Raw genomic sequence first — 46,107 nt, 5'->3', positions numbered from 1 at the left:
TGTTCATGCGTTAATGTTCCTGCTTTCTTCTGCTCCATAATCGCTTTTACTTTTTCTTTCGTCTGATCATCAAGGTTTGCGAACATTTCTCCTCGCTTCCCTTTTTCAGGAAGATTCACACCTAATTCAGCTAATTGCTTTTTAGCGTTCTCCATAATTGTTTTTACTTGTTGTTTCGTTGCTTCATCCAATTTTTGATTCGAATTCCCTTTTGTCGTTTGGTCTGATGCTACTGTAGAATTTGCATCGTTAGTTGCTGCAAAAGCAGGGATACCTGCTCCCCCCATGATTCCTAGTGATAAAGCTCCGGCAGCTACTAAATATCCAACTGTTTTTTTCTTCTTCATAGGAAACTTCCTCCTTCATTTTGTATCACATAGATTTCGAAAACTTGTACACTTTCGTATACACTGCATATACTAAAATTGCTTTCTTAACTTTTCCTTAACTACTTTTAAAAGAATTTCCAACCATAAATGTAATAGCAAACTTCAGTAGCACAAAAAAGCCACTCCTAAATGAGTGGCTTCCTTCTATGCATTTTGTAATTGTCCTTCTTCACGTTCCATCACTTTTCTGAGTACAATCATTTGTGTCATTGTAAATAGATTACCTGTAATCCAATACAAGACAAGTCCTGATGGTGCAGCAAATCCCATAAATAAGATCATTGCTGGCATCATAACTTGCTGCATTTTAAGCATTGAAACCTGCTCTCCTGCTGCTATATTTGACTGCATAATTTTCATTTGAATAAACGTGGTTAACGCTGCGATAATCGGTAAAATATGATACGGATCTGCATGTCCTAAGTTTACCCATAAAAATGAAGATGTACGAATCTCTTCAGTCCGGCTAATCGCATAATACAATGCTGAGAAAATTGGCATTTGTATAAAGATTGGCCAGCACCCAGCGAGTGGGTTCCAACCGCCTGCTTTCATTAGTTCGGACATTTCTTTTTGATACTGTTTTTGTTTTTCAATATCTTTGCTTACATCACCGTGCTTTTTCTTTAGCTTCTGCAATTCAGGCTGCATTTTTTTCATTTTCATTTGACTGCGATATTGCGAAACAGCTAATGGAATCATCGCTGAACGAACCACAAGCGTAATGATAATGATTGCAATACCAAAGCTTCCGCTAGGCACATGATGAGCAACAAATTGAAGCATAAATGAGATTGGATAAACAAAATAATGGTCCCAAAGCCCTGCACTATTTGCATCAATTGGACCGCTATTACTACAACCAGATAAAACAAAAACAAATAATAATGATAAACTAACGAGCACAGCTCGGTATGATTTTAACATGTTCATTCCTCCAATGTTTCGTAATTATTTAGCGAAACATTGGTGTATACGGACCGACCTCGTCACTCTCTCCGCTCGATTCTTGTCTACGAACCGAACGAACCATTCCATATTTATAGAAAATAGAAAAGAGTGGAACATTATTGAGACTATCTTCACATGTATCAACTAGTGCAAACGCTTTTTGTCTACCACTTGATGTTTGTTGACGTACAAAACGAGAAACATTAGTGAGAAAAAAGACTTCTAATAAACAAAGCGCTGTCGTTACAAAAGATATATATAGAATTGCATCTTGCAATAAAAATTCCATCGCTTCACATCCTTAATAAGCTCATTTTAGCACATTCTTTGGATGTTCTCTATTTCCTTTTCTTTTCAAAATATGATACAAAATTCCATTGTATTCACTTCTTTTTTTATAACCACATATACCACCAATTTGGTTAGAATTTTCATAAATTTAAAACATTTTTTCATTACCATAAAACTATTGCCAGTTTTTGAAAAAAGCATTATTCTCTTCTTGTAATCAAAAATGAATATGGAGATGAAACATACTATGGGTCAATTAGGAGACACCGATTACGTTCCCGACACCGCCTTTTTATCCTTCCCAGCAGCTAGAACATTTCATTTAGAATTTGTAATACAGTTGATTGTTATTTTTATAGCTTCCATTTTGTATGCTATTTCAATGAATATGTTTTTTATCCCGCATAATATGATTAGCGGTGGTTTCGCTGGTGTCGGGATGATTATCGGTTATTTAATGCATTATAATATCGGTGCACTTATCTTTTTATTAAACATCCCACTACTTGTTCTAAGTCATTTTTACTTAGGGAAGAAAACAACTTTCTTAACAGCTTACTTCGTGGCAGTATCATCTGCAGCCATGAACATTATCCCAGTACATCAAGTTTCGAATGACATTTTACTTTCATCTGTATTTGGTGGTGTTATCTGTGGTGCAGCATCCGGAATTATATTCCGATTTGCATCATCCACTGGTGGTTTTGATGTTGTTGGATTGATTGTAGCGAAATATAAAGACATTTCAATTGGTGCCATTATTTTTGGCTTCAACCTAGCCTTACTTGTTGTCGCTGGCTTTATTTTCGGATGGGACATTACACTGTACACGTTAATTAGCCGTTTTGTTGCCAGCAAGGTAATCGATGCTGTGCATACAAAACACATTAAATTAACGATAATGACAATTACAGAAAAAGGCGAGGAAATTAAAAGCGCACTACTGCATCACGGCATACGTGGTGTAACAATGGTAGACGCTGTCGGTGGCTATACCAACCATAAGAAAAAAATGATTTATACTGTCGTAACTCGTTACGAATTAGGAGAAATAAAGCGTATCATTCGTCATGTAGACAATCATGCGTTTATGAATATTACAGAAACCGTTGAAATCGTTGGACGTTTCAAACGAATATAAGAAGACGCAAGGAATTACAATTCCTTGCGTCTTTTTTTACCTCATTACCAATGGCCGGCATGTTCGTTCATATCAATTACTTATGCCAGCTAAATTATGATGTATAAGTATTCGTTCCACTCAATAATCTTTGATTGTAATTATGAGCGGCAATTGCTCCCCAAACCATACAAATAAAATGTGTAACAAAAAGCCCTATACCAAATGTTACAATACCAACAATTAACTCAATAATAATCATAATAATTGCACCAATAATTGTTGAATACAACATTCCAAAAGAACCAAACAAAAACGTTAATACTAAAGAAATGCCTATACTTTTCGTAGGTGTAACTATGATATGCTGCTTTTGTGTCCCCATCTAATGCCCTCCCTTTTGAATTAACTAAAAATTCAATTAAATTAATTGTACAATAAAATGGAATATTAATCCATATACTTTATTTCTTAAAATTATTTTACACTTATTACAAAATCAGATAATTCTATTATTATTAAGCTAAATATGTTATAATACAGTGAGACTTACAAAAAAGAAATGAGAAGTCAGGTATATTTCAGTTATAATTGTCACACTGTAAAAAAAAGACAACCATCTTATTTATTCTTCTATTAATCTTTTACTAAAAAGATTCACACAATTAAAATTAACTTCTATTTACTTACTATACCTACCTTTTTGACTTCCAAATCATCTTATTACATAAGGAGATGAACATATGAATCAGCATATACGGTACATGGTAGCTGTCCTGTTTGCTATCATTGGAGGCATGATTTGCTTCTGGACAAACATTCAGCTTGGAGAACATATCATTTTTAATGGAATCGAATCCGCTGTAAGCGCTTCAATATTAGGCGGATACATTTTATTCCTTTTTAATCCAGAAGAAAATGCACAAAAAACAATGCTATTAACAATGATCGGAATCGTTGGAGGATGTATTTCCTACTCAATGACAAACTATACATTACCACTTCAATTAAGCTCAGCTGTCTTCCACGGTCTTTGGACTTGGTTTATCGCCTTTTGCTTGGCAGATGTATTTAACCTATTGCAAGATGCTGAAGAAGAGAGTAGCCGAGGAATCGAGAGCAATTCTTAATAAAAAGAGGCTGGAAGATAAATCTTCCGGCCTCTTTTTTATCAATTATAATTTCCACTTTGACATTGATATGTATCAAAAATAATTATGCATTCATATTAAAAAGTTCTATCTAATATATTTAAAACACATAATATGCGAGGTGAACTATGGATAAAAAAAAGATTTTTTCTGATCTTCTCATCAAACTTTGTGCAGCCTGTTTTCTCTCGTTTTCTTTCATGCTTTTTTTCTTTATGCAAGATAGCTTTGATTTCTATAAACTCTCAGCGTTATTATCTGCGTTACTGTATAATCCTTGGTTCTATGTTCTCTTTTGCTATGCTATTTTGTGCTCATTCATTATTGATAAACTCGCTCTAAAACAAACAAACATTACAAAAAAAGCATTACTGTATATCATTTTTGGTTATCTATTTTTTCTTCCTTTTCCATTGTTTAGTAGCGATCCATTTATCATCTATTTCATTGCAGGTTCAATTGGAGCAATATGTGCTCTTTTCTTTTACTTATGCACATATATCGCTCAAAAAGCAAAATGGTTTCGATATAGCATCCCTATTCTCATTCCCATTTTATTTATTACAATTGCAGCAATCGATTTTACAAAGAAAGAACAATGGGTGGAACACACGACAGAAAATGAATTTGAAGCAACCTTCTCCTATTTTAATGGGAAACATAAAATCCCTATTTATGCTAAAGAGGGAGCAATTATTGAAATGAATGTTCAATTTTTAGTTGGGGGAAATAATAGCTATGGTCATGGTCTCCACTTTGCTAGTGAATTTAACAAAAACGTACCTGTTTCCGAAATAAATACAGATACTTATCAACTCGCAGCAACAAAAACAGGAACCTATTATATTGTAGTTACCGGTGAAAACCTTACAGGTAAAATAAAAGCAAAATGGAACATACATTGAACTACCCCCACCTAGCTTCCTTATTTCTCTCTGAATCTTGAGGCAGGGATTTTAGGATAAAAAGCATAAGCGGCTCGCTCAGAATGTGAGGGGATGGAGCTGGATTTCAATAAAAAAGAACAGTGCTCGCTCGCACTGTTCTTCCAATTTTCGACATAGAATGGATTCCATATTAATTTACACTTTGTACAAATACGCGTTTTAATTGTTTACGGAAACGAACGCCTAACGTAACCGCTACAATAACAATGACTCCGAAGATAATTTTTCCAATGTGCTGTTCAAGCAATCCAAAAATATCATGTAAGTTTCCACCTAACCAATAACCACCAATTAAGAAGAAAGATACCCAGAATAGTGCACCAGCGTAAATCGTCATTGCAAAGCGACGGAACGGCAAATTAATAATCCCTGCAAAGTATCCTGTAAAGTGACGTACGCCTGGAATAAAGAATCCGATAAAGATAAGGAAATATCCATATTTATCAAACCACATTCTTGTTAAATCAATTTTTCTTTGTGTTAAAAACACATACTTCCCATATTTCTGTACAAAAGGCATACCCAGTTTATTTCCTAAAAAGTACTGAATTGTCATCCCAACACTTGTACCAATAAATGACAAAATAATTAAAATAGGTAAGTGCAAATCTCCTTTTTGCGCCAAAAACCCTGCGTATGCTAGTGTTGGCTCTCCAGGAAACGGAAGGGCAATATACTCTAATAGCAAGCCAAAAAGTACTACACAATAACCGTATTGCTGAAATAACTCATGAATCCATTCCATGTCGATCTCTCCTTTTCGCTCTTATCTACAGCATCCACCATCACGTACGAACTGTTATTATTATTGTATAAAAAAATTGTCGAAATAACTATCACAATAGCTTACATTTAGCTTACATTTTTGTAAGGAAACTACCAAAATAAACTATATTCATGCAAAATTCCCTAATAACTATTATATATTTTCGTTTTTTTCCATTTTTCCTTCATTATGTATGAAAAAATAGCATTTTTCGTCATTTTCCTCACCGATAATTCTATAAAGCTACTTATTTTATGGAATACACGTAACTTCTAAAGAAGCACAAAGACTTGTGAAAAACATTACATGTATTTTATATTGAAAATGTAAAAGGGATTGCTATAAACTACAATCAGACCTACTTTGATTTTCAAGCGTATAAGTCGCGACTATGAAGAACAAACTGTAACCTGCTCTCGTTTTCTTTTTTTGGTTCACTTGGCATGGCGCAGAAAAGAATCTATCAGTTTTTAATTATTCTATACCCAAACTCACACCCTTTTGTGAGTGGCGGAATTTTGTAGAGTTTTTACTCTGTTTCGTTCGCCCGTTGTCCTTTATTGGACAGCGGGCGTTTTTTATTTATAAAGGAGGATTTTTATGGAGAAATTTAAGTTTTCATTATTAGTTTTATTTGGCGCCTGCAGCTATGGCGTACTTTCGACAATTTTCAAACTCGGCTTTATGAATGGTTTTTCTGCGCATGAGCTATTAGGTGGACAATATGTATTTGGCTGGATTGGACTTTTATTACTTGTTCTATTCTTCTCTCGTCATAACATCTCGAAAAAACAAACATTTTCTTTATTAGCTGTCGGAACAACAATGAGCATGACCGGAATTTTCTACGCAATTTCTGTAGAAGAATTACCCGCTTCTATCGCCGTTGTTTTACTTTTTCAATTTACATGGATTGGGGTTGTCATTGAAGCCGTCGCTAACAAAACGTTACCAAGCCGCGAAAAGGTAATCTCGATTCTTATTTTATTTGCCGGAACATTATTTGCAGGTGGCGTGTTTGAAGGGCTCGGACAAAACTTCTCTACAAAAGGCATTATCTTTGGACTATTAGCCGCTGTCTCTTTTTCTTTTTATATCTTTGCTAGTGGACGCGTTGCTACAACTGTACCACCGTATACAAAAAGCTTCCTTATGACAACAAGTGCTACACTGATTGTTTGCTTAATCTTTCCTCCAACCTTCTTAACAGACGGTGCCTTGCAGGCTGGATTATGGAAATATGCTTTCTTCCTTGGATTTTTCGGTGTTATTGTACCAGTTATTTGCTTCTCAATCGGTGTCCCAAAAGTAGGAACAGGACTTGGAACGATTTTAGGTGCTGCTGAACTACCAACAGCAATCATCGCTTCTATTACACTTGTTCATGAAGTCGTATCGCCATTGCAATGGCTCGGCATCATTTTTATATTGATTGGTATTTTTACACCGCAAATTCTTACAGCACGAAGAGAAAAGAGACGGAACGTGGAACAAAGCGCCTAAAAAAAGAGCACATCATGTGCTCTTCTTACTTTAATGCTCCGTATAGCTTTTCTATCTCTGTTTCAATTTGCTTTATATCAATTCGCTCAAACAATGGCTGCACATGACTGATTCGCTCTGGCAATGTATTTTCGCATTTCCAGTTCACACTTGTAATTGATAATATATCCCGCACTCTTTTACTAGAAAACGGTAAAAACGGCTCAAGTAACTGCGCAAAATTCACAATGAAATATACACAATGAGAAATTGTATCTTCACAAGCAATAGGGTCTTCCTCCCTTTGTTTCCAAGGCGCTCGCTCATCAAAATATTTATTTGCAAAGCGCACCGTTTCAAATATTGTTTCCAGCGCTACTTTAAAATGAGCCTGTTCAATTGCATCTCCTACTTTCTGATATAATTCCTCTATTCTTGCTTTCAGCTCTACATTTACTTTTCTATTCGGTACTACACCGTCATAATACTTCTCAATGAATTTCAGTGTACGGTTCACAAAATTCCCATATGCACCTAGAAGCTCACTATTGTGACTATAAATAAATTCTCGCCAAGAAAAATCTGTATCACGATTTTCTGGTGCATTAATCGTTAAGAAATACCGAATCGAATCTGAATCATACCGCTCTAATATATCAGGTACCCATACAGCCCAGTTTTTACTTGTTGATAACTTCCGTTTCTCGACCGTTAAATATTCATTGGATACAATATGACGAGGAATTGCCTTTTCTCCGATTCCAAATAATACAGCTGGCCAAATAATAGAATGGAACGGGATATTGTCCTTACCGTGCACATAATATGTCTTCGCATTACTACTCCAGAACTCCCCGTCATCTTCCCCTGTTTCTTCAGACCATCGTTTACTTGCTGAATAATAACCTGAAACTGCTTCAATCCACACGTAAATTTTCTTATCCTCATATCCCTTCACTGGAATTGGTACTCCAATTGGTAAATCACGTGATACAGCCCTGTCCTGTAATCCTTCTTGTAAGTAACGCTCCGTTAATTGAATGGCATTATCACGCCATGTTCCTTTTTGTTTTGCAGCTGTTACTACATCTTTCATCTGTTCTTGAAATTTATGCAATGCAAAATAGAAATGCTCTGTTTCCTTAACTGCTGGCGTATTTCCACATAGCTTACACTTCTTTTCTAATAAATCAAGTGGATCTAAAATGGCCGAGCAAGCATCACATTGATCTCCGCGCGCCGGTTCATGACAATGTGGACAAACTCCCTCTACATATCGATCTGGTAAAAATTGTGCACACGTTTCGCAGTATGCTTGTTCCACTACCTTTTTATAAATAAAACCTTCTTCTAATAAACGTAAGAAAATCTTTTGTACTGTTTCATAATGGTGCTGTGCATCTGTACGCGTATAACAATCATACGTAAAACCAAGCTGCTGAAAACATCGCTCAAACTCTTCATGATAATAATCAGCAATTTCTTTTGCAGTAACCCCTTCTTGTTTTGCCCGAATGGCAATCGGTGTTCCATTACAATCGCTTCCTGATACGTAAAGAACGCGCTCTCCTTTTGCTCTATAATAACGCGCTAAAATGTCCCCTGATAACAAGGACGCAACATGTCCAAGATGTAAAGATCCATTCGCATATGGCCAAGCTCCTCCAATAAAAATACTCACCTTACATTCCTCCTTTTAAATATAAAAAAGCCCCGCCCTTATCTTTTAAAAAGATAAGGGCGGGGCTGTATAAACAGTCGCGGTACCACCTTATTTCGCCAGCTATTCACATAACTGACCTCGTCAAGTACGGAGCAATCGTATGCTCTTATACTGTGATTTTGATAACGAGAACCAACTCTCGTCGCCGCCTACTATTACCATTTGATAAGTTCAGGACGAAGCTCAAAGGCCATTGTTCAAATGAACATTCTTGCTTCTTCTCAGCTTCCGAAGCTCTCTGGAAAGAATGGTTTCACTCTACTTTTCCTTTTCAACGCTTTTCATATATAACACGTATTTTACGACTAAAATACAGAAAAATCAAACTTTTATTCAAAAAAAGGAAATATAAAATCCCTTCCGAATATTTATATGTTCAGAAAAGGGAGTGATTTCATTGAATCAACAACAATTAAGCACCGCCAATAAAAAAGGCTGGAGTGCAGCTGCTTATGAAGCGTGGACGAATCGGCACGGTACTCCACAGGAATACGCAAAGAAACTAATGCAAAATCCCGCTCGTGAAGTAGCCTACTACTTACCTTACATACAGAATCTCCAAGGGAAACGGATCATCAATTTACTCGGCTCAAAAGGAAATAAAGCTGTGACATTCGCATTATTAGGCGCTGACGTAACCGTTGTAGATATTTCTGAAAGCAACGCAAAATATGCAACTGAACTAGCAGATGCCGCGGGAGTATCTATTGAATATATCGTTTCAGATGTGTTAGAAATAACACCTTCTCAATCATTCGATGTTGTGTTACTAGAATTAGGTGTACTTCATTACTTTTTAGATCTCAAACCACTTTTTCAGCTTATCTCGGGACTACTAAAAAATGGCGGTACTTTTATACTTCGTGACTATCATCCCCTTTATACAAAATTATTAGCAACAGACGATCCAAAGTTTAAGGCAAACGGAGATTATTTTTTTGAAGAAATTATTGAGGATACTGTTGCTTATAGCAGCCTACTTGATAAAACGAAGCAAGAAACACTACCCAAAACACTAATTCGTCGCTGGACGTTAGGAGAAATTATTACAGAAGTTGCCGGAGCGAACCTGCACATTGAAAAGTTTACTGAAGAGCATGGTCCGCACCAACGATGGGTCTTTCCTTCTTCAGCCCCAGAAGGAATTGAAGAACGCATCCCTGGTTTGTACACATTAATTGCTACAAAATAATGCAAAAAGGATCCTTTCACGGATAGGATCCTTTTTGCATGCTTAACGCATATAAGTTGAGGTTGGAGATTACCATAATTCTGTAGAATAGGACACAAGGTATTTCAACATTTTGTCTCTGACTTACGCAGTCAAAAGGGGTATGACCAACATAACGAAGAGTAATGTTTTGTTGATATTGATAATCGTTATCAACTAATTAGAAGTATACATGATGTTTTTTTTAAACACAATAGGATTTTCATATTTTTCTTCGTAAAACTTTCGGTACATATACACAATATGGCTCACTTTCTAAATAATCACCCGTTATTGCATACGCTCTAGAGCGCGAACCACCACATATATAGCGGTATTCACATTTCCCGCACTTCCCTTTATAGCTATCTGGATCACGTAAAGCTTGAAAAATTGGAGAATCACGATAAATATCCCGTAAACGCTGCTCTTTCACGTTCCCAGCTTGAATCGGTAATAATCCACTAGGATATACATCGCCAATGTGTGAAATAAACACAAAACCATTCCCATCATTAACTCCTTTGGGTGCTCGTCCTAAACCATCAATTTTTCCAGTTAAACCATTTTGCAGTGCATCTTCATAACGAATTTCCCGATTATTTTTTTGCTGCATCACAACGCGCCGGTAATGCTGAGCAGCCGTTGTCTTTATATCAAATGAAGCCTTTTTCCCTATTTTATATAATTTGTGAAATACAAGTTCATGTTCTGCCGGCGAAATCATATCATCTATATTTCCTCTTCCAGTTGGAACAAGGAAAAATACGCTCCATAGCACACCACCTAATTGTTCAACAAGTGTTGCCATCTCCTCTACTTCATGAATATTGTACTTAGAAATGGTTGTATTAATTTGCACAGAAATCTGTAATTCATTTAAATATTGAATCGCATCCATCGTAAGCTGAAAAGATCCTGCCGTGCCGCGAAAACGATCGTGTGTCTCAGCTGTAGCACCATCCACACTAAAGGCCCAGCGTGCAAGTCCAACTTCCTTTGCCTTTTGAATGGCCTTTTTCGTCACATTCGGAGTCGCACTAGGCGTCATCGAAACACGTAATCCTTTTTGCACTGCATAATCTGCTAGCTTATAAATATCTTCTCTCATAAGCGGGTCCCCGCCTGAAAAGACTAGCATCGGCTGATTCATTTCATATATTTCATCAATTAATTTCTGTCCCTCAAGAAAAGTTAATTCTCTCGGATCTCTCCTATACTGCGCTTCAGCTCGACAATGCAAGCATTTTAATTCGCAAGCTCGTGTAACTTCCCATATCACAATAAAAGGATTTTCATCATAGTTCATTTTCAATCTTGCTCCTTCCTACATACTTATAATCAGTATAGGGAAGATTCTAAAAAAACACTGTGAGCTATTTCACTGCATCTTTATTTTATTTCCTTTATAATGAGAATGGATATCATTAATGTTAGGAGTGTTGTGCATGTCGCAAGAATTCGAAGAGAAGTTATATGCCAATTTAGAGGCTGTTATCGATCCTGAATTAGGTGTAGATATTATCAATCTTGGTTTAGTATATGATGTGACAGCGGATGAAAATAATAATGCTGTTATTACAATGACGATGACTTCTATCGGTTGCCCAATGGCCGGACAAATCGTGTCGGATGTCAAAAAAGTATTATCAACAAATGTACCTGAAGTAAATGAAATAGAGGTTAATGTCGTTTGGAATCCACCTTGGTCAAAAGAGCGTATGTCACGTATGGCAAAAATTGCGCTAGGTATTCGCGATTAACATCACATAAACATAACAAGCTAAGAAGGATGTTTTCTATTTAAACATCCTTCTTAGTTTTTATCCCTCGTAAAACGCAATAAAAAAAATCCCCTGTAGCTTTTACAGGGGAAATAAGGTAGCTTATCCATTAAAGAACGATACACATACTATTTTGCTATTTTACACCAACTGCATCATAAGCCTTCGTTACAGCTTGTACTTCTTTAGAGTTTTTACCATATAAATCTTCTGCAGATTGAAGTGCAGCTTGGCGCATCATTTTAAAGTTAGAGTTTGCTGTTAAATATTTTGTAAGAGCTCGGTAGTAAATTTTTTCTGTCGCTACGCGGCCCACGCCATTTACTTTCACACCATAATGAGTGCCACCTTCAGACACTAAATATGCAGCTTTATTGTTAATACTACTGTTAATATGAACGCCGCCATTATCATATGGACCAGTGTAGCGCTTGCTGTAATGATCTGGGTAACCTTCACCAGGTTTTAATGGATTCGGAATAGATGCTGGATCACTTAGAGAACGAAGTGCATCACCTTCGATACCAGGTGTATAAATGTCAGCACCTAACTGCCAGCTTTTCTTCTCGACCATTACACCCATAATATCAGATAACGATTCATTTAATGCACCTGGCTCATTTTTATAAACAAGGTTCGCCGTATGCTCTGTTACAGCATGTGTTAACTCATGTCCAATAACATCTAAGCCTGCAGATAATGGAATAAATGTTTTTCCATCTCCATCACCATACATCATTTGCACACCGTTCCACGCAGCATTATTCCAACTCTCTCCTACGTGAACAGTAGAAATCAGCCTTGCACCTTTATTATCGAAAGAATTACGGTTAAATGTCTTTTTATAATAATCATATACTTTTCCTGCATTTACATGTGCGTCAACAGCCGCTTTATCTTCAAAAAACTTTGATTTACTTTCTACTTCTTCACCTGTATATCCAAACCATTGTGAGAAAATATTAAACCAGTTCTCATCCATATTTTGTGCATCAAACGTATGAACACCATTTCCTCGTTTTCCATCAAACAAGTTAAATGCTCCTGTTTTTTCATCTTGAGCAATTTCAAATGATTGCTTGTTTCCTAGAACGCCATATCCAAAACCAGTAATATGATCGATTGCATTATATTTCTCAATCACATTTCCATTCGTTGCATCAACAAAGTAATGCCAGTACCCTGGAGCTGGTTTTGAAACAGATGCTTTTACAAGGTATGAAAGGTAATATTGCCCATCCTTTTCATACACATATAAATCTTTTTTAATACCATCATATTTATCCACTTTGCCAATTTCTTTCTCAATATCGGCTTTCGCAACATCTACCGCTTGCTCATCAGTAATGCTAGCTGTAGCTGGAATATTTTTATCTTCTAAATTCGGGATAACTTGCCCGAAGAACGCTTTTACATTATTGTCTTTATCAAGTGTAACTGTTTGATCAGATCCATATACAGGAACATTATTATGTTTCTCAACTAACTTTACATGTGTTGTACCTGATTCAGCATCCTTTTCTTCCCCGACAATATTAAAATGTTTGTCAATATTTCCTGCTAATTTAAACATATCCTTCTTACTCTCTAAATATTGAAATACTGTTTCTTTTTTATCTAATCCTTCTGGCGCTTTCCATTCCTCACCTATGTAAGCTGGTGTTTTAAATTCTTGGTGATATTGAATTTGCTGTTCTTCCGCTTGTGTTTTTGTTGCTCCAAATGCTCCAAAACCTCCAACGATAACGGATAAAGCTAATGCTGATGAAACGACTTGCTTTTTCAATCTAACACTCCCCATTCCCCAAAAATTTTTTTAACACTTTTATACATTTCGAAAAAAAATATATATTTCCTTCAAAAAAATATTGAGAAACAGTTTTATTGAAATTTATCCAAAAAAAGGGAGTATCTTGTTATATACTCCCTTTTCCTTCATTCTTTATTGTTTTTTCATCTCAATCGCTATATAATGCGATTGCTCTTTTGCTTGAATACGAATATCTTCTTCAACTACTTCTGCTGCATCACGCATTACAAGTGTCTCACCATTTATAACACCACTTCCTTCAATTTGCACAAGATAAACTTGACGACCTTCGCTAACAGGGAAATTAATTTCTTTTCCTGCTTCTAAAGAAAGGGAATATAAATTTGTATCTTGATGAATCTCAATTGCTGCACCACCATCAATTGGAGATACCATATGGAACCAATTATTTTCACGTTTATTCCAATCAAACTTGAACTCACCGTAGTTTGGTGTGTGTCCTACGCGGTCTGGTAAAATCCAAATTTGTAATAGGCGTAATGTCTCATTTCCTAAATTATGTTCACTATGAAAAACACCTGTACCAGCGCTCATATATTGTACATGTCCACGCTCAATTGTGCCGCGGTTCCCCATGCTATCTTGATGTGTTAATGCTCCATCTACAACGTAAGAAACAATCTCCATATCACGGTGCGGATGCATATCAAATCCTGTTTGTGCTGCTACTAAATCATCATTAATCACGCGAAGTGCCCCGAAGTTCATATTATCTCGATTGTAATAATCTGCGAATGAAAAATGAAAATGTGTATTTAACCAACCGTGATTTGCTCTTCCCATATTTTTATGATCAACTTTTTTAAACATATCCTTCACCTCATATTATCTCGAATTCGAGATATTTATTTGAAATTTTTTATTATAACTTTCGAAGTAATTCTAATAATTGTTTTTGCTCATCGCGATTCAGCTTACAAAATTGTTTTGCTTGAAACGTCTCCTGCGTTGGAACAACCTCTTCATATAAAGCTCTTCCCTCTTCTGTTAACGAAAGATATTTCGCAGTACCTTCTTGCTCTCTTTTCACAAAATCGAGCTGTTCCATTTTATTTATAAGTTGCGTGATGTTCCCTTTTGTAACAAATAGCTTTTTCCCAAGCTCTTGCTGTGTTAATCGATCTTGTCCTCCAATTTGTGCTAGCACATCAAACTGAGCAGCAGATAAACCCCATTTTTTCAAATGCTGATTTGTCTCTCGGACACTCCTATTATAAAAGCGTGACAAACGAAACCATAACAATAACCCAAGTCTTTCTTCTGTTTTCATTCCATCACCTCGCTTGCTTGATGTCTTTAGTTTAGAACTAAACTTTAAAATTGTCAATAACTTTATTTTAGTAAGTTATAAACAAAAGCATAGCAATCACCCCATCACTATGCCTTAACCTAATTTTCTTCTCATATATTCATTCATTTTACGCTCTGCAAATGCTCGGGCATCCTTTTCAATCCAACGAGCTTCGTACGCTTCTTTTCCAATGTATAATACATTTTTCTCATGTTGCATGGAATGCCTGAATTCATGTAGTAATGTTTTGAGCACTTGTTCATATTGTTCCCACATACAAATAAAAATCATTTGTCTTTCTTTATGATAAAAACCGCTTAAAGGAAATAAGAATTCTTCTTCCTCTTCTCCTAAGTTTACAAGCACATTATTTGTATCACACGTATCGCAAAAAATAACTGGAATTTCGCGTTTCTCAATAAGTGAAAATATATCATTTTTCACCCGCTGAATATCCCACGGAAACTCTGAGTCCAGCACATACCAATTTCCAGCTTGCTGATATACGTTTTGAAGTTGGAGTTCCATTAACCTCCATTCTCCTTTCTAAATTCCCTTTTCCTATACATATGCCACAATGCGATAAAAAATAAACATATATTGCAATGTAACATGACATCTAGTTTCAAAAAATGTTCAAAAATAATGTTTGGAAAGGGTTGATTTATACAAATTACTAGATTATAATAATTATAAATTAGTAAACGATATAATATAATAACTCAAAGGGAGATTGATCATATGAACACACAAGTAATCGAAGTATTAAACAAACAGGTAGCAGACTGGAATGTATTATTCACAAAACTACACAACTTCCATTGGTATGTAAAAGGGCCTCAATTTTTTACACTACATGAGAAATTTGAACACTTTTATACAGAAGCAGCTCAACACATTGATGAAATTGCAGAACGTATTTTAGCAATCGGCGGTAAACCAGTAGCAACAATGAAAGAATACTTAGAACTATCTTCTATTCAAGAAGCGGTTTACGGAGAAACTGCAGAAGGGATGGTCGAAGTAATTATGAAAGACTACGAAATGATGCTAGGCGAACTGAAAAAAGGTATGGAAATCGCACAGGGCGCTGACGACGAAATGACATCTGACTTACTACTTGGTATCTACACAGAACTAGAAAAACACGCTTGGATGCTACGTGCATTCTTGAATCAATAATATATTAAAAGCGGAGCCGACTGTTTAGCCCTGACGGATAAGGTTCTTCCGCACAGAAAGTGTTCTTTACTTTCTCGTGCGGAAGATTCTTAGACGCGAAGGGCTAGGAGGCGGAGCTGGATACCATTAAAAGCGCAAGCGGCTCGGTCAGAATAGGAGGGCGTTGGAACTCCTGATTCAGAGGCGCTTTTTGCCTCAGATGAAGGAGTGAAACGACCGACTATTCTAGCCGCTGGAGTTGGATACTATTAAAAGCAGAGGTGGCTCGTTTAGCTCTGATTGGATAAAATCCCCTCAATTCACTTGAGGGGATTTATTATTATATCGATATATCCTAACCATATTTATGTTAAAATATAGAAAATAACATTCTAATAGTTACGTCTAAACAATACTTTTCCAAGTTCATCATTTAGGTAATATCACCATCAAATGACGGGAGTGGTTCAGTTGAAAGACTATTTGATCCGAGTGTTTTTCGCTTCATTAGCTGTTGGGATTACTTTCATGATAGCAAATATTTTAGGCATAAACTTAGATGTAGAAAGCTATCCTTTTCTTATCTGTATCGCGATACTTGGTGGTTGGAGTGGCTGGTACTTATATAAAAAATCTATGAGAGATAAATCTAAAGGCATTCCGAAATGAACGGAATGCCTCTTTTTTATTCATCTTATTATGATAACTGCTTCCACTTATTCCCCATAACAGGTCTCTTATAATTTTTCATGTGGAGCAATAATTCTTCTGCATTATCCGCCGAAACAATCAGCTCTTTATTCGATGGATTCATAAACCCTTCTTCTGCTGCACGATTAACCATTTGCAAGATTGGACCGTAAAAATCTTTAATATTCAATAACCCAACTGGCTTGTCATGAATACCAATCTGTGACCAACATACAACCTCAAATAGCTCTTCAAATGTTCCATACCCACCTGGCAGTGCAATAAATGCATCTGCAAGCTCTCCCATTTTTGCTTTGCGCTCATGCATCGTTTCCACTTCAATTAATTCCGTTAATCCTTCATGAACAATCTCTCCGCGAAATAAACCACGAGGCATAACACCTGTGACACGTCCGCCTAAACGTAACACTTCATTTGCTACTTCCCCCATCAAACCAACACATGAACCGCCGTATACTAATTCAAAATCATTTTGAACAAGCAGTTCGCCAAGCTTAATTGCTTGTTCCCTAAATTCAGTTCTCTCTCCTAAATTAGAACCTGCGAACACACAAATCTTTCTCATGCCTACACCCCAAAACTATATATTGTTATGATACAATGAACATTGTACAACATATTGAGAGGATGGGAAAGAAGTGAATATGGTCGAATTTCAAAGATGGGTAGAGGAATTTTACGAAAAACGGAACTGGTCACAATATAACTCTTTTATTCGCCTAAATTTCTTAACAGAAGAAGTAGGAGAAGTTTCACGAGTTATACGCGCCATTGAAATTGGACGTGATCGCCCTGATGAGCACGAGAAACAAGAAGAAGAATTGAAAATAGAGTTAAAAGAAGAGCTTGGGGATGTACTTGCCAATCTCATTATTCTTTCTCAAAAATACGATTTAGACTTACAAGATATTATGGAAGCACATGTAGAAAAGCTTTCTAACCGTTTCGGAATCAAATGAGAATATTTATCATTTGTGATATAATGTTTCCGACATCACACAAAGGAGGATTTTTATGTTATCTACAAAGTTACACGATGCGCTTAATGATCAAATGAACTTTGAATTTTACTCTGCCCATGTTTATATGGCAATGGCTGCTTATTGCACGGCGGAAAGCTATGATGGGTTTGCAAATTTCTTTCTTGTTCAAGCAGAAGAAGAGCGTTTCCATGCAATGAAACTTTATAATTACATAAATGACCGCGGAGAACGTGCCATTATTACTGGATTCGAAAACCCAAACAACGAATACCAATCTGTTTTAAGTGCATTTGAAATCGCACTTGAGCATGAGCGTGAAGTAACAAAACGTATTTACAACTTATCCGATATCGCTTGGGATGAGCGTGAACACGCGACAATTACGTTCTTAAAATGGTTCGTTGACGAACAGGTTGAAGAAGAAGCTTCTTTCGATAGCATCATCCAGAAACTAAAACGCATTACAAATGATTCTAACGCTTTATTTATGTTAGATGCGGAATTGGAAAAACGCACATTTACCCCTCCTGCTGAGTAATATCCTTATCACCTTAACTAGTTTGTTAAGGTGATATTCATTTCACAGTAAAGATCTTAGAACTATTAACAAAACAACCGCTTCTCATTATGTTAAAAGACAGTGTTACACCAATAAGCATGGCCCTTTTTTACGGAAGCTCGATTATGCTAGTATTTCATCACAAAAAAGCATCGCCTTTACTAACGTATATGGCTTATATGGGGAAATCAGCTACTTCTTTAGCATTATATTAACAGTTGTCATTTACGTCATCCAATTATACGCTAGTACCTATTGGTTACAAAGGTATCGCATAGGGCCAGTTGAATACGTATGGCGTCTTGATACATATTTTAAAAGGTCTGCTTTTACACGTAAGTTAAAGAAAGTAAATTAAACAAAAAAAGCAATGAGCATCTCGCTCATTGCTTTCCTTATTTTATAGCATAACCCCAACGATAACCGCTGATAATATACTTACTAACGTTGCACCATACACAAGTTTTAATCCGAAAGAAGATACAACGTTCGCTTGTTTTCCATCGATACTCTTCGTTGCACCTGCGATAATCCCGATAGATGAGAAGTTTGCAAATGATACAAGGAAGATCGATAAAATACCTACTGTACGAGCTGATAAATCGCCAGCTACTTTTCCTAAATCAAGCATCGCAACAAACTCGTTTGTTACTAATTTTGTTGCCATAATTTGTCCTGCTTGTAGCATCTCTGATGTTGGAATACCCATAATAAATGCTAATGGCGAGAAGATATAACCTAAAATACCCTGGAACGTAATACCAAAAACAGAATCGAATAAACCGTTAATTGCTGCCATCAATGCAATGAATCCGATTAACATTGCTGCTACCGTAACTGCAATAGAGAATCCAAGCATAATGTATTCGCCTAACATTTCGAAGAACGTTTGCTTCTTATCTTCTTCTAATTCTAAGATATCTTCTTCTTCACTAATATCATAAGGATTAATAATATGAACGATAATGAATCCACTAAATAAGTTTAATACAAGTGCTGTTACTACATATTTTGGATCAATCATTTTCATATAAGAACCGACAATTGACATCGATACCGTTGACATTGAAGATGCGCAAAGCGTATATAAACGATTTTTTGGTAATTTGCTTAATTGATCTTTTACTGTAATAAATACTTCACCTTGACCAACAATCGCTGCTGCTACTGCATTATATGATTCTAGTTTTCCTAAACCATTAACTTTACTTAATACGAAACCGACTGCTTTAATAATAATTGGTAAAATTTTAATGTGTTGCAAAATCCCAATTAATACTGCTAAGAAAATAATTGGTAATAATACTGTTAAGAAGAAAGGTGCTTGTCCATCATTCGCTAGACCACCAAATACGAAGTTAACCCCTACTTCTGCGTATTTTAGAATAGCACCAAAACCATCTGAAATCCCTTTTACTAACACATACCCAATCTTTGTATTTAATAAGAAGTATGCCAATGCTAATTGAAGAACAAGCATAATTGCAATTGGTTTATATTTAATTTTCTTCCGATCTGAACTTACAAGGAAACCTAGTACAAATACAGCAAGTAAACCGACTAGAAACATAACTAGTTTCATATGTGAATCCTCCACTTTCTATGAGTTATTGGTTGTCCAACGAATGACGTCTGACCATTGATATTAAAAAAATAAGAACCCCTAAATACTATTTACTTTACAATGTAACCTAAAATCAGTAAGCGTTTACACAAATTGCAATTTATTATTAGTAGTCTCTTCTTCTCTACTCGATTTAAAGTATGAAAATGATACCACCTATAAATCAAATTGTAAGCGTTATCTAAATGAATTGCAATATAATTTTTTCAATAAATTATATGTTAATTTATCCCTTCTGAAAGAAAAAAGAAATGAACGTATGCTCACTGCTTTTTTTGCTTATAACATAACACCAACAATAAGTGCTGATAAAATACTCACTAACGTTGCACCACATACAAGCCTTAACCATTCTAAATAAAAAAAGAGCATCAAATTTTTTCTGATGCTCTTCCCTTATTATACAGCTTGTTCTTCTTTTTCTTTTGTTACCCTAGAATCTCCCCAGCACTCTGTGTTTTTTAAACCTGGAATAGAGTCTGCATGGAAGACTGGATCTTTCCCTTGTTTCTTTTGTTTCACATAGTCTGCCAATGCAGCATATGCAAATCGACCAAGAAGTGTAATCGCAATTAAGTTTGTGATTACCATTAGCCCCATAAATAAATCTGCCATATTCCATACGACTTGAAGTGTCGCAACAGAACCGAATAATACCATTCCCACTACCGCAATACGGTAAATCATTAACCAAGTTTTACTTTGTTTAATGAATTCAATATTCGTTTCACCATAATAATAGTTTCCTAGAAGTGAACTGAACGCAAATAAGAAAATAATAATCGCTAAGAAGCTACTTGCCCACGAACCAATCTGAGAGCTTAGCGCCATTTGCGTTAATTCAATACCTTCTAAATTTGTTGCCTTATATGCACCAGAACATAATACGATAAATGCTGTTGATGTACATACTAAGAATGTATCTACTAAAACTCCAATTGTTTGAATAAATCCTTGTTTAGCTGGATGCGTTACATCTGCTGTCGCAGCCGCATTCGGTGCACTACCCATACCTGCTTCATTCGCAAATAGGCCGCGCTGGATACCATACTTCATTGCCGCTCCGATACCGCCACCTACAGCTGAATCTAAACCAAATGCACCTTTAAAGATTTCTGTAAAAACATCTGGTAGCAAGTAGAAGTTTTTAATAACAACAAAAAGAGCCACTCCAATATAAATAATTGCCATTGGTGGAACAATCATTTCTGACATACGTGCAATACTTTTAACACCGCCAAAAATAATAACCGCGACTAATGCAGCTAATACAAACCCAACAACATAGCGCTCTAAACCGAAAGCATTCTTAAATGCTAATGTAACTGTATTCGCCTGTACTGAGTTGAAAATTAAACCGTAACTAATTGTGATAAGAATAGAAAACCAAATTCCCATCCAACGCTTATTTAAACCTTTTTCCATATAATAAGCAGGGCCACCACGGAACCCACTGCCATCTTTTGTTTTATAAATTTGTGCAAGTGTACTTTCTACGAAACTTGAAGATGCCCCAATGATTGCGATTACCCACATCCAAAATACTGCGCCAGGTCCTCCCATAGAAATCGCTAACGCTACACCAGCTAAGTTACCGATCCCAATGCGGGCTGCTGAACTCATACAGAAAGCTTGGAAAGAAGATACGCTGCCCTTTTTGCGTGTCTTTCCAGTTAATCCATCACTCATCAAACGCACCATTTCGCCTAAATGGCTAATTTGTACAAATTTCAATTTAAAAGAAAAATAAAGCCCTAGACCTATTAACATTGCGATAAGAATATATGACCAAAGAATCGTATTCGTTGATGAAACGAACTGTTCTAAAATGTTCATACGATTAGTCCCCTCCCTTTTCTCCTCATAAATTGAATTATATTTAAAAAATATCCAAAAATCAACATTTTTCGACAGGTTATTACTTCCAAATGTTAGGTTTTATAACACAACCATGTCACTTGTTAAGAAATATGACTCGTTATTTTTAAAAGCCTACATGCTACTTGAAGAAATATTTTTGATAAACAAAGCGATTGACAAAAACCAACACTGTAACTATACTAGTTACAACAGGTGGTGGCACCTCTGCTTAACGACATCGATTCATTATTACACATATATTTTTAACATTAATTCTATTAAACATTCGGAGGTATATATTATGAAAATTGGAATTATCGGAGCAAGCGGAAAAGCTGGAAGTCGCATTTTAACAGAGGCTCTTGATCGCGGTCACGAAGTTACTGCAATCGTAAGAAACGCAGCAAAAATTACAGAAAATAACGTGAAAGTTTTAGAAAAAGACGTATTCGATCTTACTGCTGATGATCTTCAAGCATTTGATGTGGTTGTAAATGCATTTGGCGCTCCAGCAGGAAGAGAATATCTCCATGTAGATGCAGGTAACGTATTAATCGAAGCGATGAAAGGTGCACCTAGCACAAAATTACTTGTTGTTGGTGGTGCTGGAAGCTTATTTGTAGATGATGCAAAAACAACGCGTGTATTTGAAACACCAGGTTTCCCAAACGAATATCTTGCAACAGCTCAAAATCAAGGCCAAAACCTTGAAATTTTACAACAAACAAATGATATCACTTGGACATTCATTAGCCCTTCTGCACTATTTTCATTAGGTAAACGTACTGGTTCTTACAAAGCAGGTAAAGATCACCTTCTTGTTAACGCAAAAGGCAACAGCTATGTAAGTTACGAAGATTTCGCTGTAGCTGCACTTGACGAAATTGAAAATCCAAAACATGTGAACGAACGCTTTACAGTTGTTTCAGAAGCTGAGTAAAAAAGCGCTGGCAAACGCCAGCGCTTTTTTATCGTTTAGAAGGTTTATTCGGTTTCTGCGGAACTCCGGCCTTTTTCCAGCTTACCGCTAAATCCGGGCTTGTTTTTTCTTCACTACGTTCTAATAGAACAACCGCATCTTGAATTTTCGGTGTCCCCTTATGCGCGATACCTTGTAACTTTGTTAAAGTTCCTAATACTTTAAAGCTAAATTCACCAGATGGCGCTTGTTTTGGAATTAAGACGCGGAACTTTTCACCTACATTAAACTGTGTTTTTGTTTCACCTTGTTCATTCACAAATTTAACACCTTCAGGTGCACCAGTTGCCTGTACTTGGTACGTTCCACTTTTCGCATTTGTTTGAACCGTATATAAATCTGTTTGGAAGAACTCCCCTTCCAATACTGCTTCTTGCTTTTCTGATGGTGTAACACTCATCGTAATCTCTTGCACTTCTTCACTGCTCTTTGCTCTCGCAACAATATCTCTCATTACTCTTTCTACATTTTTATTACGAAAATCTAAATCATTAATATCCACTTGTCCCAGTGCATTCCATACAGCGAGCTGCGTCGCATAGTGAGCCTCTCTCCAATCAGACACACCCAATTCTTGTGGACTTTTTTGTGGGTATCCATTTAACAATACACGATACACGCCAATATCCACCTTACCGAGTTCAGGTAAATCTTGACCGCTTGGTGATTTCAAATCTACATTTAAGCAGAATGCAATTTTCCCATCTGCTGTTTTAATAAGCTCTGTTCGGATTGGTTTCTTTTTTGATTTACTATAACTCCAATCCATTTGATACTTTGTATGATCCATAACTACTGCGAATGCTTGTTGAAGTGGGAATAATAAGTTCGCAAATACCAATAATAGACCAAAGAAAACAGCCAATAATTTATACGATGGTTTCATATTCATGTTCACAACCCCTTATAAAATAACAAATTTACTACTACATAGTATTTAGTTAGAAAAATTTTTTATGCATTGCATTCACTTAGATTCCTGCAAAATAAAAAAGCATAGGCTGCCCTATGCTTTTTTATTTCAAAATTATTCAACTTTCTTGAAGAAGTAGGTTTGAACGTACTAATGCTCCTCGCACCTTAATTCCAATCCATGCTGCTAATGCAGCTTTTATTACACCTACAATAAGGAAGGGAACAAAACCACCCATGAACGCCGCTTGCCACCCTAGTGATGCTACATACTTTAAAAATACAGTTCCAATTGTTAATGTCACGAGCATCCCTAAAATATTTGCCATTAATGAGTTCCAAAATGTAAGTTTTGTTTTTTCCGTTAACAAACCAATTAAAAAAGCAGTTGGGATGAAGGCTAATAAGAAGCCACCTGTAGGACCGAATAAAACAGATAAACCGCCACTGAACCCCGCATACACAGGAATTCCAGTTGCACCAATTAAAACATATAATAATACAGATAAAGTGCCATAACGTGAACCTAAAATTGTAGCAGTAAGACCAATCGCTAGCGTCTGTCCTGTTATCGGAACAAGCGGCAGTGGGATGGTAACTTGAGCCAAAATACCAATAATAGCAGCAAATAGTGCAGTCACAATTAGCATGCGAAAATGATTTGTACGATGATTATTCATATGTGCCTCCCCAGAAAAATTCATATTATAAATTTAAGATATCCTATTCAATATACGGAGTAAATACTTTTGTTTGAATATTTAGTTTTTACCAATTAAAAAGAAGGACACAAATTCTTTTGTGCCCTTCTCTCTTGTTCATTTTAGAAATCAAAATTATCCGGATCTGGACCAACGCGATGATTTTGATTTAACGCAGCAATTTTCTCCATATCTTCTGTTGCTAATTCAAAATTAAATATGTCCGCATTTTGGATAATACGGTGCTCTTTTGTTGATTTCGGAATGGTTACAATTTCATTTTGTAAATCCCAGCGCAGAATAATTTGCGCTGTTGTTTTTCCATATTTATCAGCCATTTCTTTTAATGTTTCGTTATCTAATAATTGACCTTGCATAAGTGGTGACCATGCTTCCATTTGAATACCTTGCTCTTTACAGAAAGCTTGTAATTCTTTTTGCGTTAAACGAGGGTGATATTCCACTTGGTTAATCATCGGTTTAATTTCGGCCCCTTCCATTACATCTTTCAAATGATGGATTTGGAAGTTACTCACGCCAATTGCACGTACTCGTCCTTCTTTATATAACGTTTCTAATGCTTTCCATGTATCTTTATATTTCTTTTCTACAGGCCAATGAACAAGATATAAATCTAAATACTCAAGCTCGAGTTTTTTTAGACTTTCTTCATATGCAGCTAACGTTTCTTCATACCCTTGATCTGCGTTCCATACTTTTGAAGTAATAAATAAGTCTTCTCTAGAAATGCCTGCTTCTTTCATACCTTCACGTATTCCTTCTCCCACAGCCTTTTCATTCGCATAAATTGCCGCGGTATCAATGCTGCGATATCCTTGTTTAATCGCTGTTTTCACTGCATTAACAAGTTCTGGACCTTCTTCTACTTTAAATACTCCTAAGCCAAACCATGGCATTTCTACACCATTATGCAATACTGTTTTACTTTGTAAATTTTTCATTATATTTTTCTCTCCTTTATTTCACTTGATCTCTTTTTTCTAATGTCATACTCCACGCTGTTAAAATAACAGCGCCTACTACCATAATGCCACCTACCCAGGCTGTATGAATTAACCCTAACGAGTTCGTTACAATACCACCTAAATAAGCACCAAGAGCAATTCCTGCATTAAACGCTGCAATGTTAATTGCTGATGCAACATCTACAGCGCTCGGAACAAAGCGTTCAGCTAATATCACGACATATACTTGTAATCCTGGAACATTCATAAACGCGAATAATCCCATTAAAATAATCGTGATGAGCCCCGCCACCTTGAATGGCGCCGTAAATGTGAGTACAAATAGCACAATCGCTTGAATAAAAAACATATAGAATAATGCACGAATCGGATTATGGTTCGATAGTTTTCCACCAATCATATTTCCTATCGCAATTGCGATTCCATACACTAGTAAAATGATAGTAACTGTACTTGCTTTAAACCCTGTTATCTCCTGTAATAGTGGTGATAAATACGTAAATGTTACGAATGTTCCACCGTATCCTAATGCAGTAATGATGAAAACAAGTAATAGTCTTCCATTCGTAATCAGTTTGAATTGATCACGAAATGATACAGACGTACCTTTTTTTAAATTAGACGGAATTAGCATACTGTTGGCGATTAAAGCAACGATTCCAATTACTACAATCACCATGAACGATGCTCTCCAGCCGAATTGTTGACCAATAAATGTTCCAATTGGTACACCTGTAATGGTCGCAACAGTTAAACCAGTAAACATAAAAGCAATCGCACTGGCACGTTTATTCTCTGGTACGAGTGCAGCCGCAATTGTAGATCCAATCGACATAAAAACGCCATGTGCAAAAGCAGATACAACCCTCGCGATAAGTAGGACACTAAAACTTGTTGCTACTGCCGCAATTCCATTACCAATAATGAAAATAATCATTATCCACATTAATAACGTCTTTCGCGACATACTAGCTGTTAACGACGTTAATACAGGAGCGCCAAACGCTACTCCTAATGCATATAAAGAAACGGTTAAACCAGCTGTTGTAACTGAAACATGTAAATCATTTGAAATAGACGGCAATAAACCGACACTAATAAATTCAGTTGTACCAATGCCAAATGCACTAATTGCTAGTGCTAATAATGCAAACATACTTCTTCGATTCGTCTGAACTTCCGAAGATGATACTGTATATGAACTCAATTGAATTCCTCCTTATCACAAGAAATCCAATCATAATAGTATGATAAAAAGGCCCTTTTATCTTCTAAAAAATATATTTAATACCTATAAACGCTATTATGAATGGTTTCATTCTTTTTTGAAGAACGCACTTTAAAGTACTATAGGTACTAAAAAGTAACATAGGCACCTTTTAGTAACGTACTACTCATTTGCCTCTTACATATGCTATTATGAAACATGTTCAACATAAAAAACAGTACGTACTTTCAAGTACTATAGGCACTAAAAAGTAACATATGACTATAAAAGACTCATTAAAGGAGTTGTAATATATGAAGAAATACAACATTCCTGTAGAAGCAACCTTAGAAGTAATCGGCGGAAAATGGAAAGTCGTTATTCTTTGCCACTTAACAAAAGGGACAAAACGAACAAGTGAATTAAAACGCTTAATGCCTGGCATTACACAAAAGATGCTCACACAGCAATTACGTGAATTAGAAGAAGATGGGGTTATTCAAAGGAAGGTATATAATCAAGTTCCACCAAAAGTAGAGTACTCACTTACTGAATATGGTTGGTCCTTAGAAGCGATTTTGGATTCTCTTTGCACATGGGGAGAATGCCATCTCGAAAAGAATGGGAATTCATCCATGCTTATCTCGCAAGTAGACCAATCCTAATCAAAAAAGGAAAAAATGAGTATTTATTTGCTCATTTTTTCCTTTTTTTCTCTATATTTAAGTACATTTTAAGTAATAATAAAATAAAATATATGCTTTTTTCCCTTGCAAATACTAGGTTACGGATTCAAAGTCAAATAATTAGGAATCATTTTTATGTTAACCTGGGTGTATATAGTATATAATATAAGATATATATTATATACACTTTCCGATAAAGGAACTTTCCATTATGCGGACAAGCCATGTATCGGACAGTTCATAAATAATTAGGTAAGGAATTATGGTTTTGGATTTATGATTATCTACTACTTGCAATCATAAATTTAAAGGCATTTTATTGCGTTTTGTGAAGCTTTGTATAAAGTTTTGCAAATTTTTGCTAACGCTTACCTGTTACTGGGGAATGTTTTATTCCTAAAAAAATAAGAGTATTGCTATCGTAAAGGAGAATTGGAGATGCCAGAAACTATGACTCAAACAAAGCCTGAACAAGAATCTTTACAAATTTCTGCTAGCCAAGGACAACTTGATGTACTTGATCAATTGTTAAAACCTGAGGTACAAGAATCATTAACTACACTAGTAGAACAGCTTCCAAAATTAACTGAGCTTGTTAACATTTTAACGAAGTCTTATGACTTTGCTCAAACTGTTGCTACTGATGAAGTATTAAAAAGCGACACTGTTGGCGCAATCCAAGAGATTGTAGAACCTGTCAAAGATACAGTAAAAAGCATGGCAGCAACTGCTATCGAAGCAAAAGATCGTGCTGATGAAAGCACTGAAGTTATCGGCCTTTTCGGTCTTTTAAAATTACTAAAAGATCCACAAGCACAAAAAATGTTCCGCTTCATCAATGCTTATCTTCAAATTAGTGCAGAACGCAATAATAAATAATTTATCTTATAACAACAATTAGTAAAGACGGGGGATATCATACTATGTCAAAACAAATTGTCATCTTAGGCGCTGGTTATGGCGGACTTCTTGCCGCTTTAAATGTACGTAAATATTACAGCAAATCAGAAGCACAAGTTACAGTGATTAACCAATACCCAACACACCAAATCATTACAGAACTACACCGCTTAGCAGCAGGTAACGTTTCTGAGCAAGCAATTGCAATGCCACTTACAAAACTTTTCAAAGGCAAAGACATCAATCTTAAAATTGCAACTGTTGAGTCATTCTCTGTAGATAAAAAAGAAATAAAACTAGCTGGTGGCACTACTTTATCTTACGATGCACTTGTAGTTGCTTTAGGAAGTAAAACTGCTTACTTCGGTATTCCAGGACTAGAAGAAAACAGCATGGTATTAAAATCTGCTGCTGATGCAAACAAAATCTTCAAACACGTTGAAGATCGTATTCGTGAATACGCAAAAACAAAAAATGAAGCTGATGCTACAATCTTAATCGGTGGTGGCGGATTAACTGGCGTTGAGCTAGTTGGTGAACTTGCTGACATTATGCCTAAACTTGCAAAAAGCCACGGCGTAAATCCTAAAGAAGTAAAATTACTTCTTGTTGAAGCAGGTCCAAAAATCCTTCCAGTATTACCAGATGATTTAATTGAACGTGCAACTACTAGCTTAGAAGCACGCGGCGTTAAATTCTTAACAGGTCTTCCTGTAACAAACGTTGCAGGCAATGAGATTGACTTAAAAGACGGTCAAAAAATCGTTGCAAACACATTCGTTTGGACAGGCGGCGTACAAGGTAACCCATTGATCGGCGAATCAGGTCTTGAAGTAAACCGTGGCCGTGCAACTGTTGATGCATACCTACAATCTACTTCTCACAAAGATGTATTCGTTGCTGGAGACAGCGCTGTTGTCTTCGGTCCAGAAGGTCGCCCATACCCACCAACTGCACAAATCGCTTGGCAAATGGGTGAGTTAATTGGATACAACTTATACGCAGCACTAGAAGGCAAGGCATTCGAAGAGTTCGCACCAGTAAACTCTGGAACACTTGCAAGTCTAGGCCGTAAAGATGCTGTTGCTACAATCGGAGCAAGCTCAACTCCACTTAAAGGTCTACCAGCATCATTAATGAAAGAAGCAAGTAACGTTCGTTACTTATCACACATTAAAGGATTATTCAGCTTAGCTTACTAATCCAACTACTAGCCCGAATCATGATGAAACATGATTCGGGTTTTTTGTCCGTAATTATCTATATTATGTTTATTCGGCAAAAAGGCTAGATAAACCTCTTTAATAGTCCTAATATACTGATTTTTTTGTGGCGAAATTGTGTATACAGAAAAGTAGAAGCAAGGATCTCTCCTCACTTCCACCCTATATCCAAATTCTATGCTCCTAATTTCACCAAGCTGTAATTCTTTTTACCTTTACGGATAATGATAAATCTTCCATCGAATGAATTTTCTGCCGTAACATCTATATTCACATCCGTTACTTTATCTCCATTCATCAAGATTGCTCCATTATTAATATCTTCGCGCGCTTGACGTCTAGAAGGTTCAATTCCTAAATCAACTAACCACTCGACAATATTTTTTGTTTCTTTTGAAGTATGGAAAGTTGGCATATCTTTAAAACCTTGTTCAATTTCATCAGCAGTTAATGATTTAATATCCCCACTAAATAACGCTGCTGTAATTTTTAATGCTTGCGAAAGTGCGTGCTCACCATGAACAAATTTTGTCATTTCTTCAGCCAATACTTTTTGCGCCTCGCGTTTATGAGGCTCCGTTTGAACTTTAACTGCTAATTGATCAATTTTCTCTTTCGTTAAGAACGTAAAGTATTTCAAGTACTTAATGACATCACGATCATCTGTATTCACCCAGAACTGGTAGAACTCAAATGGCGTTGTTTTTGCAGAATCTAACCATACTGCTCCGCCTGCTGATTTACCAAACTTCGTACCATCTGATTTTAGTAATAACGGAATTGTTAATCCAAATACCTTTGCCTCATGCCCTTCTAATTTACGAATTAAATCTAAACCACTCGTAATGTTCCCCCACTGGTCACTACCACCAATCTGTAATTGGACACCTTCTTCTTTGTATAAGTGATGGAAATCCATCGCTTGTAAAATTTGATATGTGAATTCTGTAAATGAAATCCCTGTATCTAGACGACTAGCCACTATATCTTTCGCTAACATACTATTTATACTAAAGTTTTTACCGTAATCTCGTAAGAACTCGATAATATTGATTTGATGTGTCCATTCATAGTTGTTTACCATTTTCACTTCACTATTGCCACCGAAGTCAAATAGCTTTTTCATTTGCGCTGTTAATGCATCCACATTATGTTGTACTTGTTCCAATGTTTGTAACTGACGTTCTGTTTGACGTCCACTTGGATCACCGATTGTCCCTGTTGCCCCTCCAATTAAAATAACTGAGTGATGTCCAGCTAATTGAAACCGTTTCATCATCATAAACGGAATTAAGTGTCCAATATGCATACTGTCACCAGTTGGATCGACACCGCAGTATAAGGAAATCTTTTTCTCTTCTACTAGTTTGCGTAACCCTTCAGCATCTGTTTGTTGATTAACAGCATCGCGCCATTCTAATTCATCAATAATGTTCATGTCTTTCCATCCCCTTTAATTTAAATTTCCTATAAAAAACAAAAAGCCCCTATGTCTACACTAGACATAGGGACGATTATGAACCGTGTTACCACCCAGATTGCACGAATAGCGCCAATATTACTATTCATACCACTCTTAGCAATAATATCGATTGCTACTCCGCTTAGCATTACCTAAGATACTCCAGAGTGTAATTCACAAGTTTGTTTGTGCTAGGTTCCAGCAACCCCTAGCTCTCTCGATAACAGTGACAAACTGCTACTGGGCTCTTTCAACGTATTTCATATGTTAAATTATTAGCCATTATATTGAATTTATAATTCATTGTCAATAATAACCAAAAGGTATTTTGAAATAATTTGCATTTTTATGCGCCTTTATTTCAAAGATTATTGTATATCTTCTCCAATAATCCTTACTTCTCTCTCTAACTTCACACCGAATTTTTCTTCAACTGTTTTTTGTACAAAATGAATTAAATCGATATAATCTTGCGCGGTTCCATTATCAACGTTTACCATAAACCCAGCATGTTTTATTGAAACTTCTACGCCGCCAATTCGCTTTCCTTGCAGTCCTGATTCTTGAATAAGCTTACCAGCAAAGTTATTTGGCGGGCGCTTAAATACACTACCACATGAAGGATACTCTAAAGGCTGTTTGGATTCACGTTTAAACGTTAAATCATCCATCTTTTCTTTAATCTCTTCACGTACACCTTCTGTAAGTTCAAATTTCGCTTCAAGTATAATGTAATGATTGTTAGCAAATGTACTTTTACGATATCCAAAATCAAAGTCGTCTTTCGTTAAAGTACGTAACTCTCCATCACCTGTCATTACAATAGCTTCCGTTAACACATACGCAATCTCACCGCCGTATGCGCCGGCATTCATGTATAACGCTCCTCCAACTGAACCAGGTATACCACAAGCAAATTCAAGTCCTGTTAAACAGTGATCTAACGCAATTCGTGATACATCAATAATCGCCGCACCACATTGTGCTACAATCTTTGTTCCTGTCACAGTCACATCTGTAATATGAATTAAACTTACTGTAATCCCGCGAATACCACCGTCTTTTATAATCACATTAGAGCCGTTTCCTAAAAACGTAATTGGAATGTTATGTTCATTTGCATACTGTACAACTTGTTGAATTTCAGTATAGGTAGTAGGCTGTACAAATATATCTGCTTTTCCCCCTACTTTTATATGCGTATGATTCTTTAACATTTCATCTTGTTTTACATGTTCTTCTGGTAATACTGTACGTAAATATTTATATACTTCCTGCATATTCATTCTATGATTCCTCTATTTCTATTAATAATTAATGGCCTATCCTCTCGCTAGTTCCAGCATTCTTAAAACCACTTTCCTTATTCTCTTTCATTCCGCTTACAAGTTCATTTACTACACTACATGTAATGCCATGCTGAAAATAAGTAGATAATCGGCCACCACATAGATTACCTAAATAGTTTAGTAAGATAGCTTCCGTCTCTATCTTATCAAAAAATCGAGAAGAAAACTTTAGCTTCAAAAATTTTCCGGTATAACCAAGTTTAAGACAAAGAAACTTGAAATCTAATCTCTTCCTTTACAAAACTCTATTATATCGCATGTCAATGTGAAAAAATATGATTAAAGAAGGAACTTTTCAAACTGATAAAAATGTCGATATTTTGTCACATCAAGAATAGGCATTATAAAAATGTAAGGCTGTTGTAATATAAAAGATGCCGCTTTATATGTTAAGGGCATCCTTTTTTCGATTATTTTAATTGAATTTTGACTGGCGGTAATGATTTTTCAGGATGATATGGTGACATCTCTACTTCTAATACATAATTCTTTAAACTAAAATTCTTCACACCATATTCCCCATCTAGCTGAAATGTTGCTTGGAATTGTAATTTTTCCTTATTCAATACCTTCACATCGCTTCCCTTTATCACATGACCAATTGGTGCAAATTCCTTATCTACATATGAAGAATCCATTAAATTCATAACTTCCCCACAATTGATCAATTCATCCATAGACTTATGTTTTGTATCGGCATTTTGAAGTGTATATTGCACGATTAATCGCTGTTTTTTATGCTGAATTTTATTGACGACAACCTTTAAATCACTACGAGCACTTTTTATTTCAAATGGTGTCTTTTGATTTAAAGACTGAATAGATGGCTTTTCAGATAACCTCACATTTGGATGTAGCGTAATAAATTCTGCGTTCTCTGGAACTTGTCCAAAAATAGACCTTTCATCAGATTCAACCTGATTTCCAACCTTTTCTCTTCCAAATTCAATCCCAGATGTTTTAAAATCAATTTCATTACCTTTATCATCCGTCACCTTCTCAATTCTTGCCAAATCATTCTCTCCAGCAAGTGGATATATCGCTTTATAATCAATGGCAACAGACCCTTTTCCAACTGTAATCTTTTCAAAGTTCAATGTATGTTCTTTATCTTCACTACTTACGGATTGCTGAGGATGAATCATTTTATTCTCCAATTGTTGTACGGGAATATCAAATTTCCAAATTCCTTTTGTGTCTCCAATCGACGTAATCGTAATTGGTAATGTAGTATTTTTAGGAAGCTCTTTTTCTGGATAATTAATGTGTATATTCCCAAACCAACCGTCTTTTGTAATTTTCCCATCAAATGAAGCTGCACGCCCCCATTTCTCGCTTCCATCAACTAGTTTAAAATTATAGTAAAAACCATTGGCAACAGTATTCTTTAACTCTACTTCATCTGGATTATCTACTTTAAATGTAATCCCAATTCTACCACCATCATAATACACACTGTTCATCGTTACACTAATCCCATTGCTTACCGCTTGCTGGTTTAGTTCGGTTACAAGCTTACTTGCTGATAGATTTTGACCAATTGAATCATGAAAATGCGAATAGATTTTCCCAATAATCGGAACTTCCGCTAATACACGAGTCATTTGCGGAAATACAAATCCTGAGCCTAGTATCCCTATACAGATTGAAGCTGCAGTTAACAAAGCAATTTTTCTTCTCTTATATATCTTTTTAACCGGTTTTTCTGCCTTTGCCCTAACAATCCCTTTTTGTATAGCCAGATTCAATTCTTGTTTCGGAACATCAATTTTATTTACTTCGTCATTAAACCACTGCTTATCCAATTCTCATCACTCCCCCCTAATAATTTTTTTAGAGACTTTCTCGCCCGGTGCAAATACGTCTTTACCGTTCCCTCCGGTATATTCATTTGCCAAGCAATTTTATTAATCGAAAAATCATGATAATAATATAAAATGATTACTGTTTGATAATTTTCATCCAACCTTTGAATCGCTTCCTGCAAATCAATATTTTGTTCAATTTGATGTAGTTTGTTTGGCATCCCGCCATATGTATCTGTTTCTCTTCCATCCTCTAGCTTCTTCACTTTTTTCTTTTCACCTAATAACTGATAGGCATGATGTATAAGAATCCGTGTCAACCATGTCAAAAAATAGTTTGGTTTCTTTAATTGTTCTATGGATAAGTACGCTTTATACACCGTTTCTTGCACAACGTCCAGTGCATCTTCTTTATTCTGTACATACAGATACGCAGTGCGGTACAACTGATCTTGATATAGATGAATGAGCTGTTCGAAAGCTGCATCGTCACCTTTTCTTGCCTTTTTGACTAATTTTATTTCATCCATTGTATCCCCTCCTTTCACTTATTAGATAGATAAAAAGCCAGCTTGGTTTCAAAATTTTTTTTATTTCATGCAAAAAAGCACATCCAACTGAATGTGCTCTTTTTACACTTAATTACTTATCGTTTTCTTCTTTCTCCTTATCAAACCATAGTAACTCATCATCATCAACGTCACCATTGTAGTTGATCAGAATCTCTTCCCCTGCTTTTATATCCTTATAAGCATAGAAATCAAATGTATGATTATCAAAGTTAATTTCATACGTCGCATTTGGCTTGTAAGCATGATTAAATAGCATACCGTATCCTAAAAGGATTGCAGAATGATTTATCCCATACTCAAATGCGTAGTCAGCAAGTAGTGTTTTCTCTATAAATTGATGTTCTTCATTCGGATAAGAGATAACTGGTGCTTCATGTAGAAGTTCACCTTTTTTTATATCACGTGTTGCAAATACTCCTCTATTAAATTCTCCATCGCTCAATGTGGAAGTCTTGATTTCAATCATATTCGTCACCTATACATTTCTTTCTCTGAAGTATTTTGTCTTCTTAAGCTTGGCAGATAATGAGAAGAAAATCAATTGGTTTAATTTTTCCTTTTTATCTAATACTTATATTCCATTCCTCTAAAGACCATATATGATAATATGAAATTAACAGAATACTACAAACTCGATTCTTGCAAATAAGGAGGGATAAAATGATTCATACGCAGTCCAAGGCAGAGAAATTAAAGGAGAAGTTATACATTATATTAGCTGACACGTATCCACACCTAGCAGTAAAACATTTAGACATCATAGGAAATGGTGTACAAAACGTTGTTTTTCGGGGCGATTCTGAAAAAGGCCCATTAGCTTTCCGTGTACCTTGGGAGCGTGAAGTGAACAACCTAAATGACGGGGTGTTTAGTAGCCGAATTTCCTTACAAAAAGAAGCTACACTTTCTAATTTTTGCTTTTCCAAAGGCCTTTCGGTACCAGAAATTCATGGATTACACCTTTCTACAGAATTAGATTTCTTAATTTCAAATTATGTAGCAACTGATTCTACCCCCGTTTCCGCCTGCAAAATTGGGGAAATCACTCGCAAGCTCCACAATATATCAATTCAGGATTTACCTTATCAAAATGAAAATGAGGAGTCTTGTAGTAAATTACTCACCAAACGCCTTGTAACAAGAACAGAAGCATTCAATCGAATCGCGAATTATAACATTCTGTTACCAGATGAAACAGAAATTGAACAAATATTAAAAGAAGGAGATTCTCTAAAAAGGTTGCTACATATGGACATTCGACCTGTGAACCTCATTGGTTATAACGGAGAAATAAAAGCAATCGTTGACTGGGATAATGCTTTGATTGGTCATCCACTATTAGACTTAATGAGAATATTAGAAACGAATGAACTCAATTGGGAGGAATTTAAAGAAGGGTATGGAAACAAGGACATTTTCAAATCTCTTTCTCCTATTGTCCGCTCGTTTTATCAACTGGACACAGCAGTGATGCTAGCTAACCTTTTTATTGATCGGCTGAAAATACCTGAGAAAGAACTACATTATAAAGAGCGCGTGAAGAAAATATGTAGAGAAATAAGAATAGCTTTATAAAGAGAATATATACGTATTTTCAACTTTCATATAGGAAATTGTAAACATAAAACATGTTGGCGGAAGGTCACTCACTATTCCACCAACATTTTTTCATTTATCTCATACTATGTCATGCAATAAAGAATCTCACTTCTAAATCCCTTCCGTACCATAGTCCTCAATAGTTAACTTTACGCTATATTTGATTGGAAGCTTACTAAATGTTTTATCCCAGTCTTTTTCAACCTTTTTCCATACTTTTGGGTACTCAATTTTTAATCTGTTACCGAAGCCAGCAACATCAACTTGATAATCCTTTTGAATTTTTTTTAATGTCCGCTTCACCAATCGATTCACTTCTTGTTCCGCAGATTTTTCTACACTTCTTAGAAATTTATTTTCAAAAGGTTCTCCTGAAGGGACCCAGTTTTCAGATAGCCGTCCCTCTGATTGGATGTTCACATCAAAAGAGATGTTATTTCCTTTAACGTGGGGTTGGATTTTGCTTTTCATAGATTTCACTTCATACAAGATGGGTTTTCTTGTCTTTTCATCAAAACTTTTCACCAAACCGCTTTTTCCTTTTCCAGTTATCCATGTTAAGCCTTCCAATTCATTTTCATTCAAAAAACCTCGTAGCTTTTTTGTCTTTCCTTTTATTACGGCAGCCCCCGCATATTTCACTTCTCCATTTACCGAAATCACATTTGGCAAAAGAAAACTAGCCCCTGATTTTATCTTTCCTGGTAATTTAGCAAGCGGCATGGGAGGTAAAATCCGTGATGATCTATATTGATTATCCGCAATTCCAAGCAAAATGAACGCTGGAATTTCTCCTGCTTCCCTCGATTTCAATGTCTCACTAGCTCGTCCTTTACTAATTAACACGAGGCAACTTGGTCTCATCTCATTATCACGGATATAAATATCCAGTAACTGCTTCAAACTATACATTCGTGCAAGACTTTCACTAACAACAATCACTTTCGTGTGATGAAAGATTATAGGACGCTGCCTTCTTAATGCGACTTCACGAATCGATTGATGAAGAGAATCTCCAGTTTCAGAAATATTCGTGTAGGCTTTTTGTTGTTCCCCTCCACCCTTTCCTTTACCTGATAATTCTGGTTTAACAAACTGATAGGTCGATGTTATAAGATTTCTTTTTCGATAACCTCCTCCATGTTCTTCTATCTCTTTCTCAACTTTTGTCTCCTTCCCTTTATCAAATGCCAATCCTACCGCGAACCCCTGCTCTTCAATTTCATGACTGCTCCAACACCCTGTAAGAGCCAGAAGCAAAAGAACTGATGATAAAGCCAAAAGAAGTCGTATATTATTCACACTTCGATTCATTCTTTCTCTTCCTCCATCTTGAAATTACAAGGAGAAGCAGTGGTAGGATACCAAATAATATCATCGCCGCATTACCAATCACATCTCCCAATTTAAATAGATCATTAATGTTTTTCGGAATTTGAGAAACGATATAAATAACCGGGAGTAACCCATACAAGAAGGAATGAATATTTTTATTAAAGAGCTGTGCCAGTCCCAAAGCAGCAGCATAATAGCAAATTGTATAAGTTGCGAAGATTTGCATAATCCATACCACAAGTAATAAAGACTCAAATCGCTCAAATATCAAACCAGGGAGTTCAAAACTTCGCATAAGATCGATCGTAGGCCATGTTCTCATTAATACCCCATCGACAGAAAACGTTCCTATAACCATCACAACTGTAGTGACATAAAAAATTAAGGGAATAGCAGTTCCGATTAGAACGACTTTTACAGCTTGGCGTGGTTGTTTCATAAATGCCAAAAGGAGCAACATAATTTCGGCACCTGAATATGCAAGCGTTGTTGTTTTTAAGCCTTTTAGTACTGGGATAATCCCTAACCCTAATACAGGACGAAGATTGTCTATCTCAAATATTCCAATGCTCATAAAGGAAGTGAGCAAGAAAATAAAGACTGTAATTGGAAATATAATTTCAAATAAACGTGCTATTGAGTTTATTCCGCCTAGGTTTAAATAGAGACTCACCCACATAAATGGCATGATAATAGCCCACCCAGGTGTTCCTTCCAGTAAAAAGAAACTTGTTATTCCTTCCAGCGTTTTGACTTCAAATGAAGAAAGCATAAAAAAGTAACCTACAATAAATAGACTAAGTATCGCTCCTACCCATTTCCCTACAATTTCTTGATTATATTGATAAAATGTTTTTCCAGGAAATTGTTGACTTAATTTGACCATGATTATCCCTGCAACCATCGCAATTAACCCGCCTAAAATAACGGTTATCCAAACATCTGGTGTGTTTACTTTCTCAGCAGCTGTTCTGGGCAAGGTGAGAATTCCTACTGCGAGTATATAATTGATAAGAATGACAGCCGCTTGCGAAGTCGGAATTCGATCTTTAGAGTTGGTAATCACCCCTCTTCACTTCCTTTTCGTATCGAATCTTTCATATTCATCATTTTGGGACGGCGTTTCATCATTTGAAGTGGCATGCGAATCACGAAATCTTTCCAATCACTTAAATGATAAACAACAGCTGGACTGGCATAGGGTACGCCGAAACTCTTCAATCTCGCTATATGACTGCATAGAACGAGAAAAAACAGAATGACTCCGTATAGTCCAAATATGGCAGCGCAAAACATGGCTACAAAGCGAAGGATCCGTAGTGGAATTGCCGCACTATAATGAGCGAGCGCAAAGGAAGAAATAGCAGTGGCCGCTACTACAATTACCATAATTGGACTAATAATTCCCGCTTCTACGGCAGCCTGTCCAATGATTAATCCACCGACAATTCCCATCGCTGAACCAATCGGCTTAGGCAGGCGTAGCCCTGCTTCCCGCAAAATTTCGATGGCTATTTCCATAAATAATGCCTCTATAATTGCAGGAAACGGAACTCCTTCCCGTCCCCCAAGAATTGAAATAGCCAACTTGGTCGGAATTAATCCAGGATGAAATGAGATAAAGGAAATGTACAAAGCAGGTGCAAAAAGAGAAATAATAGCTGCTCCAAAGCGCAATAAACGGATAAACGTACCTGGAATCCAACGTTCATAGTAATCTTCCGGCGATTGCATCAGCATGCTAAATGTAACTGGAACAATCAGGGCAAAAGGTGTTCCATCCAATAAAATCGCAACACGCCCTTCCATCAACGCTGCGATGACGCGATCAGGGCGCTCCGTACTCTGTGCTTGTGGAAACGGGCTGAGGTAATTATCTTCGATGAGCTGCTCCACATATCCTGATTCTGGCACATTATCAATATTGATTTTCTGAATTCTTTTCTTAACCTCTTCTACCAATTCCGAATCAGCAATCTCTTTCATATAGGCAATAACCAACTCTTTTTTTGCCCGCTCTCCTACATGAAATTTTGTTAATGACAATCCCTCATTTTCGCCATGTAGCCGTAAAAGAGCGGTATTATCAGACAAAACTTCTGTGAAACCTACCCGTGGACCTCTAACTGATCCCTCTGATATGGGCTCTTCAACATTGCGTGTTTTCCCTTTTTTTGTACCAAGAATTAATACACCTGCTAATCCATCAACTAAAAGTGCAGTTGAACCTATCAACACTTTTGCCATCAACTCTTTTATAGAATAGACTTCTTCTACCTCACTAATAGAAAGGACGCGATTCTTAATAAACTCTTTTGAAATGGTACCCTCCACATAAGATGGTGCACTCTTATATTCTTCATAAAAATTAAACATCAATGACTTCAAAATATGCATATTAATGAGATCCTTATCCGACAGTCCTTCCACAAAAACAAGCGCCGCTCGAATATTTGTCCCCCCTATGTTAAACTCTCGAAAGTGGGCATCCGAGTTATAACTAACTTCTTTTTTTACAAGCTCTAGATCCAAGGTAAAATCGCCTGTAAAATAATCTGTTACGTTTTGAAAAGGCTTATCCTGATATGTATCGGTTTGTTGCTCCATCTTTGATTCCTTCTCTTTCATCCTCATCACTCTTTCTCTAATGTACGGATCCAACTAAAAACTCTTGAGGTCACATAAGGAACGAAAAATACGATAAAAGTTTGCACAAACACTTTCCAATCTGGAAGATAAGAAACAAGCGTTTTCCACATTTTAATCACCCAATATCCGCAGTTGACACTGCGATTTCTCACCCTAATTGGAATTTCTTAAGCATTATTATGTCTGATGTACGGAAATTTAATCCATTCAAAGCTTTATCATTACTTTCTTTTTGATATTAGCCTTCTACTATCAAAAACTTATAATTGGATGTATGATTAGACAAAAAAGCCCATCTTTTTATAAAGATTGAGCCTTCTTTGTTTATTACTAACGATGAAGCATACCCTTGGACAATCAAAAAAGGAAGCATAACCCTAAGTTATGCTTCCTTTTATATATTTAAAACGGTACATGAAATAAATATTTATTTTTCATCATACATTAAAACTTATGATTTCATTTCTAAATATTGATGCTGGAAAATACACATTCTGATTGCATTATGGTAGTTACCATCAACGAAAAATTCATCTTGTAACTCGCCTTCAATCGTAAAGCCGACTTTTTTGTAAATATGCGTAGCCTTTTCATTTTCTTTATCCACTACTAAATAAAGTTTGTGCATATTTAATACTGAAAAGGCGTAATCCATCGCTAAACGGGTTGCGCACGCTGCATAACCATACCCTTGATACTTTGGATCAATGATAATTTGAAATTCTGTTCTTCGATGAATGTAATCAATCTCCACTAATTCAACTAACCCAATCATATTATTATCTTTTTCTACTATAAACCGGCGTTCACTTTGATCATGAATGTGCTTATCATATAGATCCTGCAACTCCACAAAAGCTTCATACGGTTCTTCAAACCAATAAGACATAATATGTGCATTGTTGTTAAGTTCATGAACAAATTTCAAATCTTCTCGTTCTAATGGGCGCAGTTTAAGTTCTCGACTCATTTTTTCAATCTCCATTCTCCCACTTAATTTCTTAACAGTTTTCATTTCAAAACGCTCCTTTACAACTCTCTACTCACATTCTAATCCTTCAAGTAACTTGAAGGTCAAGGAGGAAGTAAACATGCATTTTGTCTCTTTTTATCACTATAATTAAAAAAGTAGTGCGAACCAACTGTTTGGCTTGCACTACTTCTTTATTTAATGTTTCTTCAAATCCCTCATATTAGATATATATAAAGCAATAACTAAAATAAGAATAGCACCTGCATATAATAATGTTTCAAGTGGTTCCTCATGAGAAACGATAATCAATCGAATTAGCGCTGTAATTCCAATATAAATAAAATAACGTAACGGAAAGTGATAATTCGATTTGAAGTACTTAATAATTAATGCAATAAATTCAAAGTATAAAAAGTAAACAATAATACTTTCAACTAATTTATAGGACGTATATTTTTTTGTGGAAAATATGTATTGTATAAATGTGATCGTTTCATTAATTAAAAAGATAGATAAAACAATGGATAATATGATAAGAGCTATATTTAATATCCATTGTAAGACACTGGCAATAAATTCATCGACATTAAATGATCGCATTTTCTAGCACTCCTCTATATGTAACTCATACTCATATATTATAGCAAAATTATCCTAACATATAAATTTTAGAAGTGTTAAATCATACTTCCATACATCCCCCGTCTCAGAAATGTCTCTATCAGATTTTACCGAAAGAGTACCCCTGCTTCAAACGAAGTTAAATGGGGGAGTATTCATTCATTCTCTTTCAATTGAAAAATATCTTGATTAATCATTTCATGAAAGTATCTATCCATTTCTTCTGCTGAAACACTTTTTCTATTTTGAAGCCACCATGCACTTAATGTTGTAATTACACCCGAATAAAATTCAATAATTAACTCCATTGGTATCGTATGATTTTTACAAATCCGATTTAACTCTTGATTCTCCTGTTTCTTCATTTCACGAGTTTGATAATTTATGAAGCTAATAAATTGTTCATCATCCATTTGCGACTCTAATATTTTACCGATTTCTTCATGTTGCAAGAACTGTTCCATCACTTGAAACGGTTTAGTTAATCGATCTAAAAGTGGTATAGTAAAAGCTTTCTCTTGATATTGTTTAAATCCAAATACCAATAACCCATCTTTATCTTCAAAATGTTTATAAAATGTTGTTCGATGCACCATCGCACGATCACAGATTTGGTTGATGGTAATGGAACTATATTTCTGTTTTGACTGTGTCATTAATTCAAATAAAGACTCCCACAATAGCTTATGTGTACGTCTAACACGTAAATCCAGCTGTTCCTCATTATTTTTCATCTACACTTCTCCTTTTCTGTAGATTAATTATATAACTACTGAAAATTGATTCTTTATCTTTTAATCTACACATGTATATTATATTACATGTAATCTTTTGTATACAAATGTATTAAAAATAAAGAAAGTGAGAGGAAAATCAATAAATGAATATAACAACTGCTAGCTCTACAAGTAGTAAAATTGACACTTCTAATATTAAACATGCCCCCATTTTAATTGCATTACTTTTAGGTGCAATGGTCGCATTATTAAACGAGACGTTACTCGGTAATGCTTTAACCGTATTAATGAGAGAATTTGATGTCACAGCTTCAACAATTCAATGGCTTTCTACAGCTTACATGTTAGTTGTTGGAGTTTTAGTACCAATTACAGCCTTACTCCAACAATGGTTCACAACAAGACAAATGTTCTTAACAGCCATGTTAACATTTTTAGTCGGTACATTGATCGCTGGATTCGCACCGATATTTTCCGTTTTATTAATCGGTCGTATTGTCCAAGCGATCGCTACTGGTTTAATTTCACCATTACTAATGAATACGATTTTAATTATTTGTCCACCTGAAAAACGCGGTGCCACAATGGGCTTAATCGCACTTGTTATGATGTCTGCCCCAGCAATTGGTCCTACATTATCCGGAATGATCGTTGATTCACTTAGCTGGCGCTGGTTATTCTACCTTGTTATTCCTATCGTAATCATTTCCATATTAATTGGAATGAAGTACCTTCAAAATGTCACCGAGTTAACACGACCAAAAGTTGATTACTTATCCATTCTTTTATCAACATTAGGTTTCGGTGGTATTGTATATAGCTTTAGTTCTTCAGGTGATTTAGGATGGTCAGATCCGAAGGTTTATTACACTTTAATTATCGGGATTATATCGTTATTCATTTTTGTTGTTCGTCAATTAAAAATCGATAATCCAATTTTAGAACTACGAGCATTTAAATTTCCAATGTTTACTTTATCAGTTGGTTTAATAGTCATCGTCATGATGTCACTGTTTTCAACAATGACCTTATTACCAATGTTCTTACAAACCGTTTTACTTGTTACAGCCTTTAAATCAGGGCTCATCATGCTACCGGGGAGTATTATTAGCGCCATAATGGGACCGATTGCAGGTAAATTATTTGATAAATTTAGTCCAAAGGCTATTATCATCCCTGGCCTTGTATTAGTAGCTATTGCAATGTGGCTATTCAAGGGCATTAATCCAGAGACAACATTGACACAAATTATCTTAATGCACAGCATATTAATGGTTGGGCTCATGTTTGTGATGACAGCACAAACATATGGTTTAAATCAATTGACACCAGAGCTTTACCCACACGGCACAGCGCTATTTAATACATTACAGCAAGTAGCTGGTGCAATTGGTACAGCTATATTTATATCTAAAATGTCTTCAGGTACAACTGAATATATGCAAAACTCAACAAACCCAATGAATCCAGTAGAAAAGTTAAACGGCTTAACATCGGGATTCCAAGGGGCATTCATGCTCGGGTTAATCTTTATAATTATTGCCCTCGTTGTATCGTTTTTCTTAAAAGGACAGAAAAAGGAAGCAAAAGCCACTCAGCTCTTACACAATGAAAATTAGAAGATCCTAAATTTTGTATTAGCCGCTGATTGATTAAATACGAACACCAAAAAGACATCTTTACGAGTTAAAGATGTCTTTACGAAATGAACAATACGACCTACTTTTAGGGTTAAATGTAAATTCAACTGCTCTTAATGTTGATTTTTATACGTATGCTTATTAAATGAATTTCGAAAAATCTAATGTCTCTTTATGAGCGTTTACGATTAGTTTGAAAGAGGTGCTACCATGATAAAAGTAACTGAATCCTCAGTAAAAAAGGCACGCATAGACTACGAATTATTGAAGGAAACAAGACATACGAAAGCTATATTATTTCGGTTATACGAAGACGCTGGCGATAAAATCGATAGACTTTCTATTATACGGACTTACCCTAGCGAAGCATTCGTTGTTGCAGAAAAAAACGCTCCACATCTAGTAGAACAAGGTGGCATTCACCAATTATTTCAGATAATTGATGAACAAGGCATCTTATCCTGATGCTTTTAATAACATATTCATAAAACCTTACATAGGGATGATTACAATTAACAAACCAAAATGATTCGATTTTTTAAGACTACAGGCACATTATTCATTATATAAGAAAAAATTATACATCAGCAATATTCTTTTATGAGCTATATTGCTCATCCTTCAACCCTTTCACGATAAGCAGAATTTCTAATTCCCAAGTGTAATTACAAAATTCAAGTACGAGATACCTTTCAATATTCTGCTTTCAATCCCCAACATTTACGTTATACTAAAATAATATATAAATATACGAAAGAGAAAGCGTTATGGATATGAAAGAAAAACAAACAATGATGGAGAATATCCCTCAAACGGGCTTTTTTGGTCACCCTAAAGGTTTATTCACTTTATTTTTCACCGAGTTTTGGGAGAGGTTTTCTTATTATGGAATGAGAGCCATTTTACTTTACTATATGTACTATTCCATTGCAAAAGGTGGATTAGGAATTGATCAAGCTACTGCCACTTCCATCATGGCAATTTACGGCTCTCTATTATACATGTCTAGTGTTATCGGTGGCTGGGTTTCTGATCGTTTACTCGGTTCAAGTAAAACAGTCTTTTGGGGTGGGGTTTTAATTATGATTGGCCACCTTATTCTAGCATTGCCGGGTAGTATCATTACTTTATTTATTTCTATGGTATTTTTAATACTTGGAACAGGATTATTAAAACCAAATATCTCTAGCATCGTTGGAAATTTATATCATGAATCAGATACGCGTCGAGACTCTGGTTTTAGTATTTTCTATATGGGCATTAATTTAGGTGCTCTTGTAGCTCCTTTAGTTGTTGGTACATTAGGTCAACAATATAACTTCCATGTTGGTTTTGGCGTCGCAGCAATTGGTATGGTAGTAGGTTTAGCACTATTTGTTTTGACGAAAAAAAAGACTCTTGGAGTAGCTGGTACGATACCAACTTCTTGATTTTTATAAATGGCATTATCTTTTGTCTCATTGTCACTTTTTGATTCTCTTCGCATAAAAACATTACAAACTCAGCAATCGTATTCTCTATTCACTCCATTTGATTCACCTCACCACCTTCACATATGTTTAGAGGTGGGAGTCCTCTCGAAAGATATGATAGATAGAGTGAATTGAAAAAAACGGACTATTATCTTCTAATAGCCCGTTCAAATAGTCACATCATTTTAGTTCCATTTTCTTTTATTTATTACTAGTATTAATAAAGCAAATACTAACAACATTCCACCTATATATGGTAGGTATGACACATGCCCACCAGTCTGTGGTAATGTTTTCTTACGTTCTTCTATTTTTTCTTGTTCTTTTACTTTTGATTCGTGTAAATTGTTTTCTTCTTCCGTTACATTTAGGTTTTCTGGAGTTGGGTTTTTCTCTAACTCTTCCGTTGTTTCCCACTTCTCTTCAGGTTCTGTTTCTTCCCCTTGTCCCTCTATAGTTGGCTTC

The 46,107-nt window shown here is 35.8% G+C and carries 47 protein-coding genes, 3 pseudogenes and 2 other annotated features; of the genes and pseudogenes, 19 read left to right on the top strand and 31 right to left on the bottom strand.

The window, feature by feature from the left end; all coding sequences use genetic code 11:
* The 3 genes and pseudogenes from BLV40_RS24960 to BLV40_RS24950 form a co-directional block, all read right to left on the bottom strand.
* A pseudogene (locus BLV40_RS24960) lies at positions 1 to 347 on the bottom strand (hypothetical protein); the annotation flags it as partial.
* 186 nt (positions 348 to 533) lie between these two features.
* Positions 534 to 1,316, bottom strand: a complete 783-nt coding sequence (locus BLV40_RS24955; RefSeq protein ID WP_026594143.1) for a membrane protein insertase YidC — start codon at positions 1,314 to 1,316, stop codon at positions 534 to 536.
* Positions 1,317 to 1,344: 28 nt separating this feature from the next.
* Complete coding sequence (locus tag BLV40_RS24950; RefSeq protein WP_026594142.1) at positions 1,345 to 1,629, bottom strand: hypothetical protein; 285 nt, start codon at positions 1,627 to 1,629, stop codon at positions 1,345 to 1,347.
* A 249-nt stretch (positions 1,630 to 1,878) separates the two neighbouring features.
* On the opposite strand from BLV40_RS24950, the gene BLV40_RS24945 reads away from it, so the two are divergent.
* Positions 1,879 to 2,772 (top strand): YitT family protein, encoded by an 894-nt coding sequence (locus tag BLV40_RS24945; protein ID WP_026594141.1) that lies wholly within the window; start codon positions 1,879 to 1,881, stop codon positions 2,770 to 2,772.
* A 94-nt stretch (positions 2,773 to 2,866) separates the two neighbouring features.
* On the opposite strand, the gene BLV40_RS24940 is transcribed toward BLV40_RS24945, so the two are convergent.
* Positions 2,867 to 3,136, bottom strand: coding sequence for a hypothetical protein (locus BLV40_RS24940; protein WP_026594140.1), 270 nt, complete (start codon positions 3,134 to 3,136; stop codon positions 2,867 to 2,869).
* 358 nt (positions 3,137 to 3,494) lie between these two features.
* On the opposite strand from BLV40_RS24940, the gene BLV40_RS24935 reads away from it, so the two are divergent.
* Together BLV40_RS24935 and BLV40_RS24930 are read left to right on the top strand one after the other, a co-directional pair.
* On the top strand, positions 3,495 to 3,881 hold the full coding sequence (locus BLV40_RS24935) for a DUF3938 domain-containing protein (RefSeq protein WP_090694934.1): 387 nt from the start codon (positions 3,495 to 3,497) through the stop codon (positions 3,879 to 3,881).
* Positions 3,882 to 4,030: 149 nt separating this feature from the next.
* Complete coding sequence (locus tag BLV40_RS24930; protein ID WP_090694931.1) at positions 4,031 to 4,807, top strand: hypothetical protein; 777 nt, start codon at positions 4,031 to 4,033, stop codon at positions 4,805 to 4,807.
* Positions 4,808 to 4,979: 172 nt separating this feature from the next.
* Here BLV40_RS24930 and BLV40_RS24925 read toward each other — a convergent pair whose 3' ends face one another.
* The gene (locus BLV40_RS24925; RefSeq protein WP_026594137.1) at positions 4,980 to 5,594 is read right to left on the bottom strand and encodes a DedA family protein; all 615 of its coding nucleotides are present in this window, start codon (positions 5,592 to 5,594) and stop codon (positions 4,980 to 4,982) included.
* Positions 5,595 to 6,215: 621 nt separating this feature from the next.
* Here BLV40_RS24925 and BLV40_RS24920 point away from each other — a divergent pair.
* Positions 6,216 to 7,118, top strand: coding sequence for an EamA family transporter (locus tag BLV40_RS24920; RefSeq protein WP_090694927.1), 903 nt, complete (start codon positions 6,216 to 6,218; stop codon positions 7,116 to 7,118).
* 25 nt (positions 7,119 to 7,143) lie between these two features.
* Here the strand turns inward: BLV40_RS24920 and metG are convergent, their stop codons facing one another.
* Positions 7,144 to 8,778, bottom strand: a complete 1,635-nt coding sequence (gene metG, locus BLV40_RS24915) for a methionine--tRNA ligase (protein WP_090694923.1) — start codon at positions 8,776 to 8,778, stop codon at positions 7,144 to 7,146.
* 52 nt (positions 8,779 to 8,830) lie between these two features.
* Positions 8,831 to 9,104, bottom strand: a binding site (T-box leader).
* Between the two features lie 113 nt (positions 9,105 to 9,217).
* Here metG and BLV40_RS24910 point away from each other — a divergent pair.
* Positions 9,218 to 10,012 carry a class I SAM-dependent methyltransferase gene (locus BLV40_RS24910; protein WP_090694919.1) on the top strand — a complete coding sequence of 265 codons (795 nt, stop codon included), beginning with the start codon at positions 9,218 to 9,220 and terminating at the stop codon, positions 10,010 to 10,012.
* A gap of 241 nt (positions 10,013 to 10,253) precedes the next feature.
* Here the strand turns inward: BLV40_RS24910 and BLV40_RS24905 are convergent, their stop codons facing one another.
* A complete protein-coding gene (locus tag BLV40_RS24905) occupies positions 10,254 to 11,339 on the bottom strand; it encodes a TIGR04053 family radical SAM/SPASM domain-containing protein (protein ID WP_090694916.1) in 1,086 nt (361 codons plus the stop codon).
* Positions 11,340 to 11,478: 139 nt separating this feature from the next.
* Here BLV40_RS24905 and BLV40_RS24900 point away from each other — a divergent pair, with 139 nt between their 5' ends.
* Positions 11,479 to 11,793, top strand: a complete 315-nt coding sequence (locus BLV40_RS24900; protein ID WP_000076465.1) for a metal-sulfur cluster assembly factor — start codon at positions 11,479 to 11,481, stop codon at positions 11,791 to 11,793.
* 157 nt (positions 11,794 to 11,950) lie between these two features.
* On the opposite strand, the gene BLV40_RS24895 is transcribed toward BLV40_RS24900, so the two are convergent.
* The 4 genes from BLV40_RS24895 to BLV40_RS24880 all read right to left on the bottom strand — a co-directional run bounded on the left by BLV40_RS24895 (position 11,951) and on the right by BLV40_RS24880 (position 15,464).
* The gene (locus BLV40_RS24895) at positions 11,951 to 13,600 is read right to left on the bottom strand and encodes a M4 family metallopeptidase (protein WP_139265615.1); all 1,650 of its coding nucleotides are present in this window, start codon (positions 13,598 to 13,600) and stop codon (positions 11,951 to 11,953) included.
* A gap of 156 nt (positions 13,601 to 13,756) precedes the next feature.
* Positions 13,757 to 14,455: a pirin family protein gene (locus tag BLV40_RS24890; protein WP_090694914.1), complete on the bottom strand. Its 699-nt coding sequence runs from the start codon at positions 14,453 to 14,455 to the stop codon at positions 13,757 to 13,759.
* Between the two features lie 52 nt (positions 14,456 to 14,507).
* Entirely contained in the window at positions 14,508 to 14,915 is a 408-nt protein-coding gene (locus BLV40_RS24885) for a MarR family winged helix-turn-helix transcriptional regulator (protein WP_090694911.1), read from the bottom strand.
* Positions 14,916 to 15,029: 114 nt separating this feature from the next.
* The gene (locus tag BLV40_RS24880; RefSeq protein WP_026594130.1) at positions 15,030 to 15,464 is read right to left on the bottom strand and encodes a DUF3920 family protein; all 435 of its coding nucleotides are present in this window, start codon (positions 15,462 to 15,464) and stop codon (positions 15,030 to 15,032) included.
* Positions 15,465 to 15,677: 213 nt separating this feature from the next.
* Here BLV40_RS24880 and BLV40_RS24875 point away from each other — a divergent pair, with 213 nt between their 5' ends.
* Positions 15,678 to 16,118 carry a Dps family protein gene (locus BLV40_RS24875; protein WP_090694909.1) on the top strand — a complete coding sequence of 147 codons (441 nt, stop codon included), beginning with the start codon at positions 15,678 to 15,680 and terminating at the stop codon, positions 16,116 to 16,118.
* Between the two features lie 450 nt (positions 16,119 to 16,568).
* Positions 16,569 to 16,766 carry a hypothetical protein gene (locus BLV40_RS24870; RefSeq protein ID WP_170833706.1) on the top strand — a complete coding sequence of 66 codons (198 nt, stop codon included), beginning with the start codon at positions 16,569 to 16,571 and terminating at the stop codon, positions 16,764 to 16,766.
* A gap of 28 nt (positions 16,767 to 16,794) precedes the next feature.
* Here BLV40_RS24870 and BLV40_RS24865 read toward each other — a convergent pair whose 3' ends face one another.
* The gene (locus tag BLV40_RS24865) at positions 16,795 to 17,373 is read right to left on the bottom strand and encodes an LOG family protein (RefSeq protein WP_090694904.1); all 579 of its coding nucleotides are present in this window, start codon (positions 17,371 to 17,373) and stop codon (positions 16,795 to 16,797) included.
* Between the two features lie 73 nt (positions 17,374 to 17,446).
* On the opposite strand from BLV40_RS24865, the gene BLV40_RS24860 reads away from it, so the two are divergent.
* From BLV40_RS24860 to BLV40_RS24850, 3 genes and pseudogenes are all read left to right on the top strand, one after another.
* Positions 17,447 to 17,767 (top strand): MazG nucleotide pyrophosphohydrolase domain-containing protein, encoded by a 321-nt coding sequence (locus tag BLV40_RS24860; protein ID WP_090694900.1) that lies wholly within the window; start codon positions 17,447 to 17,449, stop codon positions 17,765 to 17,767.
* Between the two features lie 55 nt (positions 17,768 to 17,822).
* Positions 17,823 to 18,329, top strand: a complete 507-nt coding sequence (locus BLV40_RS24855; protein WP_090694897.1) for a ferritin — start codon at positions 17,823 to 17,825, stop codon at positions 18,327 to 18,329.
* Positions 18,330 to 18,370: 41 nt separating this feature from the next.
* Positions 18,371 to 18,708 (top strand): annotated as a pseudogene (locus tag BLV40_RS24850) (DUF418 domain-containing protein); the annotation flags it as partial.
* A 42-nt stretch (positions 18,709 to 18,750) separates the two neighbouring features.
* On the opposite strand, the gene BLV40_RS24845 reads toward BLV40_RS24850, so the two are convergent.
* Positions 18,751 to 19,932 (bottom strand): NupC/NupG family nucleoside CNT transporter, encoded by a 1,182-nt coding sequence (locus tag BLV40_RS24845; RefSeq protein WP_026594124.1) that lies wholly within the window; start codon positions 19,930 to 19,932, stop codon positions 18,751 to 18,753.
* Between the two features lie 441 nt (positions 19,933 to 20,373).
* Complete coding sequence (locus BLV40_RS24840) at positions 20,374 to 21,810, bottom strand: alanine/glycine:cation symporter family protein (protein ID WP_090694894.1); 1,437 nt, start codon at positions 21,808 to 21,810, stop codon at positions 20,374 to 20,376.
* 325 nt (positions 21,811 to 22,135) lie between these two features.
* Between BLV40_RS24840 and BLV40_RS24835 the strand changes: the two genes are divergently transcribed.
* Positions 22,136 to 22,774 carry an NAD(P)-dependent oxidoreductase gene (locus BLV40_RS24835; protein ID WP_090694890.1) on the top strand — a complete coding sequence of 213 codons (639 nt, stop codon included), beginning with the start codon at positions 22,136 to 22,138 and terminating at the stop codon, positions 22,772 to 22,774.
* A 28-nt stretch (positions 22,775 to 22,802) separates the two neighbouring features.
* Here the strand turns inward: BLV40_RS24835 and BLV40_RS24830 are convergent, their stop codons facing one another.
* The 4 genes from BLV40_RS24830 to BLV40_RS24815 form a co-directional block, all read right to left on the bottom strand.
* Entirely contained in the window at positions 22,803 to 23,705 is a 903-nt protein-coding gene (locus tag BLV40_RS24830) for a thioester domain-containing protein (RefSeq protein ID WP_090694886.1), read from the bottom strand.
* A 139-nt stretch (positions 23,706 to 23,844) separates the two neighbouring features.
* Positions 23,845 to 24,405 carry a biotin transporter BioY gene (locus BLV40_RS24825; protein WP_026594120.1) on the bottom strand — a complete coding sequence of 187 codons (561 nt, stop codon included), beginning with the start codon at positions 24,403 to 24,405 and terminating at the stop codon, positions 23,845 to 23,847.
* A gap of 143 nt (positions 24,406 to 24,548) precedes the next feature.
* A complete protein-coding gene (locus BLV40_RS24820; RefSeq protein ID WP_170833708.1) occupies positions 24,549 to 25,391 on the bottom strand; it encodes an aldo/keto reductase in 843 nt (280 codons plus the stop codon).
* Between the two features lie 13 nt (positions 25,392 to 25,404).
* Positions 25,405 to 26,568 carry an MFS transporter gene (locus tag BLV40_RS24815; protein ID WP_170833707.1) on the bottom strand — a complete coding sequence of 388 codons (1,164 nt, stop codon included), beginning with the start codon at positions 26,566 to 26,568 and terminating at the stop codon, positions 25,405 to 25,407.
* Positions 26,569 to 26,933: 365 nt separating this feature from the next.
* On the opposite strand from BLV40_RS24815, the gene BLV40_RS24810 reads away from it, so the two are divergent.
* The 3 genes from BLV40_RS24810 to BLV40_RS24800 all read left to right on the top strand — a co-directional run bounded on the left by BLV40_RS24810 (position 26,934) and on the right by BLV40_RS24800 (position 29,407).
* Positions 26,934 to 27,284 carry a winged helix-turn-helix transcriptional regulator gene (locus BLV40_RS24810; protein WP_090694874.1) on the top strand — a complete coding sequence of 117 codons (351 nt, stop codon included), beginning with the start codon at positions 26,934 to 26,936 and terminating at the stop codon, positions 27,282 to 27,284.
* A 459-nt stretch (positions 27,285 to 27,743) separates the two neighbouring features.
* Positions 27,744 to 28,184 (top strand): DUF1641 domain-containing protein, encoded by a 441-nt coding sequence (locus BLV40_RS24805; protein WP_026594116.1) that lies wholly within the window; start codon positions 27,744 to 27,746, stop codon positions 28,182 to 28,184.
* Positions 28,185 to 28,228: 44 nt separating this feature from the next.
* A complete protein-coding gene (locus BLV40_RS24800) occupies positions 28,229 to 29,407 on the top strand; it encodes an NAD(P)/FAD-dependent oxidoreductase (RefSeq protein WP_090694870.1) in 1,179 nt (392 codons plus the stop codon).
* A 196-nt stretch (positions 29,408 to 29,603) separates the two neighbouring features.
* Here the strand turns inward: BLV40_RS24800 and tyrS are convergent, their stop codons facing one another.
* The 6 genes from tyrS to BLV40_RS24770 all read right to left on the bottom strand — a co-directional run bounded on the left by tyrS (position 29,604) and on the right by BLV40_RS24770 (position 35,082).
* The gene (gene tyrS, locus BLV40_RS24795) at positions 29,604 to 30,866 is read right to left on the bottom strand and encodes a tyrosine--tRNA ligase (protein WP_090694867.1); all 1,263 of its coding nucleotides are present in this window, start codon (positions 30,864 to 30,866) and stop codon (positions 29,604 to 29,606) included.
* A gap of 65 nt (positions 30,867 to 30,931) precedes the next feature.
* Positions 30,932 to 31,153 (bottom strand) — a binding site (T-box leader).
* A gap of 105 nt (positions 31,154 to 31,258) precedes the next feature.
* Positions 31,259 to 32,176, bottom strand: coding sequence for a UDP-N-acetylmuramate dehydrogenase (gene murB / locus BLV40_RS24790; RefSeq protein WP_026594113.1), 918 nt, complete (start codon positions 32,174 to 32,176; stop codon positions 31,259 to 31,261).
* A gap of 28 nt (positions 32,177 to 32,204) precedes the next feature.
* Positions 32,205 to 32,417, bottom strand: coding sequence for a hypothetical protein (locus BLV40_RS24785; RefSeq protein WP_090694864.1), 213 nt, complete (start codon positions 32,415 to 32,417; stop codon positions 32,205 to 32,207).
* A gap of 232 nt (positions 32,418 to 32,649) precedes the next feature.
* Positions 32,650 to 34,044 carry a DUF4179 domain-containing protein gene (locus BLV40_RS24780; protein WP_090694861.1) on the bottom strand — a complete coding sequence of 465 codons (1,395 nt, stop codon included), beginning with the start codon at positions 34,042 to 34,044 and terminating at the stop codon, positions 32,650 to 32,652.
* Positions 34,014 to 34,574 (bottom strand): sigma-70 family RNA polymerase sigma factor, encoded by a 561-nt coding sequence (locus BLV40_RS24775; protein ID WP_090694857.1) that lies wholly within the window; start codon positions 34,572 to 34,574, stop codon positions 34,014 to 34,016. The genes BLV40_RS24780 and BLV40_RS24775 overlap by 31 nt, the downstream gene beginning before the upstream one ends.
* 112 nt (positions 34,575 to 34,686) lie before the next feature.
* Positions 34,687 to 35,082 (bottom strand): SET domain-containing protein, encoded by a 396-nt coding sequence (locus tag BLV40_RS24770; RefSeq protein ID WP_139265614.1) that lies wholly within the window; start codon positions 35,080 to 35,082, stop codon positions 34,687 to 34,689.
* A 194-nt stretch (positions 35,083 to 35,276) separates the two neighbouring features.
* On the opposite strand from BLV40_RS24770, the gene BLV40_RS24765 reads away from it, so the two are divergent.
* Positions 35,277 to 36,191 carry a phosphotransferase family protein gene (locus BLV40_RS24765; RefSeq protein WP_090694848.1) on the top strand — a complete coding sequence of 305 codons (915 nt, stop codon included), beginning with the start codon at positions 35,277 to 35,279 and terminating at the stop codon, positions 36,189 to 36,191.
* A 135-nt stretch (positions 36,192 to 36,326) separates the two neighbouring features.
* Here the strand turns inward: BLV40_RS24765 and BLV40_RS24760 are convergent, their stop codons facing one another.
* The 6 genes from BLV40_RS24760 to BLV40_RS24730 form a co-directional block, all read right to left on the bottom strand.
* Positions 36,327 to 37,529, bottom strand: a complete 1,203-nt coding sequence (locus BLV40_RS24760; protein ID WP_090694843.1) for a Ger(x)C family spore germination protein — start codon at positions 37,527 to 37,529, stop codon at positions 36,327 to 36,329.
* Positions 37,510 to 38,616, bottom strand: coding sequence for a spore germination protein (locus tag BLV40_RS24755; protein ID WP_090694840.1), 1,107 nt, complete (start codon positions 38,614 to 38,616; stop codon positions 37,510 to 37,512). The genes BLV40_RS24760 and BLV40_RS24755 overlap by 20 nt, the downstream gene beginning before the upstream one ends.
* On the bottom strand, positions 38,613 to 40,184 hold the full coding sequence (locus BLV40_RS24750) for a spore germination protein (protein ID WP_139265613.1): 1,572 nt from the start codon (positions 40,182 to 40,184) through the stop codon (positions 38,613 to 38,615). The genes BLV40_RS24755 and BLV40_RS24750 overlap by 4 nt, the downstream gene beginning before the upstream one ends.
* A gap of 466 nt (positions 40,185 to 40,650) precedes the next feature.
* The gene (gene speG / locus BLV40_RS24740; RefSeq protein WP_090694937.1) at positions 40,651 to 41,169 is read right to left on the bottom strand and encodes a spermidine N1-acetyltransferase; all 519 of its coding nucleotides are present in this window, start codon (positions 41,167 to 41,169) and stop codon (positions 40,651 to 40,653) included.
* Between the two features lie 198 nt (positions 41,170 to 41,367).
* The gene (gene psiE / locus BLV40_RS24735) at positions 41,368 to 41,772 is read right to left on the bottom strand and encodes a phosphate-starvation-inducible protein PsiE (protein WP_026594104.1); all 405 of its coding nucleotides are present in this window, start codon (positions 41,770 to 41,772) and stop codon (positions 41,368 to 41,370) included.
* 176 nt (positions 41,773 to 41,948) lie between these two features.
* Positions 41,949 to 42,527 carry a TetR/AcrR family transcriptional regulator gene (locus BLV40_RS24730; RefSeq protein WP_090694836.1) on the bottom strand — a complete coding sequence of 193 codons (579 nt, stop codon included), beginning with the start codon at positions 42,525 to 42,527 and terminating at the stop codon, positions 41,949 to 41,951.
* Positions 42,528 to 42,673: 146 nt separating this feature from the next.
* Here BLV40_RS24730 and BLV40_RS24725 point away from each other — a divergent pair, with 146 nt between their 5' ends.
* From BLV40_RS24725 to BLV40_RS24715, 3 genes and pseudogenes are all read left to right on the top strand, one after another.
* Positions 42,674 to 44,149: an MDR family MFS transporter gene (locus BLV40_RS24725; RefSeq protein WP_090694833.1), complete on the top strand. Its 1,476-nt coding sequence runs from the start codon at positions 42,674 to 42,676 to the stop codon at positions 44,147 to 44,149.
* 231 nt (positions 44,150 to 44,380) lie between these two features.
* Positions 44,381 to 44,635: a hypothetical protein gene (locus tag BLV40_RS24720; protein ID WP_090694830.1), complete on the top strand. Its 255-nt coding sequence runs from the start codon at positions 44,381 to 44,383 to the stop codon at positions 44,633 to 44,635.
* A gap of 308 nt (positions 44,636 to 44,943) precedes the next feature.
* Positions 44,944 to 45,585, top strand: a pseudogene (locus BLV40_RS24715) (oligopeptide:H+ symporter); the annotation flags it as partial.
* A gap of 242 nt (positions 45,586 to 45,827) precedes the next feature.
* On the opposite strand, the gene BLV40_RS24710 reads toward BLV40_RS24715, so the two are convergent.
* On the bottom strand, positions 45,828 to 46,107 hold a 280-nt coding region (locus BLV40_RS24710), incomplete at its 5' end, for an LPXTG cell wall anchor domain-containing protein (RefSeq protein ID WP_139265612.1).

The sequence above is a fragment of the Bacillus sp. 166amftsu genome (assembly GCF_900107445.1).
GTDB classification, from domain to species: Bacteria; Bacillota; Bacilli; order Bacillales; family Bacillaceae_G; genus Bacillus_A; species Bacillus_A arachidis.
Note: the sequence above shows the minus strand (reverse complement) of the source record. Positions and strands in the feature narration are given on the sequence as shown.

Bases quoted from the DNA above. Each gene is read 5' to 3' on its own strand.
- BLV40_RS24955 (WP_026594143.1), bottom strand. From the start codon at position 1,316: ATGTTAAAATCATACCGAGCTGTGCTCGTTAGTTTATCATTATTATTT.
- BLV40_RS24950 (WP_026594142.1), bottom strand. From the start codon at position 1,629: ATGGAATTTTTATTGCAAGATGCAATTCTATATATATCTTTTGTAACG.
- BLV40_RS24945 (WP_026594141.1), top strand. From the start codon at position 1,879: ATGGGTCAATTAGGAGACACCGATTACGTTCCCGACACCGCCTTTTTA.
- BLV40_RS24940 (WP_026594140.1), bottom strand. From the start codon at position 3,136: ATGGGGACACAAAAGCAGCATATCATAGTTACACCTACGAAAAGTATA.
- BLV40_RS24935 (WP_090694934.1), top strand. From the start codon at position 3,495: ATGAATCAGCATATACGGTACATGGTAGCTGTCCTGTTTGCTATCATT.
- BLV40_RS24930 (WP_090694931.1), top strand. From the start codon at position 4,031: ATGGATAAAAAAAAGATTTTTTCTGATCTTCTCATCAAACTTTGTGCA.
- BLV40_RS24925 (WP_026594137.1), bottom strand. From the start codon at position 5,594: ATGGAATGGATTCATGAGTTATTTCAGCAATACGGTTATTGTGTAGTA.
- BLV40_RS24920 (WP_090694927.1), top strand. From the start codon at position 6,216: ATGGAGAAATTTAAGTTTTCATTATTAGTTTTATTTGGCGCCTGCAGC.
- BLV40_RS24905 (WP_090694916.1), bottom strand. From the start codon at position 11,339: ATGAACTATGATGAAAATCCTTTTATTGTGATATGGGAAGTTACACGA.
- BLV40_RS24900 (WP_000076465.1), top strand. From the start codon at position 11,479: ATGTCGCAAGAATTCGAAGAGAAGTTATATGCCAATTTAGAGGCTGTT.
- BLV40_RS24890 (WP_090694914.1), bottom strand. From the start codon at position 14,455: ATGTTTAAAAAAGTTGATCATAAAAATATGGGAAGAGCAAATCACGGT.
- BLV40_RS24885 (WP_090694911.1), bottom strand. From the start codon at position 14,915: ATGAAAACAGAAGAAAGACTTGGGTTATTGTTATGGTTTCGTTTGTCA.
- BLV40_RS24880 (WP_026594130.1), bottom strand. From the start codon at position 15,464: ATGGAACTCCAACTTCAAAACGTATATCAGCAAGCTGGAAATTGGTAT.
- BLV40_RS24875 (WP_090694909.1), top strand. From the start codon at position 15,678: ATGAACACACAAGTAATCGAAGTATTAAACAAACAGGTAGCAGACTGG.
- BLV40_RS24865 (WP_090694904.1), bottom strand. From the start codon at position 17,373: ATGAGAAAGATTTGTGTGTTCGCAGGTTCTAATTTAGGAGAGAGAACT.
- BLV40_RS24855 (WP_090694897.1), top strand. From the start codon at position 17,823: ATGTTATCTACAAAGTTACACGATGCGCTTAATGATCAAATGAACTTT.
- BLV40_RS24845 (WP_026594124.1), bottom strand. From the start codon at position 19,932: ATGAAACTAGTTATGTTTCTAGTCGGTTTACTTGCTGTATTTGTACTA.
- BLV40_RS24840 (WP_090694894.1), bottom strand. From the start codon at position 21,810: ATGAACATTTTAGAACAGTTCGTTTCATCAACGAATACGATTCTTTGG.
- BLV40_RS24835 (WP_090694890.1), top strand. From the start codon at position 22,136: ATGAAAATTGGAATTATCGGAGCAAGCGGAAAAGCTGGAAGTCGCATT.
- BLV40_RS24830 (WP_090694886.1), bottom strand. From the start codon at position 23,705: ATGAATATGAAACCATCGTATAAATTATTGGCTGTTTTCTTTGGTCTA.
- BLV40_RS24825 (WP_026594120.1), bottom strand. From the start codon at position 24,405: ATGAATAATCATCGTACAAATCATTTTCGCATGCTAATTGTGACTGCA.
- BLV40_RS24815 (WP_170833707.1), bottom strand. From the start codon at position 26,568: ATGTTTGCATTATTAGCACTAGCAATTAGTGCATTTGGCATTGGTACA.
- BLV40_RS24810 (WP_090694874.1), top strand. From the start codon at position 26,934: ATGAAGAAATACAACATTCCTGTAGAAGCAACCTTAGAAGTAATCGGC.
- BLV40_RS24805 (WP_026594116.1), top strand. From the start codon at position 27,744: ATGCCAGAAACTATGACTCAAACAAAGCCTGAACAAGAATCTTTACAA.
- BLV40_RS24800 (WP_090694870.1), top strand. From the start codon at position 28,229: ATGTCAAAACAAATTGTCATCTTAGGCGCTGGTTATGGCGGACTTCTT.
- tyrS (WP_090694867.1), bottom strand. From the start codon at position 30,866: ATGAACATTATTGATGAATTAGAATGGCGCGATGCTGTTAATCAACAA.
- murB (WP_026594113.1), bottom strand. From the start codon at position 32,176: ATGAATATGCAGGAAGTATATAAATATTTACGTACAGTATTACCAGAA.
- BLV40_RS24775 (WP_090694857.1), bottom strand. From the start codon at position 34,574: ATGGATGAAATAAAATTAGTCAAAAAGGCAAGAAAAGGTGACGATGCA.
- BLV40_RS24770 (WP_139265614.1), bottom strand. From the start codon at position 35,082: ATGATTGAAATCAAGACTTCCACATTGAGCGATGGAGAATTTAATAGA.
- BLV40_RS24765 (WP_090694848.1), top strand. From the start codon at position 35,277: ATGATTCATACGCAGTCCAAGGCAGAGAAATTAAAGGAGAAGTTATAC.
- BLV40_RS24760 (WP_090694843.1), bottom strand. From the start codon at position 37,529: ATGAATCGAAGTGTGAATAATATACGACTTCTTTTGGCTTTATCATCA.
- BLV40_RS24750 (WP_139265613.1), bottom strand. From the start codon at position 40,184: ATGAGGATGAAAGAGAAGGAATCAAAGATGGAGCAACAAACCGATACA.
- speG (WP_090694937.1), bottom strand. From the start codon at position 41,169: ATGAGTCGAGAACTTAAACTGCGCCCATTAGAACGAGAAGATTTGAAA.
- psiE (WP_026594104.1), bottom strand. From the start codon at position 41,772: ATGCGATCATTTAATGTCGATGAATTTATTGCCAGTGTCTTACAATGG.
- BLV40_RS24730 (WP_090694836.1), bottom strand. From the start codon at position 42,527: ATGAAAAATAATGAGGAACAGCTGGATTTACGTGTTAGACGTACACAT.
- BLV40_RS24725 (WP_090694833.1), top strand. From the start codon at position 42,674: ATGAATATAACAACTGCTAGCTCTACAAGTAGTAAAATTGACACTTCT.
- BLV40_RS24720 (WP_090694830.1), top strand. From the start codon at position 44,381: ATGATAAAAGTAACTGAATCCTCAGTAAAAAAGGCACGCATAGACTAC.